The organism is Clostridium sp. AF20-7, from assembly GCF_003479275.1.
In the GTDB taxonomy this organism is placed as follows: Bacteria; Bacillota; Clostridia; order Lachnospirales; family Lachnospiraceae; genus Otoolea; species Otoolea fessa.
In genome coordinates, this window is sequence record NZ_QUGF01000005.1 from 230,687 (window position 1) to 285,306 (window position 54,620).

Here is a 54,620-nt window from a genome sequence, read left to right on the forward strand (position 1 = left end):
AAAAAACGCTTTCCGCCCGTCTTCTTAAAATAGGTTACCTGAATAATAACAGATAATACTTCCACCAGATAAATCAGACCCACGATCGCGATAAAGATCGGCATCTGCATCATAAAGGCACTGGAAGCGACAAAACCGCCGAGTGCCAGTGAACCGGTATCGCCCATGAACACACGCGCCGGATAGACATTGAACAGAAGAAAGCCCAGAAGACTTCCAACTACTGCGCCGGTAATCGGGCTAATGCCGCTGTTCTCCCCGATCGCCACGATCGTAAAGAACGTTGCTACCAGAATCGTCACACTGGTGCACAGACCGTCCAGACCATCTGTGAAGTTCACGCCATTGTCAGTTCCCAGAATGATGAAGAACAGTGCCGGTACAAACAGCCAGACCGGAAGCTGTAAATACTTGCCGGTAAATGGAATCAGCATCCCTGTTCCGATGTCCGGTGAGGTTACAATATAATAGGCAAAAATACCTGTGATCACAAACTGTCCGATCAGCTTCTGAATCGGATTTAAGCCCTCCGAACGTTTCATCACGATCTTGATGTAATCGTCCAGAAATCCAACCACGCCGAATCCGACGGTCATAAACAGCACCGGAATGATCTTCGGATAATCCCGGATATAGAGCAGAGACGTAATGATGATGCTGGAAAGAATTACCAGACCGCCCATCGTTGGGGTTCCCTGCTTTTTCAGATGCGTCTGCGGTCCGTCATCGCGCACCTGCTGTCCGAATTTCAACCTGTGGAGAAACGGTATCACGATCGGGCACAGCACTGCGCTGACCACAAATGCGATGATAACCGCCAGTATTGTTTCATTTACCATGTCACACCTCTAACTTATCTTCCTATGTATACAGAGATAGTTCCTCAAATTATACACTTCAATAGTATACGTCTTTTTAGGGGAATAATCAACCTCTTTTCTCCACCCCCAGATACGGCAAAATGACCTCAAACAGATCGCGGATCACCGGGGCGGCAATCGTCCCGCCATAGTAGATTCCTTCCGGTTCATCGATGGTGATAAGCGCGATCACCTGCGGATCGTCCGCCGGTGCAAACCCTAAAAATGAGGAAATATATTTTTTCCGGCTCCTTGGAAGTTTCTCCGAGGTTGCCGTCTTTCCGCCGATCCGGTAGCCCTCGATCCGGGCGTTTTTTCCACTCCCCTCCGCCACCACCTGTTCCAGAATATAACGCAGCGTCTCACTCGTCTGCTCCGATAAGATTCTCTCCCCTTTTGGATAGGTAAACACGTGGACTGCCTGACCATCTGCCCGCACGGCACGGATCCCGATGTGCGGTGTGATGCGCGTGCCTCCGTTGATCAGGGAGGATGCCGTTGTAATGAGCTGGATCGGCGTGATCTGAAACGACTGCCCAAAAGAGACGGTCGCCAGCTCCACCGGTCCGATCTGATCCGGCTGGTGCATGATCGTCCCCGCCTCACCCGGCAGATCAATCCCAGTCTTTCCCAGCAGACCAAACTGCTTAAAATACTGATAGTACCGCTCCGGTCCCAGCCGCTGTCCGACATCGATCAGAACAGGATTGCAGGAATTCATCATTCCCTGTAAAAACGTCTCCCCGCCGTGTCCGCCCACCTTGTGACACCGAATCTTCCGATCTTCCACGATCCGGAATCCCGGGCAGGAAAACTGATCAGTCAGGTTGACCACGCCCGCCTCCAGTCCCGCAGCGGCAGTCACGATTTTGAATGTAGACCCCGGTTCGTATGTATCATTTAAACAGGGATTGCGCCACATCTGATTGAGGAGAGCTTGTTTATTTTGCGCTGATGCTGCGTGTGACTGCACTTCATTCTTCCAGGATATGTCTTCTTCTGTTTCTGAATCTTCGTTTTTTCCATCTGTCACCAGCTCAAACGGCTCATTCAATGAAAACTCCGGTGCATTTACCATTGCATAGATTTCCCCGTTCTTCGGGTTCATCACGATGATCGAGACGCGGTTCGCATTCTTTTTCTGCATCGTCTGGTACGCCTCCTGTTCCGCGTACATCTGGATATTGACATCCAGACTCGCCTGCAGATCCCGCCCTGCCTCCGGCTCGATGCGATCCTCCGCCTCATTTTCCAGCTCGATCCCCGCCGCGTCCGTGAGCGTCAGGATCTTGCCATCCGTGCCCTTTAAATACTTCTCATACTGTACTTCCAGACCGATGATCCCCTGATTATCTCCCCCGGTGAATCCCAGCACTTTCGATGCCAGACGTCCATATGGATAATATCGTTTATAGTCCTCATCCACCTTGACCCCCTCCAGGCGCATTGCCCGGATCGCATCGCCCCGCGTTTTCTCTACATTGGACTGGATCACCTCCCTGGAAGATCGCTTTTCCGTCTTTTTCCGCACCTCCGCCTCCGGAAGTCCCAGTTCTTCGCTTAAAACCCGGATAACTGTCTCCGGATCTTTTACCTGATTATGAATCACTGAGATAGTACACACAGTCCGGTTATCAGCAATCACCGTTCCGTTCCGGTCAAGGATCCGCCCGCGCGGCGCTTTGATACTGCGCTCCCGCTGATGCAGCTCCTCCGCCATCTGGCTGTAATAATCCGCTTTATACAGCATGAGGAAGAACAGTCTCCCCGCCAATCCTGCCATGCACAGGCAGATGGCGGCGCACAAAAAGACAGTTCTTCCTCTGTGATGCGTCCGGTTCCGATTCATACTGCTTCCTGTCTGATCTCATTGCTACAGTATATCATAAGAACCGTTTCTTTATTCTGTATTTTCGTTACTGTTCACACACGTGTGCACAGCAACGGGATTTTGCCGATGCTACACATTCCAAATCGGCAAAATCTGCTGCCAGAACTGTATCGTACGGATTTTTCAGTTCAGAAAATTCCTACCTGTGAACAGTTACGTATTTTCCACACAAGATAGATAAGTCTTCCCGACAGGCACAATTCTTAATCTCCCGCTGCCTGCGCTTCCTGGGAAGCTGCCGTTTCTCCGGCATTATCCGCTGTTCCGGTGTCTCTGCCCGTTCCAGACGTTTCTCCGTTTCCAACCGCCGCCGATTCATCCTGCACATTTCCCATCGTATCCGGATAGCTGTACTCGTCTCCGGAATCGATAAATTCCTCATCGTAGTTCGCCCAGCCGCCCTCCGGAGCCGGAGTCGTCTCTGCCGGTGTTTCAGCTGCATTCGGATCCTCGGTCGCTGTGCCGCTTATAATGCCTTCTTCCTGGCTGGAAAGATTGGTCTCGAGATCCTGTGCCGCGCCGCCTGCCGGGAATACATTCTTATATGGAAGGACTTCCGCCATGATCTTGCTGAAAATCTCGCTGGCAAAAGTCGAATGTGCCTGCTGCTCGCCCGGCAGATGCGGGGTATCTACTACCACATAGCAGAGTACCTGCGGATTGTATGCCGGTGCATATCCGATAAAGGAAACCAGATAATTCTTCTCCGCACGCGGCTGCTTCTGCGCCGTACCTGTCTTACCAGCCACTTCGTAACCAGCAACTGCCGCCGCGCCCGCGGTACCGCCATCACCTGATACTGTCTGGTAAAGCGCATTATTAATGAAGTTCGAGGTCGATTCCGAAACCGTCTCTCGCACCAGATTTGGGGAAACGGATTTGACAACGGATCCTTCGTCGTTCAGAATCTCTTTTACCACATGCGGCTCATAATAGGAACCGCCGTTGATTAAGGACGCATATCCAGCTGCCATCTGCACCATCGTACAGTTATAGTTCTGTCCAAATGCGTTGGTCGCCAGAGATGCCGGATCCATATTGGATGCCTGATAAATCAGACCGGACGCCTCGCCCGGAAGGTCGATGCCCGTCTTCTCGCCAAATCCGAAAATCTTCTGATACTGGACAAACTTCTCTTTTCCCTCCAGTGATACAATACGCATCATAACGACGTTGCAGGATTTCATCAATCCCTGTGTGATCGTCAGCGGTCCGTGACCGGCTCGGGCAACACACCGGATATCCCAGTCTCCGAAATGCAGTTTTCCGCCGCACTCAAAGACCTCGTTTCCGGAAATCGCGCCTTCCTCGATCGCCCCGGCTACCGTAAATGCTTTCTGTGGAGAACCCGGCTCATAGGAGTCGCTCACGCAGAAGTTTCTCCACATTTTATACCACGCCTCGGACTTCGTCTTTTCATCCATCGCCTGGATTTCCTCATCCGTATAGTAGGTGCTTAAATTGTACGGATCATTCAGATTGTAACGGGTCGTCGTATCCATCGCCAGGATCTCACCGCTGTTCGGATCCATGACGATCGCCGCCGCCAGATTACTTCCAATGCCCGCCTGCCACTCATCCAGATATTTCTGGACAATCTTCTGGATGTTGACGTCGATCGTCAACTCCAGCGTCCTTCCATTCTGCGCCGGTTTTACCGTTCGCTCGACGTTCGAATCGCCGTTTAAATAACCATACTCACGACCGCTCACACCGTTCAGGATATCATTATAATACTGTTCAACACCGCCGGATGCATTGCCATCCTTGAGGGCAAAACCAACCACATTGCATGCCAGCTCATTGTACGGATACGTTCTCTTATATTCTTCCTCGAACCATACGCCCGTGATACGCTGGTTGCCGCCTTCCTCCGTCGGCAGCGCCCGGTATTCCTTGTTCTTGTCCTTCTCATAAGTCTCAAACTTCTCTTTGTCTTCCGCTGGAAGCTGTTTCGCATAGATCACATACTGGCTGTCTTTTTTCTCCTCGATCATCGCCTGCAGCTCGTCCCGCTTGTAACCGAAGCACTCCACCAGCGCGTCCAGCGTGGCATCGAGATACTGGTAGTTCTCCTCCGTATCCAGAATCTGCTTCGGATCGATGACCAGATTGTAAACTTTCTCGCTAATCGCCAGATACGTCCCGTTCCGGTCGATAATATTGCCGCGCTTGTAGGGAATCGTGCGGCTCTCATAGTCCTGATGGCTCAGGACTATCTGATTGTACGACTCGCCCTTACTTTTTACCAGATTATAAAGCACCAGCACCAATGCAAACAAAGCCAGCATAATTACCAGGACGGTAATTGCCAGCTTTTCCTGCATATATTTCCGAAAGGTCTGTCTGCCGTTAGTGTTTTGGGATGTCCTCATACTGTCTTACATACTCGCTTTCCGTCTTGTCATATAAAAGAATCTGATCCTTATTTGCATATACCATGCCGAGCTCTTCGGTCGCCACTTTATATACATGATCCAGATCCACATACGTGTCAATCCGGGTCTGAAGTGCATCATTCTCGGACTTCAGGTTCTCCAGTTTCAACTCCAGATCCTCAATGTGGCTGATACGGGTCGTGATCGACGCCTGCTTATGCAGATAATTCATACATAAAACCAGCGTGATCAGCGCAGCGATGGTCAGCGCCAGCACATACGGTCCGTTCATGTAAAGCGCCTTTTCCTGGTTGCGGCGCACGGCGTGTTTATGCCGGTACTCCTCTCTCTCATCTCTTTCTGGTCTTATCTCCACGGTTCTCTGAACTTTTCGCACGGTATTACCGTCCACATACGTGGAGGCCGATACATGTTGTCTCCTTCTGACAGACATAACGTTCCCTCCCTGCTCTTTCGCTTTTTCTCTCTTTTATCTCCCCCGCACCTGAAACGATCTCTGTTCTGCGGTGCAGTTATGCTTTTGTTTATGATTTTTCAAATACCCGGAGCTTTGCGCTCTTGGAACGCGGGTTTTCTTCCATCTCCTGATCGGTCGGAAGAATCGGTTTTCTTGTAATCACCCTGCCGCGGCTTTTGCGTCCACAGACACAGACCGGAAAATCCGGCGGGCAGATGCATGGATTTTCATTCGTCCGGAAACGGTTCTTTACGATTCTATCTTCCAGAGAATGGAACGTAATGATCGAAAGCCGTCCGCCCGGTGCCAGGCGCTCAATCATCGTATCGATCGAATCTTCCAGCACATCCAGTTCCCGGTTTAACTCGATCCGGATCGCCTGAAACGTACGCTTTGCCGGATGACCGCCGGTCGCCCGGACCTTTGCCGGAATCGATGCCCGGATGATCTCCGTCAGCTCGCCTGTCGTCTCAATCTCTTTTTTCTGTCGTGCCTGTACGATGTGTTTTGCAATATTCTTCGCAAACCGATCCTCACCGTAGTCCCGGATGATCCGGTACAGTTCCATCTCACTGTAGGTATTGACGATGTCCTTCGCGGTCTGCTCATTTCTCTGATCCATCCGCATATCCAGCGGCGCATCGTCCTCGCGATAGGTAAATCCCCGTTCCGCTGTGTCAAGCTGGAAGGAAGAAACACCCAGATCCAGATAAATTCCATCCACCTGCGGAATCTCCAGCTCATCTAACACCTGTGCAATCCGCTCATAATTGCTCCGCACAACGGTTATCTTATCTCCAAAGGGAGCCAGACGTTCTGACGCAGCCGCAATCGCGTCCGCATCCTGATCAATCCCGATCAGGCGTCCGCCGTCTCCCAGCCGTGCCGCTACCTCGCTCGCGTGACCGCCGCCTCCCAGTGTCCCATCCACATAGATACCCTGGGGCTTTACACAGAGACTGTCAACCGTCTCATTTAATAATACTGATTTGTGATTAAATATCATATGCCAAGGCCTTCCATATTTTCTGCAATCTCTTCCATGTCATCATAGACATTCTTCTCCGCCCAGGTCGCCTTGTTCCAGATCTCGATCCGGCTTCCGACGCCGACCAGGACAACCTCCTTCTCGAGTCCTGCAAAATCCCGCAGAACCGAAGGAAGCAGGATTCGTCCCTGACGATCCACCTCACACGCCGAGGCACCTGCCAGAAAGAAACGGGAGAATTTTCTGGCATTCTGATTGGTAAGTGGGAGTGCCTGTAACTTCTCTTCGAACTTTTTCCACTCGGTGTTATCGTACACAAAAAGACAGCCATCCAACCCCTTTGTCACCACAAATTCGTCTCCAAGCTGTTCCCTGAACTTCGACGGAACGATCAAACGTCCCTTCGCATCGATTGTATGATTGTATTCTCCCATGAACATATCAATCACCCGTCATCCGATGTGTACCACTTTTGTGTCCCGAAAATCCATTTCGTTCCACTTTTCACCACTTTCTACCACTTGTTATGTTTATTTTAGTACATGCCCATCAAAATGGCAAGGTCTAAATCGAAAAAAAATCAGAAAACTCAGGCACCGGTTCTTTTTCCGAACACACGTACCTGAGTTTTCTGTACTTATCTATATTTGTTTCTATTTCCACTCTTATTTTATAGCGCCGTCTCCAGCCCTCTTTCAGTCTCCGTCTCCAGCCCGATATACTGATTTAAGAGTTTGTCAAGCTCCACACTGTAGTGATAAATTATGTCATATGCTGCCTTTGTGTCAATATTTTGATTCAGCTGCTGTCTTGCCTGTTCAATCTTTTGAACTAATTCTTCTCTCATATCCGCCATCCTATGCATTCTCCTTTTCTATTCTCTAGTGCCATTCCTCCTTACTTCACTGTCATTTTACGTCTTCCACCAGCAAAAAGCAAACTATTTCGACCGATTAAATTCGACAAAAAACGACGTTTGTTACTGTTCACACACGTGTGCCCAGCAACGGGATTTTGCCGATGCTACGCATTCCAAATCGGCAAAATCTGCTGCCGGAACTGTATCGTACGGAATTTTCAGTTCAGAAAATTCCTACCTGTGAACAGCAACCGACGTTTGCATATAACAATAGGGCAGGATCCCGAAGAATCCCACCCTACTATATAAATACATTATTCAGAATAAATCTGCTCGATCCTATTTCACGCCAAAGATAGCCATGAATGTACCTGCTGCTACGGCAGTACCGATAACACCAGCTACGTTCGGTCCCATTGCGTGCATCAGAAGGAAGTTGCTCGGATCTGCCTCAGAACCAACCTTCTGGGATACACGTGCTGCCATCGGAACTGCAGATACACCTGCGGAACCGATCAGCGGGTTTACCTTACCATGAGTTACCTTGCACATAATCTTACCGAAGATAACACCTGCTGCAGTACCCAGAGCGAATGCAATCAGACCCAGAACTACGATCTTGATGGTATCCAGGTTTAAGAAAGCCTCTGCACTGGTAGTAGCACCTACGGAAGTACCCAGGAAGATAACGACGATGTACATCAGGGCGTTGGAAGCAGTCTCTGTCAGCTGCTTAACAACACCAGACTCACGGAACAGGTTACCAAGCATAAGCATACCAACCAGCGGAGCAGTTGTCGGCAGAATCATGCAGACAACGATTGTAACAACAACCGGGAACAGAATCTTCTCCAGTTTGGATACCGGACGAAGCTGCTCCATACGGATCTCTCTCTCCTCTTTGGTGGTAAGGAGTTTCATGATCGGCGGCTGGATAATCGGAACCAGAGCCATGTAGGAGTAAGCTGCTACGGCAATCGGTCCCATCAGACCTGTCTGACCAAGTTTACCAGCCAGGAAGATAGAGGTCGGGCCGTCTGCACCACCGATGATGGAGATAGCAGCCGCAGCCTTATCGTTGAATCCCATGAAGATAGCCATGAAGTAAGCGCCGTAGATACCGAACTGAGCAGCTGCACCAAGCAGGAAGCTCTTCGGGTTAGCGATCAGCGGACCGAAGTCTGTCATCGCACCGACACCCATGAAGATGAGGGATGGTAAGATACTCCACTCATCCAGTAAATAAAAGTAATGTAAAAGTCCACCAACTCCGTTCGATGAGTCTTCAATCGATCTCATAATATCCGGATAGATATTTACAAGCAGCATACCAAAGGAAATCGGAAGAAGCAGTAACGGCTCGAATCCTTTTCCGATTGCCAGATACAGGAAAATCAGCGCTACGAAAATCATAACGATGTTTCCAAATGTCAGGTTTAAGAATGCTGTCTGCTGAAGAAGATTGGACAATGTAGTTGTTATATATTCCATATTAATTCCTCCAAACGGAATAACATATCCCGTATTTTTTCAGCCAGTTTTATAAAAATTAGATTAGTTTAATGTAGCAAGAACTGCGCCCGGTTCTACCATATCGCCTACTGCAACATTAACACTGGCAACGGTACCGTCCTGAGGAGCTACGATCTCGTTCTCCATCTTCATAGCTTCCAGAAGCAGGATAACCTGACCACGTTTTACAGCTGTGCCAGCTGCTGCCTTAATACCAAGGATCTTACCTGGCATCGGGGATGTGATGGTTACGCCGCCTGCTGCCGGTGCTGCTGCTGGAGCCGGTGCTGCTGCCGGTGCTGGAGCTGCTGCTGGAGCCGGTGCTGCTGCGCCTGCAAATCCCTCTTCTACGGTTACCTGATATGCTGTACCATTTACGGTGATAGTATAATTCTTCATTTTAAATTCCTCCAGATTTTATCGATGATTATTTACGTGTAATGGAGCGGATATTTACGCTGTCTGCCGGTACGCCGGTTGCTGCTGCGATCGCTGCAGTGATAACTGCTACCAGTTCTCCATCGTTTGCCGCATTGCCTGCTGCTGGTGCTGCGGTACGTGCCGGCGCTGCTGCCGGTGCTGCAGTCTGTACAGGTGCCGGTGCTGCTGCCGGTGCCTCTGCTCCTGCTTTTTTAGCCTTTACATTTGCCTCAATCTCGTTAACCTTCTTGAAGCTGCTGATAATTAAGCTGATGAAAATCAGTACCAGGAATACGGTACCCATACCCATCAGGGTATTTAATGCTGCCTTCTCCATCTTCTCACCGAAGCTGTAGTTTACAACAAAGGATAACTCGGTCGGTACCAGAGAAGTACCGCCGTAGCTGCTTACGCTCTCCTCAGCGGTCAGGGAGAAAGTCAAGTCTCTCTTCTCAAAGGAAGCCTGAACAACTGCTGTGTAGCTGTCATCATCGGCGCGCTCTACGGTCACGCTCTGAACCTCACCCATCTTGCCTAAATCGTCCTTAGAACTGGTCCAGGAAGAAATTGCAGACTCAATGACTGTGTTTTTCTGCTTCTCAGCCTGTTTCAGCTGTGCTGCCAGATCTTCGTCACTGTAGCTGGCGAACTGCTCCAGATAGCTCTTAGCGCCATCGCTCATGGTCTGCTCGATCTCCGGAGAAATCGGCTCTACCGCTTCTTCAGAAGCGCTACCACAGGCGGACAGAGCGAAAAAGCAGACTGCCATGCAAAGTACAAGCAGCATTCTTTTCATATTCTGTTTCATAAATGTGTCACCTCGTAATTAGATCGTTCCATGCTTTGACGGACGTCCCTCTTTCTTCGTGAATCATATCCTGACAGCATCCATGTTTCTTTCATGGCGCCATCCGTGATACTTCCCACCTATCTGTGTTTGCAGGTGTTTTTGCAAAATTTCCAGAGCTTGTCATCCACTCCGGGAATTCTCCATCTGACACGCTGCGGCAGCAGAGGATTGTACACTCTCCTCTGCATACATAAATGGCATGCACTTCCGTCTATGCGAATCCGACTTTAATAGCCATGCATACATAAACATCTGTACCACTGACTTGTTATTCGATTCTCACATAAGCGCTGTCCGGTGCCTGACTGATGACAAACACTGCCCTCATCCCTGTTTCCGGAAATGATTCCGGCAGCCAGCCGCACTGACATCCCTTTTTTAGCACTACAACTCCGCCGACGGTTCTGATTATATAATCATTATACAATATGTAAAAACACGCTGCTTCCATGCAGTACTAAATCCGGAATCTGCATTCTCCGACCTTTCCCTGCCTGCGTCTTAGCGCAGCTGTCTGCCTGCGAACCACTGCTTTCACAGTTTCCTGCTGACAAACGCCCCCGCTTTCGCACTACTTCTGTGCCCGCCATCCCGATTCTGCGCTTTTGCCGATATAACGCATACCGAGGCTCTTCCTAATTTGCAGCCAGAAGAGCCTCGCATCTTTCGTCAAATCCGCACCGGAACAGCCGCAGCTTATCTTGCACATACAGTTGATATAGCAGTTTGAAACGTCATGTTATGCCAGATTACTTATGCTGGTTTCCTCCATCCCATAAGCAAGTCCATTTTTTTGCCTGTTTAACATTGTATAATGAGGTCGGCAAAAAAGCAAGTTATTTCCGTTCGAATTTGTTTACTTTTTCATTTTTTTAACTGAATCAGCTCCAATATCTGGGTACTGGTTCAAATCATATTTATATTATACCCCTGCCGGACCGGACGGCTGCACCGGTGACTGGCTTCCGGTTATCGGAGTCTGTCCATCCGTCGAACCGCCATTTCCCGCCGCATTCTCCTCCGGCAGAACTACCGTGCAGCTTCCGTCTGCCGCTGCCTGCCAGGTATTTCCATCCATCTCGAACGTAATACCTGCATACATCGCGCCGCTGGCATCCAGGTAATATTTCTTACCGCCAAGATCCAGCCAGCCGGTCCGCATCACGCCGGACTCATTCATGTAATACCACTTTCCGCCGACTACCTGCCAGCCCGTCGTCATGGCGCCGGAGCCGTCAAAGTAATACCAGCTTCCGCCCAGGTTCTGCCAGCCCGCCTGCATCGCGCCGGATGCGTTCAGATAATATTTCTTGCCGCCTGTCTCCAGCCAGCCGGTCTGCATCAGACCATTGTCCGCCATGAAATACCAGCTTCCATCGACCGCACGCCAGCCCGTCGCCTGTTCGCCAGATGCGTCAAAGTAACGCCAGCCGCCGTCCAGCGTCTTCCAGCCGGTAATCATATGACCGTCCGCCTCCAGATAATACTTTTTGCCCGAAAGCTCCAGCCATCCTTTAGACGGATTGCCCGCCGCATTCATATAGTACCAATTCTGACCATCGTTGATCCACGCCGCTTTCTGCATCACATGGTTCTGATAATAGTAACGGTTCCCCGCGATCGTCCGCCAGGTATTGCCCGGAATGATCTGCGTATAATCTTTATACAGATAATCAATATCCACATTGCCGTTCACGCCCTTGACCGAACCGGTGTTGGACGCCTGCCACATCGAGGTCTTTGAATATGTATACTTCTGCTGGTATTTTGCCACCCATATATCATACGAAATCTTCGACATATCGATCTTATTGGCAATCCAGTATTCATTTGCATAGACCATCGGATAATATCCTGCATCCTGAATCCGCTTACAGAACGCGTTGATCACATCGCTGACCTGAGACTGCGTCAGGGTTCCCAGCGTATTAGCATCCTCGGCATCAAAGACAACCGGGAAGGAGATAGGATAATCCTTGATAAGATTCAGGACAAAATCCGCCTCCTGCTGCGCCATTTCGACCGAAGTCGCATACGAATAAATGTACGCGCCCAGCCGCAGCCCTGCCTGGCTCGCATTTGCCGCGTTCATAGCGAAAAACGGATCCACATTACCGCGGAACCGGGTTGCCAGCATCGCAAACTGTACATTATCCGATGCCACCTGGCTCCAATTTACATTCTGCTGCCAGTAAGACACATCCACGCCGCGCGCAATCGCACCGATCCCCTCATTCTCCGTCACCCGGTACACGCCAAGCCCCGATGTGACCGCGCTCACACCTCCATTGGAAACAGAAGTCGAACCGCCAGAGCTGCCTGTACTTCCCGAATTGGAGCTGCCCGAACCGCCGCCCGGCCCCGCATTCGAGGATGACGATGTAAGAGAAGAATCTCCCGCCGGTCCTGCCAGCGCTGTCATCGGCTGAAAGCACAGCGCTGCTGCCAGCATGCCAGCCGCTGCCCGTGAAAGCACACGCGCGCGCCCCATCCTTTTTTTGTTCATTCTATTCCGATTCATGCCAAAAAACCTCCTTGATTATCCTTTTATACCTGTTGTCTGTTCACCATTTATATACATTTCCCCGCCTGATCCGGCGGGGGCATATGCGAAACAAATATGGTTCATCCACACACTGTGTAACCAACAGCAGAACATTTCCTATTATAACCTAGTTTAACAGATACTCCCCATCCACTTCAATAGAGAAACTTTAAATAAAATCTGTCAAATTTATTACAGAATGCTTCCCTTTCTGCTAAAAGAATGAAGCCGTCCATGCCAAAAACAGGATTTTCAAGCAGAAAAACACAATAATGCCGGAACAAAGCTTTCCCCCGTTCCGGCATTTCATTTTTGCATATTCAGTTTTCCGAAAAATTCCACTTTTCTTTATTCCTGCAAAGGAACCTCTGTTCTCCTGAAAGATTTTTTCCTATTTCCGATTCCGGTTCATCAGGCGGATAATGTACAGAAACAGGTTGATAAAATCGAGATACAGCTGCAGCGCTGAGAATACCGATGCTTTCTGAAGCAGCTCCGGATCCGCAGAGAAAATCTGGTAATTATCCCGGATCTTGGTTGTATCATAAGCGGTAAAGCCTAAGAATACCACGATACCGGCATAGCAGAGCACTGTCTCAAAGCTGCCTAGATTTAAAAACATTGAAAGCAGACCAAAGAGAATCAGAAACAGCAGTCCGCCAACAAGCAGTGGACGGATTCCGCTCAAGTCCAGCTTGAAGATCAGGCTGACACCCGCCATCATTCCGAAGAACAGCGCGGTCGCTGCAAATACAAACACCATCTCCACAACACCGAAGATCAGGAAATACATCGAGAAAACGACGCCGTTTAAAGCTGCATAGAATAGAAACAGCCCTCTCGCCGCTCCCACCGATAACTTGTGAATCCGGGCACTCAGCCAGATCACCGTCAAAAGCTCCAGTCCCGTCAATGCGAGGGTCGCATACGGAACCTGAAATACATACAAAATCGCTCCCGTCACGTATCCGGCTAATGCGATGCCAAATGTCACAAGAAGCCCTGCAAACATCCATAAATATGTCTTCGCCACATACTGTCCCAGTGTCTCATGGCGTTCCCCCGCCATCTGCCAGGACTCATTCATTGGTTCATAGCCCATAATTCTGCCTCTCTTTCTGACCAGCGGCAAGTGCCTCTGCCCTCTGTTTCGAATCTCCGTTTTATCTGCCGCTTGCGCGGCATCCATCCAGGAAGAAACACTGTCACCTATCTTTTGTAACATAAGAATATCACACTTTCTGAAAAAAATCCAGTACCACCCCGTTTTGTCAATCATTTTCGAAACCATGCATAACTATTTACAGGTTATGAAGCTCCCGCCTCTTTTTCTTCCACGGAAGCGGCACATTCCATTTTTTCAGCGCACTGAAAAAATAATAATAAATATTAAAGAGAACCGTTGTGATCGTCCAGGTCAGCGGATAGCTGAATACCACTGTCAGGATATCCGGGCGGATCGGAACAGCGATCAGGATCCAGACAACCCGCAGGACGCACACGCCCAGCGCCGTCATAATCATCGGAATCCAGCAGTCTCCCACACCGCGCAGTGCGCCGGAATAAATCTCAATACAGAGGTATGTCACAAATGCCGGCACCAGGAAGTGAAGAATCTTCATGCCGATCGCGATTACCTCCGCATCCGTTGTGAACAACAGATAAATATAGCCGCCCGTCAGATACAGGATCGTGCTCAGCCCCACCGTGATAATACAGGAAATTCCCAGGCAGACGTACACGCTGCGTTTCACACGGTCCAGCCGCCCCGCGCCGTAATTTTGTCCGACAAAGGTCGTGATGGAGATCCCAAGCGCATTAATGATCATCCAGTAAGTGCTGTCGATCTTTCCATATGCAGCCCACGCCGCCACCGTGTCTGTTCCCAGTGCATTGACGCTGCTCTGGATCACGAGGTTGGAAAAGGAATACATAACCGACTGGAGTCCAGCCGGAAACCCAATCCGGATGATCCGCACCAGAATCACCGGTGTGATCCGCGTTTTCCGGATCTCAAACCGGTACGAGCCATCCGCACGCATCAGCGTTCCCAATACCAGACACGCGCTGACCACCTGAGAAAGGATCGTCGCCACCGCCGCACCACGCACGCCCATCCGAAGTCCTACTACAAACAACAGATCGAGCGCAATGTTTGTAAAACAGCTGATCACAAGGAAATAGAACGGTCTTTTGGAATCACCGATCGCCCGCAGGATTCCGGCCCCCATATTATATAAGAGGTTCGCCGTGATTCCGACAAAATAAATGTGCAGATACCCGCTTGCATTGTCCATGATATCCTCCGGCGTCCCCATCAGGCGAAGCGCCGTGTCAGAAAAAAGGAGTCCGCCAACCGTCATGAGGATACCGCACAGCAGCGAAAAGGCAATCGCCGTGTGGACTGCCTCGCTGACCCGCTGACCGCGTCCCGCCCCGTAAAACTGGGCGATGATAACTGTCGCACCCGAAGAAAGTCCTACAAAAAAGCCAACCAGCAGGTTCGTAAGCATCGATGTGCTTCCGCCGACCGCCGCCAGCGCTTCCTTTCCGACAAAACGGCCTACTACCACCGCATCTGCCGTATTATAGAGCTGCTGAAAAAAAGTTCCAAATAAAATAGGGAAGAAAAATAGCAGAAGCTGTTTCCAGATCACTCCCTCTGTGATCGCATTTGCCCGACCAGTCCCCCCGGTTTGTCTGACTCCCTCTTCCCGTCTGGTATCTTTCATCCAATCCACCCCCTCTTATGTTCTTTGTCTCTGTTTCCTGTATGCATCCTGCTCACAGATATTTCACCTATAGGAATTCATATGTCTTTTCGTTATTCTTCTCCCGCAAATCCCATTTCCAACTCAATTCAGCTCCGCAATCCGCGAGATCCCCACATAGATATGAGAAATCTTGTACCAGGTAGCAAAATCGACCACGCCCGTCTGCGGAAGTCCAAACACCGACTGGAACGCCCGCACGGATGCCTCCGTCCCCGAACCGTAGATCCCGTCCGGTGTGACCCGCGGGATCGCTGTATACACAGTTGCCACCGCATCAAGCTGCTGCTGCAGCTGCCGCACCTTATCGCCGCTGGAACCCACCTTAAGCGGTTCCCCCGGATAGGAGATCGGGATTCCTGATATCTGTTCCGCAGTGTTGATGTAAATACTATTTCCATAGAAGCGCCGCAATATCTCGATCGCGCTGTATCCCTGTTCTCCCAGACTGCAGGAACCCCACTGGGTCATCCAGCCCGGGCAGGACACCCGCCGCCCGTCGCAGTACTGTGTCAGAATCGGCTGCCGCACACCGGGGCGGGACAGATAGTTGTCAAAAATGTCATCCACCACCTCTGAGATCGGCTCAAAAATATCGCGCCCGTAAATCCATTTGTGATCGAATGCCGTTGAGGATGTAATCGTAAAATCGTAGCCCTGGTTCCGATACCACTCCGTATACACCCGGTTCAACGTAAACGACATGATCGCCAGCACATTAGCGACGATTGTGCTGCGCGGCCAGGTCGCATAAATCTCGCTCGATGCCACGTTCTTGATATAATCCCGGTATGCCACATAGTAATCTTTTGCGGACGCATTCGTCGGTGCACCGTCATGCACGACGATCGTCTGGGGCACCACCACGCGGCTCAGCACGATCTCTCCGCTCTCCTGCGCTGGTTTTACCTCATCCTCGGCAATCTTGGGCGGATAGGAACCATATAAGGTATGGTCCGGAATCTGGATATTCTCCTCCGCTCCGGTCTGAGCTGGAAGCGGAATCATCCGGATCGGCTGGACTGCCAGCACGCCCGCCAGCACCTCCGTTCCCTTTACCTTCACCGACTCATAGCCCTCTGCCCTCACTTCCACCGTATAATCCGCATACGGCTTTTCCCGGTTCTGTTCTTCCAGTGAAAGCGACACAGGAGGCGCTGCTACCGCAATCTCCTCTGTCTGCCCGGATAAATTGGTTCTAAGCACTTCCTGCGTCTGTCCTGAATTGCCATAGCTGACCGAAACCTCTGCTCCCTCAATCGGGAAATTGTTTTCACGGTTTACCACATCGATCCGCAGATAGCCGTCCTGCATTCCAGTTGTCTCACAGATTCGAACACGGTCGAACAAATGATAGCGCATACACGCAGCCTCACATTTATTTTACATGGTCATTTACAGTTTATATCCGGCATCTTTTATCTATGCCGGTTTTTAACCGCTTTTTAATGTTTTACTGCCGTATCTTCCTTGTTCTCCTCCTCTAAATCGCTCGCGTCGCCTCTGTCAGCCATGCTTTCTCTTCCTCCGTCATATACGGAGACAGCTTCTTAAACACGCCCTTGTGGTACGCGTTCAAAAGCTCGCGGTCGCGCGCTTCCATCAGCGATACATCGATCGTGTCCAGATCAATCGGAACCCAGGTCAGATTTTCAAATTTCATGAACTGACCAAATTCATTCTTCACATCTTTCACACAGAGCATCAGATTCTCCGTCCGGATGCCAAATTTTCCTTCCAGATAAAGCCCCGGCTCATCAGAGGTAACCATGCCTTCCTCCAGAACCGCATTTTCAGCGGGCGATGTGAGCAGCCTCCATCGGATGGAATTCGGGCGCTCATGCACACAGCCCAGATAGCCGACACCATGCCCTGTTCCATGGTTGAAATCCAGGCCGTTTCTCCACAGGAGTTCGCGCGCAATATAGTCCAGGTTGATACCGCGGCAGCCATACATAAACTTCGCATCCAGCAGACGCAGCATCGAGCACGCCACCAGCGTACAGCAGCGTTTTTCTTCCTGCGTGATCGGTCCGACCGCGATGGTACGCGTCACATCCGTCGTTCCCTCATAATACTGTCCGCCGGAATCGACCAGATACAGCCCCTTCTTCGGTACACTACTCTTCTCTGTCTCAGACGCCGTATAATGGCACATCGCCGCGTTCGGTCCCCACGCAGAGATCGTCGTAAAGCTCATATCCAGGCAGTTTTTTTGTTCCAGGCGCAGCTTATCCAGATATTCCCCTGCGGTCCACTCGTCCAGTCCTTTTTCGCCTGCATGTTCCTTCACCCAGCGCAGGAAACGGGTCAATACCAGACCGTCCTGCACATGCACACGGCGCATATTTTCCTGTTCCACTGGATTTTTGACTGCTTTTGCCGCTGCCGTCGGATTCATCGCCTCGATCACTTTCACGCTCGCATCCAGGCACCGGAACAGACGGTAATTGATCTTCGACTTTTCCAATAAAACTCGCTCATAGCGGAATGCGGATGCAATCTGGTATACCGCCTCATATGGCATGATCCGAACGCCCAGTCCATGCAGATAGGCACGTACTTCCTCGTTCAGCGTCTTCTCATGAATAAAGAGGAATAATTCCTGTTTTGTCACAATCAAGTAGGACAATACAACCGGCGTATGTACAATATCATCGCCCCGGATATTTAAAAGCCACGCGATATCATCAAGACTCGTCAGCAGATGCACCGTCGCCTGACGCTTTTTCATCTCCCCGCGCAGATCTGCAATCTTCTCCTCCGCCGGTTTTCCCGCATACTTCTCTTCCAGAATCCAGACCGGGTTCATCGGAAGCGCCGGGCGGTCGTCCCAGATGCTTCCAACCAGATCCTCACCCTCCGAAATGCGTACCTTTTTCCCGGACAGTGCTTTCGCGATGCGCTCGCCCTCGGCCGTATCGACCACTCTGCCGTCAAAACCCAGAACACCCTGTTCCGGCATATGTTTTTTCAAAAATTCCAGCGTCGTCGGCACGCCCTCCTGACCGGAGCGGTAAAGTTCCACCCCGCTGCCGGAAAGCTCTGCTGCCGCCTGCACAAAATATCTACCATCCGTCCAGAGACCTGCGTCCTCCATCGTAATGACCGCCGTTCCCGCCGAACCGGTAAAGCCTGTCATATATTTCCGGCATTTGAAATACCCGCTCACGTATTCCGAGCCATGGAAATCCGATGTCGGAATCAGATATGCGTCCATTCCACGCTCCGCCATCTTCTCGCGAAGCTGTTCAATTCTCGCCCGAACCTCACGTCCCATTTTTCTGCCTCCTGTTGTTTCTCTATTATCCATTTTTCAACGCATCTTTGATCGCCTCCGTGATCGCCTCACTGTACGTCGGATGCGCGCGCATCGCCGTCGAGAGCTGATATGCCGTAAGACCGTTGGCGATCGCCGTTGCCATCTCTCCGATCATGTCCGTCGCACGCGCACACATGATCTGCGCCCCGATCAGCGTGTTGGTATACGCCTCAAAAATCAGGCGCACAAAACCGCGGCTGTTTCTCGCCAGAAGCGCTTTTCCATTTTCCGTCATATATGCCACACCGCACTTGATCTTCATATTATAAAGGCGGGCGTCATTTTCCGTAAATCCAACCGCCGCAATCTCCGGCTCCGTATAAATACAGGTCGGCACAACCGGAAGCACGACATACATACCGTTCGGCACGACCGAAAGCTGCATCCGGTGTCCGCGTCCCGCCAGGTTTTCGACCAGATAAGCCGCATGGGACGCTGCCACATGGGCAAGACGTTTCCGCGCCACGGTATCGCCGATCGCATAGACATTTTCCTGCGTCGTGCGGTAGGTTCCCTTAATGAGCGGACGCCCATTTTCCAGCTGTACCTGACAATCGTCCGCCAGAACCTTCGACATATTCGGGCGTCTGCCGACTGCCACCAGCACGCGGTCCGCCGGGCTTTCCTTCCAGCCGCGCTCACAACGGTAATTGACCGACACCGTGTCGTTGCCGCGATCCTTGATCTCCATGACCTGTACATTGCAGTGGACTTCAATACCCTTAGAACGCAGATTTGCTTCCATCTGCTCGGAAATCATCGGATCCATCGACTCCAGCAGACGGTTTGCCTGCTCCAAAAGCGTCACGCGGGAACCGAGCGCCGCGAAGATCGTCGCGATCTCCACACCGATGACACCGCCGCCGATGACCGTCAGACAGTCAAAATTCCAGTCATCCATCCGCAGAATATCACGGCTTGTCATAACCTGCGGCAGATCAATTCCCGGGATATCCGGAATCACAGGGCTGGAACCAGTTGCCAGAATCACATTTTTTCCTTTCAGCGTCAATGCGCCTTTGGAGGTCGTCACACGCACCACATTATCCGCATGCAGGCGCGCATCGCCGTGAATCATCTCCACCTCCGCTTTTTCTAACATTCCCTGAATCATTGAGCGGAATGATTCCACGGACTCATTTTTATAAATCTGCATCTGCCGCCAGTCAAAACTGACCTTCTCCGCCACGATGCCAAACCGGAATGCTTTCAGCATATCCCGGTAGACTGCCGTCGCCTGCAGAAGCGCCTTGGCAGGAATACAGCCGGTATTGACGCATGAGCCGCCCAGCGCTTTTTTCTCGATCAGGACTGCATCCATCCCCATCGCTGCCGCACGCAGCGCTGCCGTATATCCCGCCGGTCCCGCACCGATAATAATTAAATCATAGATATGATCCGCCATATAAATATCCTATCCTCTCATTCTATGGGCTTCCCATTACATAAAAAGAATGTGCCTTTTTGTGTAATAGGGAATTCTAATGAATTTCTTATTACACAAAAAACTGCCGCAGAAAATCACTTTCCCGGGCAGCTTTTCATCAATTTTATTTTTACAGCAGATGAATGTTGTGAGCCTCTGCCTCTGCGCGCACACCGTCCGGCCAGATCGACGCCTGCACCTCTCCGATATGTGCTTTCCGCAGGAAGAACATACAGATACGGGACTGACCGATACCGCCGCCGACTGTATACGGAAGCTCTCCCTCCAGAACTGCTTTCTGGAATGGCAGCTCCGCGCGTTCCTCACATCCCGCCTTTACCAGCTGCTCTTTCAGGGAATCCTCATCAACACGGATACCCATGGAAGAAAGCTCCAGTCCGATATCCAGAACTGGATAATATACCAGAATATCGCCGTTTAATTTCCAGTCATCATAGTCCGGAGCACGACCATCGTGCTTCTCACCGGATTTCATCTTGTCACCAATCTGCTCAATAAATACCGCACCATGCAGCTTCGCAATCTTGTACTCGCGCTCCTTCGGTGTGCAATCCGGATACATATCTTCCAGCTCCTGGGTCGTCACAAATGTGATATTTTCCGGAAGATAACGTCCAATGTACTCATACTCATATGCCATATAGTCCTCGGTCACTTTCAGTGCCTTGTAAACCGAACGGACAATGGATTCCAGTGTCTCACGGGTACGATCTTTTTTACTGATGATCTTCTCCCAGTCCCACTGATCCACATAAATGGAATGGATGTTGTCTGTATCCTCATCACGACGGATCGCGCTCATGTCGGTGTAAAGGCCTTCACCTTCCTGAAATCCGTACTCTTTTAATGCCTGACGTTTCCATTTGGCGAGAGAATGTACAATCTCAGCCTTCCGATCTTTCTGCTCCAGAATTCCAAAGGACACCGGGCGCTCTACGCCGTTTAAGTTATCGTTCAGACCAGATTCCGGCAGTACAAAAAGCGGTGCGGACACACGGGTCAGATTGAGCTGTTTTGCCAGTTCTCTCTGAAAAAAGTCCTTGATTTCCTTGATAGCAACCTGTGTTTCTCTCAAATCCAATACCGGTTTATAACCAGCCGGAGTAATTAAATGTTCCATCTGTTACATCCTCTCTTTTTTCCCGGTGCGTGTCCGGTTCCCTGCCGCACTGCCGATTTCTGCAGCCGCAGTTCATCCTTTTAGTCAAAGCTTGCAGGCACGCGCCTTTTAAGTCATTTCTTGTTATTGTACTGCATGGAATTTCTACTCAAAGAAACTCACCTGTGGACAATAACCGTTTGGTAGCTATTATATCATTTATATAGGAAAATGGGAACAGGTAAAATAGGAAAATAACTTCTTTAAAATAAATGAAGGTGTTCGCACGCTTTATAAATTCCATCTTCCCCGATCGGTGCCGTCACGTAATCGGCTACTTTTTTAAGCGCATCCACTGCATTTCCCATCGCCACGCCGATGCCGGCTTCCTGCACAACCTCAATATCATTCATGCTGTCGCCAAATGCCACTGTATCGGAGAGATCTTCTTTTTCTCCAAAATACACCGCCAGCCTGCGGAGTCCGTCCGCCTTGGAATTGCCTTTCTCGACCACATCCGCGCCATGTCCGCTCGCAAACATCGGCAATTTCAGGGTCGGAAATTCCCGTTCCATCTCCTTCACCTGTTCACGGCTGCCGACAAACGCCAGTGTCCGGACCGGCATCGTGAGCATCTTCCACGGATTCTGGAACTGCCGCCCGCAGCTTCCCCAGAAGCGAATATCATTAGCCGCAATGATCTCCGGATGGATATAGTAATCTTCATCCCCCACCGTCATGCCGATTCCGAAGCCCTTTTCATCGCAGAAACTCAGCACCCGGCGCAGGAGTTCCGGATCAAAGATGTGCTCAAACAGCAGCTTATCTCCCACTGTGATCTTCGTCCCGTTCATATGTACAATCGCATCCGGACGGACGATGTCCCGGTACGATGTACTGTAATAATTATCCATATCGCGCCCCGTTGCCAGCACAATCTTGTACTTCGGGCGTAGCTTTTCAATCGCCTCCAGCGCACTCGGTGTGATCTGATCCGTCCGGTGGTCTAAGAGGGTCATGTCGAGGTCAAAACTTATCATGATGTTCTCCTTGGGGTTGGTTACTACAAAAGGTCACAGCCGAAGACTCTGCTATGACCTTTTCTTTTAATTATCCACGTTTTCATCATACCATTTTTCAAATTTGGAGTCAATATTTGGAAAATATTCATTCTATTGATCCATTCCATTGATTCATAAAATTCCACTCAACCATCAAAATTACATCAAAAAACAAACATCCGGCAGCGAAAATTTAGAAGTCATAGTTGATTTTTGATGTAATTTTGATATAATGATATGCATATGATGTTGGGGGCAAAAGCTTTTGACCCCTCTGATACCGAATTGCTCTGCACTGCGTGCTCCCGCAATTCTCAAAAACATTCGCAATTCGCTCATTTTTCTTTGAAAAATGGCTACTTACTCATGTTTTTGGCGGGTCCCAAGGTCAAAAATTCTCCTGCAAGCAAGCTTGCGTCGAACTTCTGACCTTTTGACCCTGGTATCATGCATATAATATTTCAACAAATGGCGGTATATGTCAGCTGAACATTTGGCAAAGTACAGCTATGATTTATTTTCGGGGTATGGCGTAGCTTGGTAGCGCGCTCGGCTGGGGGCCGAGAGGTCGCAGGTTCAAATCCTGTTGCCCCGATTTTTAGCGTATTCTTAGAGTTCTTAATAATGAAGGGAAGAAAGCCGGGCAGCTCTCACCGCCCGGCTTTCTTCCTCTCAGTTCACACCCCATGCAAGCTGAATCTCCATCTCTAATTTCCGCAGCCACAGCCGCCATTATTACTGCAGCCGCAGCCAGACTGGCTGTCTCTTCCTGCATCGTAGCCATCCCGGTAGCCGATGGCATAACCATCGTTGAAACCTCTCCGATAGGAATTTCTTCCATTATTTCCACAGCTATTCCAGCCCCATCCATTGTTTCCGCAGCCGCCGCATCCTCCGCAGTGTCCACAACCATTACCCCAAGACCAACACATATGATAATCTCCTTTTCATTTTTCATTGATACTATATCATATGCCTGTCAACGCAAAGTGTGTCCCACTTCCCCGGAAGCCACACTGTCAGCCGTTTCAAGCATCTGTCCCAAAACAAGCCACCAGCCATTTTCTCTGCATCATGGCAGCAAAAATGGGCGCATGCCAGACACATCACGCCCACTTTTATCTACTTACACCCGGAAGTTCCGGCTCTTAAACACATACACATGTGCGAACAGTGTCACCAGCACAACTGCCGCCAGCACCAGATCGCCCGTACCGCCGCCCAGATGAAACGCCATGCCAAACAGCGACAGCGTATCAATCGCAAACAGCCATTTTTCAACCGCATACACCTTTTTCAGGTTATATTTCTTCGGATCGATCGAATCCGATATAAAAATCAGGAAATCTTTGCCGCAGAACAAATCAATTGTCTCTGCCAGTCCCAGACATCCCGTCAAAAAGAACAGTATATCCATCCGCATTCTCCTTCCCTAGAACCGCTTCCAGGTTTCCCTTGAAAACAGCAGAAGTACCGGGAAAATCTCCAGACGTCCTGCCAGCATATCAAAAATCAGAACCACTTTTGAGAAATTACTGAAAAATCCAAAGTTTCCGGTCGGTCCGACCAGCGCCAGACCCGGTCCGATATTATTAAACGTAGCCGTAACCGCCGTAAAATTCGTCACCAGATCGTATTCATCCAGAGAAATCAGCAGAACAGATACCGTAAAAATGAGCACATACGCAACCATAAACACATTCGTCGAGCGCACAACCTCATGCTCCACGATCTTTCCATCCATTTTGATCTTCTCCACTGCACTCGGGTGCAGGTACTGTTTCAGTTCCTTTTTTACCGATTTAAGCAGAATCAAAACACGCGACACCTTGATACCGCCTCCGGTACTGCCCGCGCAGGCGCCGATAAACATCAAAAGTACCATAATCGTTCTTGAAAGCTGCGGCCATTTATCAAAATCCACCGTGGCATAACCGGTCGTCGTGATAATCGAACCGACCTGGAATGCCGCATCCTGGAATGCCTGCAGTGCATTGCCGCAGAGTGCTACCGTATTGACTGTAATGATGCCAATCGCCGATGCAATGATTAGAAAATATGCCCGGACCTCCTGCATTTTAAAGGCCTGTCCCATCTTCCGCATCAGCAGAAAGAAGTAAAAGTTAAAGTTCACTCCGAACAGAATCATAAACACCGTCACGACATTTTTCTGAAATGCCGTGTAGCTCGCCAGACTATCATTCCGGATTGCAAAACCACCCGTACCTGCTGTTCCGACCGTGATCGTGATCGCGTCGAAAATCGGCATTTTCCCAAGAATCAGAATCACAGCCTCAAGAATCGTCATTCCCAGATAAATCTGGTATAACAGCTTCGCCGTCATCTGAACCTTCGGAACGAGACGGCTCACGATCGGTCCTGGGCTCTCCGCCTTCATCAAATTCATATGGGAACCGCCCACCATCGGCAGGACACTCAGAAGGAATACCAGAACGCCCATACCGCCGATCCAGTGCGTAAAACTCCGCCAGAATAATAAGCATTTCGGCAGCTGCTCCACATTGCTCAGAATACTTGCACCGGTCGTCGTAAAGCCCGATACCGTCTCAAACAAGGCATCGATCGGATTTGGAATATAGCCGCTTAATACAAACGGCACTGCTCCCATCACACTGAGTAAAACCCAGCTTAGAGAAACCGCCACAAAGCTCTCCGCCACATAAAAGATCTGATTTTTCGGTTTCCGGCGTACCAGAAGCATACCAACCATCAGGCATACTGCCATCGTTGCCAGAAAACACCATACCTCCGACTCACGGTAAATCAGCGCCACTGCCGTCGGAAGCACCATAAAAGCCGCCTCAAAATTCAGGATCCAGCCTATGATATAAAATACAATCGAATAATTCATCTATGCCGCCTACTTTCTCAGGATGTCGCGGATATCCCGCAGACCTTTCTGACTCGTCAGGACGATCACTGTATCGCCCTGCTGGATGCAGTCCTGTCCACGCGCGATCTTGATATTACCGCCGCGGTTAATGCATCCGATCAGCAGGTTGTTCTTGAGATTCAGATTCATCAGCGGAATGCCCGTCACTTCCGACTCCTCGCGGATCACAAACTCCAGCGCTTCCGCCCGGCTGTCGAGAATATGGTACAACGTCTCCACATTGCTACCGATGGTATTCTGCATCGCGCGCACATACTGTAAAATGTAGTCCGCCGTAATGTATTTCGGATAAATCAGACTTCCCAGATCCAGCTTGCTGATCAGCTCGTCAAAGGCGATCCGGTTAACCTTCGTCACCAGCTTCGCGCTGGAATTTTCCTTCGCATACAGCGCAAGGAATACATTTTCCTCATCCATATTCGTCAGAGTGACAAATGCCTCCGCCGTCATCAGCCCCTCTTCCAGAAGAAGCTGCCGATCCGTTCCGTCGCCGTTGAGGATCAACGCATCGTCCAGAAGTTCTGTCAGAACCTCGCAGCGCGCTTTATCCTTCTCCACAATTTTAACCCGGATCTTCATCGCCGCCAAAAGTTTTGCCAGATAATAAGCAATCGTACCGCCTCCGACAATCAACGTATTTCTGACCTGGTTTGTCTGAATGCCGATCTTGCGGAAAAATTCTGCCGAATTTGCCGGGGAGGCGATAATCGACACCATATCCCCGTTTTTGATCACAAATTTACCATCCGGGATCGCCACCTCATCGCCGCGCTCAACACCGCCGATCAGGACATCGCAGCGGAATTGGCTATCAATATCCATGACCGAAAGCCCGTCCAGCTTAAACTCCGGTTTTACCTTAAATTTCAGAAGCTCTACCTTTCCCTTGGCAAATGGATCGATCTTGATCGCTGACGGGAAGCGCAGAATTCTCGAAATCTCCGTCGCCGCCGCATATTCCGGGTTGATAATCATGGAAATTCCCAGCTGCTGCTTGATAAAGGTAAGCTCGTTGCTGTAAATCGGATTCCGCACACGCGCAATCGTGTGGCAATGTCCCACTTTTCTCGCAATCAGGCAGCAGAGAAGGTTCATCTCATCCGACCCTGTCACGGCAATCAGCATGTCCGCCGTCTGCACACCTGCCTCGATCTGCATGGAAATGCTGGCACCATTTCCCACCAGCTTGATCGCATCAATATCATCTGACACCCGCTGCATTCGCTCCGCAGACGTATCGATCATCACCACATTGTGATCCTCCCGGACAAGCTGCTCCGCCAGCGTCGTACCAACCTTGCCGCATCCGATAATGATTATATCCATAGTTTCCTCCGTTATTTTCTGCTTATCCGCCATACCGATACAGAAAATCTCTATTTTATATACAAAATAAAAAATGTGCCTTAACACTTTCCTATGACGGAAAAAGGGTGCCTGAAAACCGCGCCCTAATCCATACCGAATTATTATAACACCTTCTGCGAGTTTTTGAAATATAAATTGTGTTAAGAGGGCATTTTGTGGGCGTTTTGAATATATTTGTCTCTTTCGATCCCAAAAGTGCCTACCCGTGTACAGTAACTTTCCTCCCTTTTTGGCAAGATAAATTTCTTGACTTTTTCAGAAAAAACAGTATACTTAATATATATTTGCAGATATGGTTCATCGGTAGAACGCTAGCTTCCCAAGCTGGAAAGGCGGGTTCGATTCCCGTTATCTGCTTTTTTTGATGGATGCGGAAACCCTTGTAAATGCTGGATTTTTCCTTTATTTACAAGGGTTTCTGGTGTTTTTGGAGCATCTACCACGAAAGCATATTTCAGTATAAAGAACCCCTTTTTCTGGGCAAATATCACACGAAATATCACACGAAAAAAGGGCTGTTTTCCCTTTATTTTCAAGGAATGACAGCCCCTTATTATGCGCTTATATTGTGTTTTTCATCATATTTTATCGTATATGTCCGTCCTCTGCTATCCGATCTGCGGTAATCATCCAGCCATCCGAATCAAACGCATACGCCTGCCCGTCAATCTGGCAGACTGCATCGTGCCGGTAGGTGTACCCACTCAGCAGATACCACCAGCGCCCGTCCTGGCACACCCAGCCAGTAAGATACTTGCCAGACACCCAGCCGTCCGCGGTCTGGATCCACGGTGCTCCGCTGACAAAACACTTCCGGATCGGCTGCACCTGCTGATCCTTACTGTATCGCTTGCCAGAGTCAGCACCTGCCGGAGCTGTCCGGATGATGAGCGAGGATGCAGTGACGCTCAAGCCGTGTGCGCCGCTCTTGATGTCCTTGAGATCCGCCGCTCCGGCATCGCTGTCGGCTTTGACTGGCGCTACATCCATTTTAGGCCAGGTCTTTTTAAACGCCTCAAAGGTGCCGTAACGCTGTTTAAGAATGTTGGTGGCGCTGCCCCAGTCCGGCAGATAAAGATGTGGCTTGTCTACGATGCTACGCCAGTCTCCGCCCCAGGCAAGTCCTAAAGCTTTTGCCAGCTCTGCGGCCTTTTTAAACATACCTGTGCTGTCATTGTAGGCATCGTCTGACATGCTGCCATCGCCGTCCACATCCATCTTAAGATAAAAATCAAAGGCAATCCCCCACTGATGCTGACTGCTATAGCTACTGCCTTTGGCATTGGTTACAATGTTGCCAGGCTTGGTACGTCCTTGCGCGTACAGAGCGTCCTGCTCCGCCACCGTCCGCAGTGTCTCTCCGATGGCTACTGTGATACCCTCGGTCGCACAGGCTTTGATCCAGGCGGACGCAATGCGCTGGAGACGTGGATGACATAATGTGATATCTCTCATAGATTTGTCCTCTTTTCTTTATGATATGAAAAATATGACATTTTGTTTTCCGGGGGTATCTTGCAAAGAATTTTCGCATATACTATAATGCCGATAGGCTAAGAGATAGTAGTTGTCCATCACAGGCAACGACAAAACCCCCAAGGATCGCGACTCCTTGGGGGTTTTTATTCCTACTATCGGCTTTCGTCGATTTTCCCCTATTGTTGCGATGCCGCAACGGCAGCCATGCCCCGAACTGCCGCGGGAGATAGTCGGATCACCTTCTTCTACTCTTCTTTTCCTGACTGCTTAAAAATCTGGTTTACATACGTAGACAATCCCGCCACAAGGACGCCCTGTGTAAGTGCCGTGAAAACTGCCAGCGCGATATCCTGACCACTGCCGCAAGCACAGGTGGCGAACACATAGATGGCACAAATCGCAACGCCAATCAGCCCATTAATGAGTGGGATGTATTTGTCTTTCACTGTCTCACTCTGCTTCAGCCACATCCCAATAAAGTACAGCACTACTGCTACCACAAGTAATTCCGGCTTTACATAATCTTTAATCTGCATACCTTATCCCTCCATCTGCTTTTCCAAATCTGCGATCCGATGGTTTGCCACCCGGATCTGTTTCTGCATCACTGCCTCGGTCTCCTCTAATTTATATGTACGCTCAATTACTGTATGAAAGCAATTATGAATGATGAAGTCATGGAACGACTGATTGATACGCTGATGGAGTTGCAGAAGAAAGAAAGCACCGATCTGCCTCTTTTGAAAAAGTAGCTTGCAGAAACGGAAAAAGGTATTAACAATATGCTCAACTCCATTCAAGCAGGGATTTTTACTCCGTCCACCAAGCAAAGACTGGACGAGTTGGAGGAAACCAAAAGGCAGCTTGAAGTCAGCATTTTGCAGGAGGAAATGCACAAGCCCCTGCTTACAAGAGAACAGATAGCATTTTTCATTTACCGCTTCCGTAAATTTGATGTGACAAAGCGGGAACAGCGGCAAAGACTGATTGACAGTTTTGTAAATGCGGTGTATCTTTATGAGGACAAGATAATTCCTTACTTTTAACTGTAAGAACAGTTCTAAGACCATCACACTGGCGGAGGTTGAGGGTTCGGATTTATCCGCACTCGGTGCTGGTTTGAAAACCTCCGTAAAGAATGAATTTGACATTGTTTACGGAGGTTTTTGTTTTATCCCTTCGCTTTCACTTTATCAAACTCTGGGTTAAACGTATAGAAATTACGACTGCTCAGGTGATCCTGTACATTTCTTAAAGCTTCACCAAACCGCTGAAAATGTACAATCTCGCGCTCGCGCAGAAAACGGATCGGATCGCATACTTCCGGATCTTTGACCACGCGGAGAATATTGTCGTAGGTTGTGCGGGCTTTCTGCTCTGCTGCCATATCCTCATATAAATCCGTGATCGCATCGCCCTTCGACTGGAACTCGCACGCATTGAACGGGATTCCGCCTGCTGCCTGCGGCCAGATTGCCGTGGTGTGGTCGATATAGTATGGTCCGAACCCGGATGACTCGATCTGTGCCGGAGTAAGGTTGCGCGTGAGCTGCTGGACAATGGCGGCAATCATCTCCATATGGGCGAGTTCCTCGGTTCCGATGTCGGTCAGAAGTCCTTTCTGCATCTTATAAGGCATCGTATACCGCTGGGACAGGTAGCGCATAGAGGCTCCGATTTCGCCGTCAGGGCCGCCATACTGGCTCATTATATATTGCGCGATCTTCGGATTCGGCGTCTTGATATTGACTGGATATTGTAATCTTTTTTCATATCTCCACATACGCTACACCTCCCCTTCCCACGGCCAGCGCTCTGTAAGCCAAGACCATGTGCATACATCGTCCGCATCCTCGATCGTGAGCGGTCCAAACGATGCCTCATACGCTTTAACAGCTTCTTTCCGAAGTGCCACCACATACCGGTAATAATTCAGCGCATTCCTGTCATCCGGGTGGGTGTCCAGATAGAGAATCACATCATCCATTGCAAAGCTGGCATCATCAATCCGTTTCATCAATTTTCTGGCAGTCTCATTCATCAGCAGGCACCTCCCATCATAAACGGCAGATCCAGATCCGGAAAAATAGTTCCCCGCCTGAATGCGGTTTCCAGCGCATACGGCTGCTGCCAGGACTGAATCGGTACATATCCCATGCCGACCGGATAATTTCCGCCTCCCAGAAATGTCTGCGGCGGCCTGTTTCCTCCTGTCTGCGGATACGGGCGGGCAGGTCGGATTTCTGACCCCTGCGGGCAAAATGCCCCATTTTCCGAAACAGGATGCACCGAACCAGCACAAGGTATTTCCGGCGAACAGGTTGGCGGTGCGGTATTTATGCAGCGATTGCCAGAAATGCCTGCCACCGGGCATGACATAAGAGGCATTCCCGAACGGCAGGCATTTTTCCGGCTGGAGTTATCCTGATAACCATTCATATTTCATTCTCCTACAAAAGCAGTTATACTTTATCTTATGCAGGAAATATATAAATGCGATCGCCGCTGAAAAACAGAGCGATCATTATGTACTATTTTTTACAAAGGTAACTGATAACATCTTTTCTGGTAATAATACCGATAAAATTTTTCTGATCATCCAGCACCGGCACGAAATTCTGGTTCATGATCTTTCCCAGAAGATCTTCCATATCCGCATTGACAAGTACCGGCTGATTATCGGAACGGCGTGGAATCTCAGTGATCCGCACTTTTTCCAGTCCTTTCTGCACCAGATCTGTCTTATTTTTGAGTCCCCACAGCAGATCGCCCTCGGTTAATGTTCCTGCGTAACGCCCTGCCTTCGTGATGATCGGCACCGCAGAATACTTGTACTTTTCCATCGTATCCATTGCCTGCCCAACCGTGTCCTCCTCATTCACATAAATGACTTCACTTTTCGGTGTCAGAAAAAATAATATATTCATGGTTTACCTGTTCTCCTTTCATCTTTCCCCATACGTACCCCATACGTATCTGTAGATTTTGTATATTTTCGTTCAAATCTGCCTTCGTTCTTCTTGATTATACCAAATCCGTCCAAAAAAGATATAAAGAAATCCTTATTTTTCCATCAAATTTTTCTATAATCGGTACTGTTCATACCCGTGACCAGTAACTATATTCCGCTCCTAATAACCCATCTCCTCATCCACAAACACAACCTCTACTTCCATCCCATTGCTCGGACGCTCCAGGATCACGATCGAATGGCAAATCCGTGCCGGGCTGTTGCAGTCTACGCAAACGCCCGTTTTCGCACACGGGGTCTGGACCTGCAGACGGGCTGCGTTCTTCGGTGCTGCGATCTGTTTTGCACGTTCCATCGCAGATGTCAAATCCGGACAGACTTTATTGTTTCCAATGACAAAATATACTTTTTCCGGTCCGAATAAGGTCTGCGACACGCGGTTTCCGGTTCCATCGATATTGACCAGTTCTCCGGTTTTGGAAACACCATTGGCGCTGGTTATGTACACCTCGGCACTTCTCGCTTCCATAAGCGTCTCGCGCCCTGCCTTTTTCCAGTGCCAGATCACCTCATTTTTCTCGGAAAGTGCTTCATAAAGTCCCATCTCCTGTGCCGTCACGCTTCCGCCTATCGCAACTTTTTTCCCGGAAATCTGATCTTTCAGATAGTCCAACGCAGCCTCCTTTGTATCAAAGAAACTCGTTTTAAATCCGTGACGTTCAAAATTATTCTTCAACAATTCCTGTTCCATCTTTGTCCTCCTTATTAAATCGTTCAATTTATAGTAACTTTGTAACTGTTCAGTAGGTCTGCGCATTTACTGCGCTGACCGTACGAAAACATGAACCAGCAGGAAAAAATCCCATTGCCGTAGGCAATTTTTAATGGATTTTTGCGCGTGACTGTGAAGGTACTGAACAGTTACGTAACTTTTATTTATAACCTACATTGACAGCCTTTGGTCTTTGAAAATATTCGTACTTTACCTATAGTATATCAAATATTGGCAGAAAAACAAGGCAGAGCAAATTAGCTGCCCGCCTTGCTTCAAGTCAAGTTACTGTTCACGCATGCGTGAACAGTAACGGAATTTGCCGTGGCTTCGCATTCAAATACGGCAAATTCCTGCTGCCACCACGTTTTCTTACGGCACTTTCGGTTCCAAAAGTGCCTACCCGCAAACAGTATCAAGTCAACAAAATTCCCTGTCTTCATGTTTTCATACAGCAGCTTTCTGTTTCAAAACCACCTGTCACAAAACACAACCTTATCCCTTCATTTCCAATTTCCGCCACAGCCAGAGCCAGCCTGCAAGGCACATTAAAAACAGCATTTCAGCCTATCATTCCAGATAATCCAGTGCATCCACCGGTTCTCCGTCGTGCATCAGCTCGAAATATACGTTATTTCCCTCAATCGAATAGTATTTGGTCGGCTCTGCCACATATCCGAGCGTCGTATCTTTTGCCACATACTGCTTCTGCGCCACCTGAACGTCCTTGAGCTGTCCACAGACCGCCGTGTAGCCGCTTCCCAGATCCAGCACAACATAATTGCCGATCTCCTCATTAGAACCGACTTCGGTTACCTGCGCCTCGGCGGGTGCGGCGACCGGTTCACTCACATCGCCCTGGATAATGAGCGCCGGATTGCATTTGTATTGATCGAGCGTCGGAAAATAGATGGTCGAATCCATGCTGTAATCGAGAATTACATTGCCCTGGACCGGCCAGCTTAAGCGATCGGTTCCATTGTAGGAAAGTGCGCGTGCGGCAGCTGCTCCGGCTCCCAGACTGCTCTCTTTTTCCTCCTCCATCGGCTTCTGATCGGCTTCATCCCGGTTATTGACCGAATACGAGGCATCCGAACTTCCTGCCACCTGTGCGCGTGTTTCCGCCTGTCCGTCGTTTTCTTCTAAACGGTTCTGCGGCATCTCTTCCGCCAGGATTCCCTCCGTCTGCGGCACATCCAGATACGGATTTCTTCCATCCTGCGCATTATCTTTTCGAATTTTTACGGTTCCTGCTGCGGCTACGATTGTCAGCAGACCAAGCACTGTCATTACCAGAACAAGTTTGTCCCTGAATAACTGTCTTACTTTATTTTTCACGTTTATCACCTCGGTATTAGTCTTGCCGAAGTGAATCGTTTTATTCAGAAACGATTTGAATATTTTTAAAATAATGCTTTAAAATTTCTTCCGCGCTACTCCCATTCTCCGCCATGAGTCCCGCCCCGTACTGCGACAACCCGTAACCATGCCCGCGCCCATAAGTAACACAGCAGATTTCGTCCCCGTCTTCCTCGAGGGAAAAAGCTGGCGACGGCACGCCTAACGCATAGCGCACCGCGTCCCCGCTGTACGTCTCCGCCCCAATCTGCACTGTTTCCACATAACCGGCGCTGTCCCGTTTCACGATCTGAATCTCCTCCAGAATCCGATCTTCTTCCAGATTTTCCAGATCCGGGTGTTCTCCCAATGCATTCAGTCCTTCTTCCAGACGTTTTTTCAGTTCTTCCCGTGTCATGCCCTGCCGCGTCAGGTAGCCGCCAGCGCCCTCATCCTCCTTTGCCGCAACCGACGCCAGATACGGATGCGCCTCATCCCCTTCGCGCGTCCGCCCCGCGCTCACTGCATGAAACAGCGGCTCAATATAATCCCCAGCCCAGATCGCCGTCTGTCCTGCGCTCTCCCGCACCGCCCCACAGATCGTCTGGTAATATTCCGGCATTCCAGCCGCCTCAAACCGGCTCTCGATCTGCTCCGGCTCCAGATAATCCATATCTAACGCCGATTCCTCGATCGAATCTGCCCCGTCCATCTCCCGGTACAGCGCCGTCCGCGCCAGAATTGCCTGCGCCTTGACTGCCTCCTTCGGATAGCCGTCCGGAATCTGCACTGCAGTCAGACCGATCAGATATTCTTCCAGTGGGACAGCATACCCGGTTCCGTTGTTGCGGCCGACATCCTCCCGATCCAGAAGGATCTGCCGATCATCCGTCTGACTTCCCCATCCAGATGTTCTATCTGAATTTCCTCCGATTTTTCCTCCATCCGCCCCCTGCACACGCCCGGAAACTGCCAGTGTTGTGATATATGGGATCAAAAAAGCCGCCAGTACGGCGGCAGTTCTCTTCTTCATTTCGGTTCTCCTGTTTTGACTGTTCCAGTACGGTTTCACGCATTTTCTGTTTTGCCATACCAGTAAACTTATGGTTTCAATGCCTTACAAACCTGCTTCTTTTCTCTGCCTTCCTTATCTTATGACAGGCACTCAAAAAATATCACAAGTCTACGCTCCGGCTTCTCCTCCGCCGCCCTTTGCAGTCTCTTCCAGTTTCCCCTCTATCATTCTTTTACTCCCCCAGCGTCACACCATCCAGCAGCCAGCGGAACCATCCCTTTTTCTTCATCACCACAGTTCCATGAAAGTCCATCGTCTTCTCCGGTGCCAGCACCTCATCGCCTTTTTCCAGGCAGAAACGCACCGAAACCGTGTAGTCATACGTCCGCGCCTTCTTCTCCCGCCCCGTCTCGCTCAGCTGACAGTTCGTCACATACACGCGTTCCACCGGTGCGGAAAACTGCGATAATAAAAGAACATACGGAAGCCCCGTCTGCTCCAGCGCCTCGCATCCAGCCTCGGTTGCCGTCTTTCCATACTCTTTCGCGTAGATCGCCGCCAGACCGTCCTGATACACCTCATCCAGATCAAACGCCCGGTTCGCCGTATAAAGCGAATAGATTTCCTTTTTCGCCTGCTGATAGGCGCTGTTTTTATAAGAAGCAAACAATAACAGCGAAATGATAAAAAAGAGGGAAGCACCCACAAGAGGAACCGAAAATCCTTGTGTCCCCGGTCTTTTTCTGTATCCTCTCATAGTGTGTCCTCCCTCTTTTTACTCCTTTTACAGTGCCTTTACATCATCATCGTCCACATGGATCTTCTCCAGATGCCAGATGTCGCGCACATACTCCTCGATGGTACGGTCAGAAGAGAATTTACCAGCGCTTGCTGTGTTGAGCATGGCTGCTCTCGCCCACCAGTTCTCGTCACGGTAAGCTGCCTCGACGCGTTTCTGTGCTTCCGCATAGGAACGGAAATCTTTCAGGATGAAGTAGGTATCTGCCTTGGCACTGTTCTTTGTATTTAACAGAGAATTGTAAATATCGCGGAACAGCTCCGGATCCTGCGGTGAATAGTAGCCGTTGATGAGCTGCATCAGCACGCGGCGGATATCCTGGTCGGTGTTGAAGATCTCCTCCGGATTGTAACCGCCGTTGTTCTCATAATTGATAACCTCGTCAGCGCTCAGACCGAAGATAAATGCGTTCTCCTTGCCTACCTCCTCGACGATCTCCACGTTCGCACCATCCATCGTGCCCAGCGTCAGCGCACCGTTCAGCATGAACTTCATGTTGCCGGTACCGGACGCCTCCTTGCTGGCGGTGGAAATCTGCTCGCTGACATCCGCTGCCGCAAAAATCAATTCTGCGTTGGAAACGCGGTAATCTTCGATAAACACAACTTTCAGCTTACCATTGATGGATTTATCATTGTTGATAACATCTGCTACGGAGTTAATCAGTTTGATCGTCTTCTTGGCAATCTGGTAACCTGCCGCTGCTTTCGCACCAAAGATAAAGGTTCTCGGAACCATATCCATGTTTGGATTGTCTTTGAGCTGGTTATACAGGTACATTACATGAAGGATATTTAAAAGCTGTCTCTTGTACTCATGGAGACGTTTTACCTGTACATCGAAAATGGAACGCGGATCAATGTCGATGCCGTTGTGCTCCTTGATGTATTTTGCCAGGCGCAGTTTATTCTGGTACTTGATGTTCATAAATTCCTGCTGGAATTTCGGATCATCGACGTATACTTTTAATTTTGCCAGGTGCGGAAGATCGGTAATCCACTCGTCGCCAATCTGCTCCGTGATCCAGTCTGCCAGAAGCGGGTTGCCATGCAGCAGGAAACGACGCTGGGTGATACCGTTTGTCTTATTGTTAAATTTCTCCGGCATCATCTCGTAGAAATCTTTCAGCTCCTGATTTTTCAGAATCTCGGTGTGAAGTTTTGCCACACCGTTGACGGAATATCCGGCTACGATGGCCAGATGCGCCATCTTGACCTGACCGTCAAAGATGATCGCCATCTTTTTAACTTTCTCATAGTTATCCGGGTACTTATTCTGTACCTCGATCAGGAAACGACGGTTGATCTCTTCCACAATCTGGTATACACGCGGAAGCAGGCGGGAGAACAGCTCGATCGGCCATTTTTCCAGCGCCTCTGCCATGATAGTGTGGTTGGTGTATGCACAACATTTTGTTGTGATACCCCACGCCTCATCCCAATTTAAGCCTTCCTGATCCAGGAGCAGGCGCATCAGCTCAGCAACTGCCACGGTCGGATGCGTATCGTTCATCTGGAATACGATCTTCTCCGGCAGTTTGTGAATATCATCGTTTGTCTCTTTGAATTTCTTCAGAGCAACCTGTAAGCTGGCAGAAATGAAGAAATACTGCTGTTTAAGACGCAGCTCTTTACCCGCATAGTGGTTGTCGTTCGGATAAAGGACCTCAACCAGGTTCTTCGCCAGATTCTCCTGCTCGACCGCCTTCTGGTAATCACCCTTGTCAAATGCAGAAAGGCTGAACGTGTCGATCGGCTGTGCATCCCAGATACGCAGGGTGTTGACTACGTTGTTGCCGTAGCCGACAATCGGCATATCATACGGAACTGCCAGAACAGACTGATAACCTTCCTGTACAAAATGGTTGCGCCCACCGTCCCACTCGGTCTTGACATAACCGCCAAATTTAACCTCGGTCGCATACTCCGGGCGGCGAAGCTCGAACGGATAACCGTTTTTCAGCCACTCATCCGGCACCTCCACCTGGTAGCCGTCTTTAATTTTCTGCTTGAACATACCATAATGGTAACGGATGCCGCAGCCGTAAGCCGGATAACCAAGCGTTGCCAGGGAATCCAGAAAACATGCTGCCAGACGCCCCAGACCGCCGTTTCCAAGTGCCGGATCCGGCTCCTGATCCTCAATCGCATTGAGGTCAAAACCCAGCTCTTCCAGTGCTTCCTTCACTGCTTTTTTCGCACCCAGGTTGATGATATTGTTACCAAGCGCACGTCCCATCAGAAACTCCATAGAAAGGTAATATACCTTCTTTGCGCCTGTCTCGTCAAACTGCTTCTGAGTTGCAATCCAGTCGTCGATAATCACATCCTTGATCGCATAGGACACAGCCTGGAATATCTGCTGCGGTGTCGCCTCGTCGATCGTTCTGCGGTACTGGTTCTTTACATTTTCGATAATACTCTTTTTAAACTCTTCTTTGCTGATCTCGCGCATCCTGTCCTCCTAATATTCGTAGTATCACGGTTTCCCGCCAGGCACATCAGTCAGTCGTTTTCTCAACACCAAACATACCTTTTTCGCCATTGATATCCCACTCTTTTGTGTGTCCGCCCATGGTGCCAATCAGGATATTATCAGCCAGAACCTCTTTCTTGATTTCCTCTGTATGGTTCTTTAAAATTTCTGCAAGTTTATCATTTCCGTCCTGGAAGACGTTGATATGGTTCATTACCTCAAAACCGGCTTCCTTACGCATCGTCTGAATCTTACTGATGATCTCACGGACAAAGCCCTCTTCGATGAGTTCCGGTGTCAGATTAGTATCCAGAACAACGGTAACGAAATTGTCACCCTCAGATACAAAGCCCGGTACCTGTGCCATGTCAATCAGAAGATCTTCTTTTGCCAGCTCTACCTTTGTACCGTCCTGCGTCTCAAAGCTTAAAAGGTCGGTTTCATTTAAGGTATCCATCGCCTGATTTCCGTCCAGACCTGCAAGAATCTCTTTGATCTCGTTTACATACTTGCCATACTTGCGTCCAACGGTACGAAGCTGCGGCTTGAAGCTGTAGGAGGTAAATGCGCGGACATCATCCGTGAACTCTACCTTCTTCACATTCAGCTCATCCTGGATGATTTCCTGATAGAACGCCGGCAGAGCGGTCTCTGCCTTCACGAACATACGTCCGATCGGCTGACGGTTCTTGATGTTAGCAGTATTTCTTGCTGCACGACCCAGAACGACAACCTTCAGGACTTCTTCCATTTTCGCTTCCAGATCCTTGTCGATGTGCGCCTCATTTGCAACCGGGAAGTCGCACAGATGGATGCTCTCCGGTGCCTCTTTATCCAGACTGCGAACCAGATTCTGGTAAATGTCTTCGGTCATGAACGGAATCATCGGAGCCGCTACCTTCGCTACAGTTACCAGTGCGGTGTAGAGTGTCATGTACGCATTGATCTTATCCTGCTCCATGCCCTTCGCCCAGAAACGCTCACGGCTTCTTCTGACATACCAGTTACTCATATCATCGACGAAATCCTGGAGCGCTCTTGCAGCCTCCGGAATGCGGTAGTTGCCCAGATCGTCGTCCACCTCTTTGATGAGGCTGTTTAACTTAGACAGCAGCCATTTGTCCATAACCGGAAGTTTATCGTATTCCAGCGTATATTTGGTTGCGTCAAAATTATCAATATTCGCATAGAGTACAAAGAATGCATAGGTATTCCAGAGAGTACCCATGAAACGTCTCTGTCCCTCGATAACGGCTTTTCCGTGGAAACGGTTCGGCAGCCACGGTGCACTGTTAATGTAGAAATACCAGCGGATCGCGTCAGCGCCGTAAGTCTGCAGTGCATCGAACGGGTCAACCGCGTTGCCCTTGGACTTACTCATCTTCTGTCCGTTCTCATCCTGGACATGCCCCAGAACGATAACATTCTTGTACGGCGCCTTGTTAAAGATCAGGGTCGAGATAGCTAACAGGGAGTAGAACCATCCACGCGTCTGATCAACCGCCTCGGAGATGAAATCTGCCGGGAACTGCTGCTCAAACAGTTCTTTATTTTCAAATGGATAATGATGCTGTGCAAATGGCATGGAACCGGAATCAAACCAGCAGTCGATAACCTCCGGTACACGGTGCATCTGTTTGCCGCACTTCGGGCAGGTGATCGTCACATCATCGATGAATGGGCGGTGAAGCTCAACCTCTCCATTTGCCTCCTGATCCATCTCTTTTGCATATTTTTTCACAACGTCCGTGTAGTTCGGACTCATGGATTTTAATTCTGCCTGGCTTCCGATCGCGTGCTGGCAGCCGCACTCGCACTCCCAGATATTTAATGGAGTACCCCAGTAACGGTTACGGCTCACGCCCCAGTCCTGGACATTCTCCAGCCAGTCGCCAAAACGCCCTTTACCAATGCTCTCCGGAATCCAGTTGATCGTATTGTTGTTGCGGATCAGGTCATCCTTAACTGCGGTCATCTTGATGAACCAGGATTCACGTGCATAGTAGATAAGCGGTGTATCGCAGCGCCAGCAGTGCGGGTAGCTATGCTCAAATACCGGTGCGGAGAACAAAAGTCCGCTTTCTCTTAATGCTTTCAGAACCTCCGGATCGGCTTTCTTGCAGAACATACCGGCCCACGGAGTCTCCTTCGTCATCTCGCCCTTTCCGTCTACTAACTGTACAAACGGAAGATCATATTTTCTGCCGACCTTGGAGTCGTCCTCACCAAATGCCGGTGCGATGTGTACGACACCTGTACCATCGGTCAGGGTTACATAATTATCGCAGACAACGTAGAATGCTTTCTTATGCTGTTTTTCACAGGTTGCTACGGCATAGTCAAATAACGGCTCATACTCTTTGTATTCCAGATCTTTTCCGACAAAGGTTTCCAGAACATCGTAAGTACCCTCGCCCAGAACAGTATCACACAGCGCCTGCGCCATATAATAAACCGTGCCATCCTCTTTCATTTTTACCTTTACATATGTCTCGTCCGGGTTTACACAGAGCGCAACGTTGGACGGAAGTGTCCACGGGGTGGTCGTCCATGCAAGAATGTATGCATCTTCGCCCTTTACCGGGAACTTAGCGATCGCAGAACGCTCTTTGACATCCTTATATCCCTGTGCCACCTCATGGCTGGACAGCGGGGTGCCGCAGCGCGGGCAGTACGGTACGATCTTGAAGCCCTTATAAAGAAGTCCCTTGTTCCAGATTTCTTTTAATGCCCACCACTCAGACTCAATGAAGCTGTTGTGGTAGGTAACATACGGATGCTCCATGTCTGCCCAGAAACCAACGGTGTTGGAGAATTTTTCCCACATTCCTTTGTATTTCCAGACACTCTCTTTACAGTGCTCGATGAACGGCTCCAGACCATACTGCTCAATCTGCTCCTTGCCGTCCAGTCCCAGCATCTTCTCTACTTCCAGCTCAACCGGAAGACCGTGGGTATCCCATCCAGCCTTTCTCGGAACCATGTAGCCCTTCATCGCGCGGTATCTCGGAATCATATCCTTGATAACACGGGTCAGCACGTGTCCGATGTGCGGCTTGCCGTTTGCGGTAGGCGGTCCGTCATAGAATGTATAGGTCGGTCCCTGCTTACGGCTGTCGATACTCTTCTTAAAAATCTGCTCATCTTCCCAGAACTTCTCAATGTTCTTTTCACGTTCCACGAAATTCATGTTTGCCGGAACTTTGTTGTACATGATAAATTCCTCCTAAAAATATGAAATAAAAATGGACCCATCCTGTAACAGGACAAGGGCCCACTTGCTTTTAACCACCTATTACTGCATACCTTTATATGCGCTCCCTATAACGGAGGAAACCGTCGGTACTTACTGAATTTTCCTTCCGGGCGCTGTCAGAAACGGCGCTCAGACTTCCAAAAATGGTTCAGCCCGAAGCTCCGGAGTGATCTTCGCATCCGCTTTACTCACAGCAGGCTCTCACCGTCCCTGCCTCGCTCCCGCTTTCCGTGCGGCGCTACTGTCTCCATCATTGCTTTTCCTATCATAATTAGTAATCAAATCACTAACATGGACATTGTATCTTTTTTCCAGATGGTTGTCAAGGAATGTTTCGGATATGATTCACATGTTATAAAATTATCATTATTTTGCCATTCCCCTGATTTTATGGTATAGTATATAAAATATGTCTGTATTTACTTTAAAAAACAGACACAGACATTCATTGCAAATATAAACAATGAAGTATACTATATATAAAAAGAAGGGCGTGCCCGCAGCCGTCTTTCGCAACAAAGGAGAATATTATGGAGCCAAGAAACCTTACCCTATTGACCGACCTGTATGAACTGACGATGATGCAGGGCTATTTCCGGGAGAAAGATGCCAACGAAACCGTCATTTTTGATGCGTTCTACCGCACAAACCCGGATGGAAATGCGTTTTCCATCTGCGCCGGCTTAGAGCAGGTCATTGACTATGTGAAAAATCTTCACTTCGATGATGCCGACATCGAATACTTACGCGGACTCGGCATTTTTGATGAAGATTTCCTCGAATATCTTCACAATTTCAAATTTTCGGGTGACATTTACGCAATCCCAGAAGGCACCGTTGTCTTCCCGCGTGAGCCTCTCGTCAAGGTCATCGCGCCGATCATGGAAGCACAGCTGGTTGAGACTGCCATCTTAAATATCATCAACCACCAGAGCCTGATCGCGACCAAAACATCCCGTATCGTCTTCGCCGCACGCGGGGACGGAATCATGGAGTTTGGGCTTCGCCGCGCGCAGGGTGCTGACGCCGGTACCTATGGCGCCCGCGCTGCCATGATCGCCGGCTGTATCGGCACTTCCAATGTACTGGCCGGAAAACTATTTGACGTTCCGGTCAAGGGAACCCACGCACACAGCTGGATCATGAGTTTCCCGGATGAGCTGACTGCGTTCCGCGCTTATGCAAAGCTCTATCCGAGTGCCTGCATCCTGTTAGCCGATACCTATGACACCCTGGGTTCCGGTGTTCCGAACGCGATCCGCGTCTTCCAGGAGATGCGCGACGCCGGTATCCCGCTGACTTTCTACGGCATCCGCCTCGACAGCGGCGACCTTGCATATATTTCCAAGAAAGCCCGCAAGATGCTGGATGACGCCGGATTCCCGGATGCAGTCATCTCCGCCTCCAACGATCTGGATGAATACCTGATCGACAGCCTGAAGATTCAGGGCGCTGCCATCACGTCCTGGGGTGTCGGCACAAACCTCATTACCTCCAAGGACTGCCCTTCCTTCGGCGGCGTTTATAAGCTGGCTGCCATCATGGACCGTCACACAGGCAAATTTATCCCGAAGATCAAGCTTTCGGAAAATACAGAAAAGGTTACCAATCCGGGCAACAAGACCATCCAGCGAATCTATGACAAGGAGACTGGCAAGATTATCGCAGATCTGATCTGTCTCGTGGATGAAGAGTTCGATGAGAAGAATTCCCTTCTGCTCTTCGATCCGATCGAGACATGGAAAAAGACACACCTCGCGCCGGGCACCTACACCATGCGCGAACTTCTCGTTCCAATCTTCAAAAACGGCGAATGCGTTTACGAGTCTCCAAAGGTTATGGACATCCGCGAATACTGCAAGAAAGAACAGGAGACGCTGTGGGATGAGTCCCGCCGTCTGGTAAACCCGCATGAGATTCATGTGGATCTCTCCAACGAGCTGTGGCATATGAAGGCACAGCTGTTAGACAGCTATCATTATACAAGCAACTAGTAGATAAAATACGAGTAAATACCATGTTCAGGCAAGTTTATTGCTACCGGACATGGTATTTTTTTCTTTAACGCTTCCATAAAATTTGCAAAATAAAAACGAATGTGTCTCCAAGGAAATTCCTATTACACAAAAACTGCCGCCAAATACATCCGGCTGCCAGCCCTCTTCTTTGAAAAGTCCAGCCCGCCATTGTATTCCAGCGACAGTTTTTATATGAATCGTATCTTTATTTTTTTAAAATCTATATCAAATATGATATTAATTACTCATCCCAGTTATGGTAAGTAGCCTGTACGTCATCATCCTCATCCAGAAGATCCAGGATTCTCTGCATCTTTTTGATGGATTCCTCATCGGTAAGCTCTACCCAGTTCTGCGGAATCATGGTAACGTCTGCTTCCATCATCGGAACGCCAGCCTTCTCCAGCGCCTCGCGGACTGCAGAGAAATCTTCCGGTGCGGTGATCACTTCGTAGCTGTCCTCCTCCTCGGAGAAATCCTCAGCTCCTGCATCCAGTGCAAGCATCATCAGCTCATCCGGATCCATCTCGCACTCTTCTTTGTCGATGATGATCTGACCTTTTTTATCAAACATGAAGGACACGCTGCCCGGAGTACCTACGTTTCCGCCGCCCTTGGTAAATGCGCTGCGGACATTCGCTGCGGTACGGTTCTTGTTGTCGGTCAGGGTATCTACGATGATAGCGACGCCATTCGGACCATATCCCTCATATGTAAGATTCTCGTAATTGACAGAGTTTGCATCTCCGGCTGCTTTCTTGATACCACGATCGATGGTATCGTTCGGCATATTGTTCGCTTTTGCTTTTGCAATCACATCACGCAGACGGCTGTTGTTTGCCGGATCCGAACCACCTTCCTTAACAGCTACGGCAATCTCACGGCCGATAACGGTAAAGATTTTTCCCTTTGCTGCGTCGTTTCTCTCTTTTTTGTGCTTAATATTGGCGAACTTTGAATGTCCTGACATAAAATAACACTCCTCTTTCTATCTTCTTTGTTGTATCTTTTCGCTCATCAGCTTTTATATCACGCCGATTTCGGCACTAAAAAGCTGCATCTTAACTATTTTAACACCATTCTGTATGCTTGACAAGGGGTTCGCGGCTGATTTTATGTATCCAGTTCCAGACTGACCTTCAGCGCACGGTCCACTTCCTGTAAAAGCGCCCCGTCGATATGACAGATTTTCTCTTTCAGCCGCTGCTTATCGATCGTGCGGAGTTGTTCCAGTAAAATGACCGAATCCCTCACCATCGCACAGCGGCGCGTGTTTAATTCCACATGCGTCGGCAGCTTGGCTTTGTTCATCTTTGATGTGATCGCCGCGCAGATCACGGTCGGGCTGTGCTTGTTGCCGATATCATTCTGGATGACCAGCACCGGGCGGACGCCGCCCTGCTCTGAGCCGATGACCGGTCTTAAATCTGCGTAATAAATATCTCCTCGTCTGATAATCACTCGATTCACACTCCGTCCAAACTATTTTAAGATATAAATAACTGCTTTGTACTTTCACAGCTCCACAGTCCGTTTATACCGTTAGTATGGACAGATTTACACCGCCTATACGCGGGTCGTCCCATAAATGCATCCGGCAGTCCAGGTTCCCGGCTTTGCCGAAGCTATCTACTTTATCTTATGAATCCTTTTTCTAAATGGTTCAAACACCGGCTTTACTCCATAAAATCCTCATACCGATCATCATTATAATCCTTTTTCCCGACGATCTTTCCACCTCTCACGTACACGCGCGGCACACGTTTTCCAAGCACGCATGGGATCTCATAGTGGAAACCGCCACTCCATTCCGCCAGCTCTTCCATCGTGATCTCGTCGTCCCCGTCGCGTCCGACCAGCGTTACCCGCGCGTCCTCAGCAGCCTCCGGGATATCGGTCACATCGATCATGCACTGATCCATGCAGACGCGTCCCAGAATCGGTGCGCGGTGTCCATGAATTAGGACATAACCCTTTCCAGAGAGATTTCTCGGATAGCCATCGCCGTATCCGGCGCCAATCGTCGCGATCCGCATCGGACGGTCCGTCACAAAGGTTCCGCCGTAGCTGATCGGCGTGCCCGGCTCCACTTCCTTAACATAGGTAATAAAGCTGCGGATCTCCATCGCCGGATAAATCTTCCTGTTCCGCTCTACCTCATCCGACGGATACAGACCGTATACCGTGATACCGGCTCTCGCCGCATCCAGTCCCATCCGCGGCAGTTCCATGATCGCCGCGCTGTTCGCACAGTGGCACATCGGAATATGAACGCCTGCAGCTTCCAGACCTTCATGGAATTTCTGGTACCGCTCATACTGTAAATGGGTAAATGCCTTATCCGCCTCGTCAGCACGCGCAAAATGTGTAAACATTCCCTCGATCTCAATGCCCGGAAGCTTTGCAATCCGCTCTATCTCTTTCAGGCTATTTTCATCCGGGTGAAATCCGATTCGTCCCATGCCGGTATCGAGCGCAATATGCATTTTTGCCGTCTTTCCCATCGAAACCGCAAGTTTTGAGAGCAGCTCTGCCTTATCTTCCTCAAAGATCGCTGGACGGATATCGTCCTCAATCAATTCCACAAAATGGCGCGGGTGCGTGCTGCCAAGCACCAGAATCGGTTTGTCAATGCCGTGGCGGCGCAGGTTCTGTCCTTCCTCCAAGGTTGCCACCGCATAGCCCCAGACAAACGGCGCGATCGTCTTCGCCACCGGGACAGCCCCGTGACCGTAACCATCCGTCTTAACCACGCCGATCATCTTCGTTTTTGCCGGAAGATTTTCGCGCATCGCCTCCATATTTTTCACAATCGCATCCAGGTCAATCCGCGCATAAATCCGGGTATATGGTTCTTCTGCCATTGTATATGCTTTTTCCATCTTTTTGTCTTCCTTTTTATTTTCAATCTATCTTTTCAAGCAGACAGTCCGCGATATCTCTTGCCAGCACGGAATGCTCTCCCTTTTTACAGGCAGCTGCCGCCCCGGCTCTTCCGTGCAGGAACACGCCGAGCGCCGCCGCCTCATCCTCTGAAAATCCCAGCGCCAGAAGCCCGGCAATCACACCTGTCAGCACATCGCCGGAACCACCCTTTGCCATCGCGGCGCAGCCGCTGTCGCCGATATACACATTGCCATCGCGCCCCGCCGTCACCGTCACGGCATCCTTGAGCACGCAGGTCACGCCTTTCTCTTCGCCATACCGCACCGCTGACTCGACCAGATCCCGTTTCAAATCCTCAATCGAGTGTCCCGTCAGACGCGCCATCTCTCCCAGATGCGGAGTAACGATCACATTTTCCGTAAAATACCCGGACAAATGCGGATGCTGCGCGACAGCATTTAATCCATCCGCATCCACAATGATCGGCACATAGGCGGAAAGCAGCACGTTCTGCACCAGACTTGCGACATGGGCTTCCTTTCCGAGTCCCGGTCCCAGTACGATCGCGCTCGCCCAGCCGCACTCCTGTTCCACCAGGCTCTTAAAACCTGCCGGATCCGTCTGTGCCTGTTCCGGATCATACGGCGTCAGGATCGCCTCCGGAAGGAGATTTTGCAGAATCGGCACATTTGCCCGGACGGTCAGGATCTTCACAAGTCCCGCGCCCATCCGGTACGCAGCCAGGGCGCTCAAATACGCTGCGCCGCACATCCCCTCCGAACCGGCTGCGATCAGGATTTTTCCATACGTTCCCTTGTTGGCGTCTGCCCGCCGTTTCGGGATCTGGTTCTGATCCTCCGGATCATAGGCAAAATAGGTATGCCCTTCATATTTTGTATACGCCGGAAACCCGATGTCGGCAATCACAATCTCGCCGCACAGCTTCCGTCCCGGATAGAACACCATTCCCAGCTTCTCATAGCCGAAAGTAACGGTCAAATCCGCCTCAACTGCCTCGCCAAGCGCCTCCCCCGTCTCTGAGCTGACGCCGGACGGAATATCAACCGCAACTACCGCCTTTGGCTCCTGCTCCCGCATAAAACGGATCGCCTCGGCAAATTCACCGCCGACCTCTCTGGAAAGACCCACACCAAAGATCGCATCCACCATGATCTCCACATGCCCCGGCACATAATTTTCAAACGCCTCCACCGAGATCCCCAGATTCCGGTCAATCGCCACCTGACAGGTCATCTCCCCCGTCCAGTGTGCCTTGTCACCGACCGTGAGCACCGTCGGAAGCGCGCCACGCAGAAAGAGAATCCTAGCCAGCGCCGCGCCGTCCGCACCGTTATTGCCCGTTCCGCAAAATACCAGAAGCCTCTGCCCTGAAAGCTTCCCATACCGTTTTTCCATCTCGTCTGCAACCGCCAGCGCCGCTCGCTCCATCAGTACCAGAGAGGGTATCCCCACTTTCCGGATTGCATATCCATCTATCTCTTTCATCTGTTTTCCTGTCACCAGACGTCTCATTTCCATTCCCCCTCTCCGACTGCGTAAGCGGATGCAAGACTGCCTGTATTCGTGATCGACACGTGAATCCGGGTGATTTTCAGGCTGTCCGCAAGTTTCTTCGCTCCCCCGTGAAGCTGCACCCACGGTTTTCCAAACTCGTCCCGGAGCACTTCTATATCCAGCAGTCCAAAGCCCCGAAAGCCTGTTCCAAACACCTTCGAGACTGCCTCTTTTACCGCAAAATCGCCGGCGAGCCGGGACGCATTTCCCCCAGCCTGCCGACGCTCTTCTTCTGTATATACACGCACCAAAAAAGCCTCTTTTTCACAGGCTTTTTTGATTCGCTCTATCTCTACCAGATCCGTACCAATTCCGACGATCATTTTATTTCTCCAGCACCAGCTGCCTCTTCCTGCTTTCTCTGCGCTTCTTCTCTCGCTTTCTGATCCTGCATACTGCATACGCGGTAAGAAAGGCGCATCAGGCTCTCCGACAGATGGACATTTTCCACCACAACGTCATCTGGAACCTGTAAATCTGTATGGGCAAAATTCCAGATCGCCTTGATTCCGGCTTTGACAAGCCGATCCGCAATCTCCGGTGCTTTCGACTTCGGAATCGTCAGCGCTGCGATCTGCACTTCATTGTCCTTGATAAACTGCTCCAAATCTTCAATACCACGGATCTCCACTCCTCGGACTACCAGACCGACCAGACGCGGATTCACATCAAACATGCCTTTGATTAAAAAACCACGCCGCTCAAAATTTGTATAATTCGCGATCGCCTGACCCAGATTTCCCGCACCGATAATAATTAGGTTATGCTGACGGTCAATTCCCAGAATCCGGGCAATCTCCGAATATAAATACTTTACATTATAACCATATCCCTGCTGACCAAATCCGCCGAAATTGTTCAGATCCTGACGAATCTGGGACGCTGTCACCTTCATGCGGATACTCAAATCATTCGATGAGATTCTCTCTACTCCCTCCTCGAGCAATTCGCCCAAGTAACGATAGTATCTGGGTAGCCTAGAAATGACCGCTTTAGATATCTCTTTCTGTTCCACGGCTTTCTTCCACCTTTCTTTCCTCTAACGTTGTCCATATGGTTTACGCAAACCTTCGGACAATCTGATAAATTTATTATAGTCATATGATAAATAATTGTCAATTTTTTTATTTTATATGAGGGATTTTACATTGTATTTCGCAAAATTTTCTGACCAGAAACAGCCATTAACCGTTCTCATTCTTGCATTGCTTCTTTATTTATATTATAATTTAAGATTGACGGTATATTTTTTAACCGAAATACATGGATACAACCACAGGAGGAATCTATGATTTTATCTTGCAGCAATATTTCAAAAGCATTCGGTACGGAGGAAATCCTCAAACACGTATCGTTTCATGTAGAAGATCACGAAAAAGCCGCCATCGTCGGCATCAACGGAGCCGGTAAATCGACTCTTTTAAAAATAATTGTCGGAGAACTCGCAGCAGACGAGGGCTCCGTGACCATCGCCAAGGGCAAAACCCTCGGTTACCTGGCACAGCACCAGGATCTGCACAGCCAGACCACCATTTATGACTCTCTTCTGGAGGTCAAACGTCCGATTCTGGAAATGGAACAGCAGATCCGCACGCTGGAACTCCAGATGAAGCACGCCGAGGGCGAAAAGCTCGAGACGATGCTCAACACTTACAGCCGCTTAAACCATGAATTTGAACTTTTAAACGGCTACGCATGGCAGAGCGAGATCACCGGTGTCTTAAAGGGACTCGGCTTTGTCGAGGAAGAATTTTCCAAACCGGTTTCCGAACTTTCAGGCGGTCAGAAAACGCGCGTCTCCCTCGGTAAGCTCCTGCTCTCCAAACCGGATATCATCCTTTTGGACGAGCCGACCAACCACCTCGACATGGAATCCATCGCGTGGCTGGAAACCTATCTGATGAACTACGCCGGGACGGTCATCATCGTCGCCCACGACCGCTATTTTCTGGACCGCGTCGTGACCAAGATTGTCGAGCTGGACAGCGGCATCGCCACCTCTTTCCAGGGCAATTACACCGCCTACAGCGAGAAAAAAGCGATCATCCGCGCCGGTGTGCTCAAGGCTTACCTAAACCAACAGCAGGAGATCCGCCATCAGGAGGAGGTTATCACCAAACTCAAATCCTTTAACCGTGAGAAATCCATCAAGCGCGCCGAGAGCCGTGAAAAAATGCTTTCCAAGATGGATCTTCTGGAAAAACCGACCGAAATCAACGACGCGATGCATATTACGCTGGAACCGTGCGTCACCAGCGGAAATGACGTTCTCTCCGTCCGTGAGCTTGCCAAGAGTTTCGACGGCATGACACTCTTCACGAATCTGAACTTTGAGGTAAAACGCGGCGAGCGCATCGCCATCATCGGCAACAATGGGACCGGCAAGACCACAATCCTCAAGATGATCAACGGTCTTCTGACCCCGGACAACGGCGAGATCCGGTTAGGTTCCAAGGTGCATATCGGTTACTACGATCAGGAACACCAGGTTCTGCACATGGACAAGACGCTCTTTGACGAGCTGCAGGACACCTACCCGGATATGAACAACACGCAGATCCGAAATGTGCTGGCGGCATTTCTCTTCACCGGCGACGATGTCTTTAAGCGCATCCGTGATCTGAGCGGCGGCGAACGCGGGCGTGTTTCCCTGGCGAAGCTGATGCTCTCGGAGGCGAACTTCCTGATCCTCGATGAGCCGACCAACCATCTGGATATCGCCTCGAAGGAGATTCTGGAAAACGCGCTGGTTCATTACACCGGAACCGTTCTCTACGTCTCCCATGACCGATATTTCATCAACAAAACTGCGACCCGGATTCTCGATCTGACGATGGGAACACTGATTAATTATATTGGAAACTACGATTATTATCTGGAAAAGAAGGAGACGCAGGAGAAAGCCTATCTGGCTTCCGCCGCACAGGCAACCAACCGCTCTGCAAAATCTTCCGGAGCCGGAAACACAGGGACTTCCAGCCATCCGACCGCTGCGGCAGGTGCAAATCCGACTGCTCTTTCTGGAAATGGCACTGGTACCTCTGCTGCTTCGTCCGCTTCTGCCGTGACCGCTGCAGTTCAGGCGGCAGCCAGCGCTTCCTCCGGCAAATTGGACTGGAAACAGCAGAAGGAAGAACAGACGCGGCTTCGTAAGAAACAGAATGAATTGAAACGCGTCGAGGAAGAAATCCACACCCTTGAAACCCGCGATCAGGAGATCGATGCGCTTCTCTGCGATGAGACTGTCTTTTCCGATGTTCCGCGTTTGATGGAACTGAATAAAGAGAAGGAAGAACTGAATGCAAAGTTAGAGGGATTGTATGAGAAGTGGGAGGAATTGGCGGAGTAGAGGTTACTGTTCACGTACCCAGTAACGGAATTTGCCGCGGCTTTGCATTTAAATACGGCAAATTCCTGCTGCCACCACGTTTTCTTACGGCACTTTCGGTTCCAAAAGTGCCTACCTGTGTACAGTAACGAATCGTGTTCGCTAATATGTTTAATTTTGTGATGCCGGACCACTCTTAGCCTTTAAAGATTCATCCCCAGCCGGTCCGGCTCCGCTTCCGGCAAATTCCGGATCAGAGTTCATCTCGACCCCTTCGGCTTCGTCTGGTTTTTGTCCTTCCTGCCAGAATCCTAACTTTACGACATATTTGTATAATTCCGGACTGTTTTTTCGGATGTCAGCTCGGACATCTTCGTCACAGCAGGCGGCGAAAAAGCTGCCGAACTGCATCTCCGGCTTATCGTCAAAGTAGGATGGAAGAGGCTGCACCAGTCCACTGCCAGCCAGATATCGCTCGAAATCCGTCAGGGCACGTGAGGTTTCTTCGTCGCTTAGTTCCGACGCAGCGAACTCGCCGAATGCCATCGCAAGTCCCTGCGGTTTAGAAAATTTGATTTTCTTGTAATGCACATCTGTATCATAATTGACAAAATAGATACCCTGCTCTGTTTTCGGCGCTGAGAAGTATGCCTTGTCTGTGTAGTACATCAGCTCCCAGCCTGATTCTGCAAATCGTTTGATCCACTCTCTTGGCACGCCTGCCAGTTCTTTCGTAATCTGTTCTTTTTCACTGTCCGACGGACGCCGTTTTCCCATCAAACGCACATCATGCGTCCGGTCGCGCAGTCCATTTGCATCGTAGTAGTTGAGTTCCACGTACTGATCCGCCGCCATCTGACCATTGTCAAAGAAATAATATTTATGCCCGTTTACCATCCGGTTTCCGCCGCTGAACATAACACATTTGGAATCAAACCAATACCAGGCATTTCCTGCCTGATACCAGCCGGTCGTCAGTGCCCCATCCTCGTTTGCATGATACCACTGATCCGTCTCTTCCTCATAAATCCAGCCAGTCATCATCGCGCCGCTCTCGGCGAAATAATAACGGTTTGTGCCGATTTTCCGGAGTCCCCGCTGCATATAGCTGCTTTTTCCCAGATAATACCAGTGACCATTCGATTTCAGCCAGGACGCTTTCAAAAAGCTGCCATCCGTCAGGCGGTACTGCCAGTCCTCGCCGTCTCCGACCCACTCGCCCTCATACAGATACATTTCTTTATTTTCAAAACCAGCCGCGCCACTTTCTGTCGCCGATGCCTCTGTCTCTGTTATATCATTGGCATTATTTTCGGTGCCGAACCTGTAAACTTGATTTTCTTCCTTGCCCTGCGCCGGGGTGTCCGCAAACGCATCGTTACCTGCCGCCAGCGCTGTCCCACAAACAAACAGGGATACTAAAAAGGATGCTGCCCACATAAATTTTTTCTTCCAATTCATCGTGTGCCTCCCCTTTCTTGTTCATAATTAAGCAAAAAACTGTGAACAGTTGCCACATCTCTTCTTATTTTACCGCACCGCAAATGAAAAGTATAGAAAAAAATTCTTACATCCTTTATAATAATAAAATAAAAGACAGTTCATCAAAGACAGCAATATCCAATCTGCCTTTGAAACAATATAAAAATGATTACAAATTCCAATCACTCTTTTTTATAGAGTTATAAAATTAGAAAGGATACCATATATGAAATCAAAACGCATTTTGGCGCTGACGGGTGCTGTTATCCTAATCACCCTCTACGTCTCTTCCATCATCTTCGCCCTGATGGACAGTCCACTGGCAGAAAATCTGCTGCTGGCATCGCTGTTCTGCACGATCGTTATACCGGCGGTGCTCTATGGGTATGCGGTGGCACTGCGATATTTTAAAAAGAAAAAATAACGTTCAAAAAGCAAACGACTGTCTATTTCTAACACAATACGCAGTCGTTCGCTTCTTTCATTCTTCTATACTGACTGCCTCCGCAGTCTCCTGTCATTTTTTCATCATCCCGCCACTGTAACCGCATTCTCCCGGACATCATTAATCGCTTTCATAAGCGCTGTTCTCGTTCTCACATCAAACAACTTTAAAAAACTAATTGGCTTATCAAACGGAGGCTTCTGCAAAACAGCCACATTCTCCATATACCCATTCTGCTCCATATGATTAATAATCTTATGAACAAAATTGATCTGCCGTTGGGTGAACCTCACATGGCTAAAGTCACATGCTTCTCGGCCGTTTTAAACGGCAAGACTAAATATCGGCGGATACGCCAGTAACTTAGAATTCGTGCGGATACGCACTTTTTCCACGCCGGATACGGCTGGTTTCCACATTACAGGTAGTCCGCTGTATATCTGCCTGTATTTATGCCGCTTTTAAGTTATTTACTTCTACATAAAGCTTTCTCAAATCTGCATAAACGCAGGAGGTTCTACGCTTCACTGCAGGTACTTTTGCCTCCAGTGAAGACCTTTCCGTTTCCGGCAAGGGTTTTAAAAGTTCCCGTATAAAATATCTCGCCCCGATATTATAAGTTGCTGACAAATCACAGTTATACTGCTTTCCTGTCTGGAAGATACATAGGCTATGGTTCTCCGGATTTCTTACTATCGCTCCACTTCCGTCACAGGCCAGCCTGCTGGTGTTCCGGGCACTAACTCTGGACACACGAATCCTGTTCCGATGTGCCTGATGTTCACATAGCTTCTGAATATCCCGCTTTCTCCATAAATGAAGTTTTTGCTTCTTTTTTCCGGATATTTTTCCCTGCATTTCCAGATACTCAAAAACAATTACATCTGCCTGATATTCTACGGCATATTTCGTGATCTCCGTAGCTATTTTGCGGGACAGTTCCATATTCAGCCTTTTTGCATAACCCCATCGGCTTTGAACCTGTCTGGAGGAATGTTCTCTCTGAAAACGGCGGATTCTGCCAAGTACATGATACAAATGGTCTTTATCACTGGAGAAATTTATAAATTTACGTCCCAGGATAGTGCCATCTGCCCGCATGATGCTGCAGACTGCATCCGTATTGATTCCCAAATCAACACTGCATATCACCTGCTCTTTTACAGCTGTTTTCGATAAGGTTACTTCCTCTGTGTATGAAAACCGAAGGAAATATTTATGATGTTTCCTTTCCAAAGTTGGGGCAGATGCCTCTTTCCCGCTCCACTTTTTTCGAAGATATTCCATATCGGTATGAAGTAATTTCACCTGAAACCACTTCCACTCACGCCCATCAAATAGCTTTAAATAAGCCGTATCTTCTCCCGGTTCTGCTTCCCTATACATGACATCCCGATAGAATACCGGCATCGCATGATTCTCACAGACCAGCTTCGGTTTCCCCCTCAGTTCTCCCTTTTCCCACAAACTAAGGCGTGATTGATAGGAGGACACGGCTCCAAGTGCGTGTTGAATCGCCGCTCTTCTCAGATAAGATGGCATCTTAGGAAAATGACGGTCAAACGGAAATCTGGCATGATTCTTTTTTGTCTCATGTACCAGATGTTCCGCCTCATTAAAGCGTTTTTGTAGATTTTTGATTTCTGAAAGTTCTTCCCAGATCTCTGCATACACCGGAATCAGATAGGAAACTGCTTTCCGAAAAATATCCAGCGTAGAGCGGAGCGGTATATTCTTTTTTTTAATTTCTACTCCATAGCTGGATACAATCTGCATAAAGGTCCCTGCTTTCTGTTTTCGATATTTCGCACACTGTGCAAAATGATACTGTAAAAAATACGCATTTCTTCTTCCTGCGAAAGTAATTTTTCTTTCGTAGGTAATACACTATATTTACATTTATATTATACCATGCATCTCTTTGTAAGGCAAACACTTGTTCTGTATCTATTAAAATAATTGGCACACCTAACTCATCACTACTACAATATACTTATGGGTAATCCCCTTACATCCAG

48 protein-coding genes and 2 tRNA genes (1 of these 50 cut by a window edge) are annotated in these 54,620 nt (G+C 49.4%); 5 read left to right on the forward strand and 45 right to left on the reverse strand.

Annotation, left to right across the window (positions count from 1 at the left end; all coding sequences use genetic code 11):
• The 19 genes from mraY to DWX68_RS07005 form a co-directional block, all read right to left on the reverse strand.
• Positions 1–839 carry the 5' portion of a phospho-N-acetylmuramoyl-pentapeptide-transferase gene (gene mraY / locus DWX68_RS06915; RefSeq protein ID WP_022360215.1) on the reverse strand. The gene continues 118 nt to the left of window position 1, outside the view, so 839 of the gene's 957 nt are visible here — the first part of the coding sequence; its start codon is at positions 837–839; the stop codon falls past the left edge of the window.
• Positions 840–927: 88 nt separating this feature from the next.
• On the reverse strand, positions 928–2,709 hold the full coding sequence (locus DWX68_RS06920) for a penicillin-binding transpeptidase domain-containing protein (protein WP_118628889.1): 1,782 nt from the start codon (positions 2,707–2,709) through the stop codon (positions 928–930).
• 245 nt (positions 2,710–2,954) lie between these two features.
• Positions 2,955–5,126: a penicillin-binding protein 2 gene (locus tag DWX68_RS06925; RefSeq protein WP_243023442.1), complete on the reverse strand. Its 2,172-nt coding sequence runs from the start codon at positions 5,124–5,126 to the stop codon at positions 2,955–2,957.
• Positions 5,104–5,505 (reverse strand): cell division protein FtsL, encoded by a 402-nt coding sequence (locus tag DWX68_RS06930; RefSeq protein WP_347475166.1) that lies wholly within the window; start codon positions 5,503–5,505, stop codon positions 5,104–5,106. The genes DWX68_RS06925 and DWX68_RS06930 overlap by 23 nt, the downstream gene beginning before the upstream one ends.
• A gap of 169 nt (positions 5,506–5,674) precedes the next feature.
• On the reverse strand, positions 5,675–6,613 hold the full coding sequence (gene rsmH / locus DWX68_RS06935) for a 16S rRNA (cytosine(1402)-N(4))-methyltransferase RsmH (RefSeq protein ID WP_022360211.1): 939 nt from the start codon (positions 6,611–6,613) through the stop codon (positions 5,675–5,677).
• A complete protein-coding gene (gene mraZ / locus DWX68_RS06940; protein ID WP_022360210.1) occupies positions 6,610–7,035 on the reverse strand; it encodes a division/cell wall cluster transcriptional repressor MraZ in 426 nt (141 codons plus the stop codon). The genes rsmH and mraZ overlap by 4 nt, the downstream gene beginning before the upstream one ends.
• 230 nt (positions 7,036–7,265) lie before the next feature.
• Positions 7,266–7,451: an aspartyl-phosphate phosphatase Spo0E family protein gene (locus DWX68_RS06945; RefSeq protein WP_118628890.1), complete on the reverse strand. Its 186-nt coding sequence runs from the start codon at positions 7,449–7,451 to the stop codon at positions 7,266–7,268.
• Between the two features lie 342 nt (positions 7,452–7,793).
• Positions 7,794–8,945 (reverse strand): sodium ion-translocating decarboxylase subunit beta, encoded by a 1,152-nt coding sequence (locus DWX68_RS06950; RefSeq protein WP_022360208.1) that lies wholly within the window; start codon positions 8,943–8,945, stop codon positions 7,794–7,796.
• Between the two features lie 63 nt (positions 8,946–9,008).
• Positions 9,009–9,365 (reverse strand): biotin/lipoyl-containing protein, encoded by a 357-nt coding sequence (locus tag DWX68_RS06955; protein ID WP_106999722.1) that lies wholly within the window; start codon positions 9,363–9,365, stop codon positions 9,009–9,011.
• Positions 9,366–9,393: 28 nt separating this feature from the next.
• On the reverse strand, positions 9,394–10,194 hold the full coding sequence (locus tag DWX68_RS06960; protein ID WP_118472910.1) for an OadG family transporter subunit: 801 nt from the start codon (positions 10,192–10,194) through the stop codon (positions 9,394–9,396).
• A gap of 310 nt (positions 10,195–10,504) precedes the next feature.
• Positions 10,505–10,687: a hypothetical protein gene (locus DWX68_RS06965; protein WP_106999720.1), complete on the reverse strand. Its 183-nt coding sequence runs from the start codon at positions 10,685–10,687 to the stop codon at positions 10,505–10,507.
• A gap of 471 nt (positions 10,688–11,158) precedes the next feature.
• Complete coding sequence (locus tag DWX68_RS06970) at positions 11,159–12,757, reverse strand: GH25 family lysozyme (protein ID WP_243027598.1); 1,599 nt, start codon at positions 12,755–12,757, stop codon at positions 11,159–11,161.
• 415 nt (positions 12,758–13,172) lie between these two features.
• Positions 13,173–13,883 (reverse strand): Bax inhibitor-1/YccA family protein, encoded by a 711-nt coding sequence (locus tag DWX68_RS06975; RefSeq protein ID WP_107000382.1) that lies wholly within the window; start codon positions 13,881–13,883, stop codon positions 13,173–13,175.
• Positions 13,884–14,082: 199 nt separating this feature from the next.
• Positions 14,083–15,513 carry an MATE family efflux transporter gene (locus DWX68_RS06980; protein ID WP_118628891.1) on the reverse strand — a complete coding sequence of 477 codons (1,431 nt, stop codon included), beginning with the start codon at positions 15,511–15,513 and terminating at the stop codon, positions 14,083–14,085.
• Positions 15,514–15,636: 123 nt separating this feature from the next.
• Positions 15,637–16,914, reverse strand: a complete 1,278-nt coding sequence (locus DWX68_RS06985) for a peptidoglycan-binding protein (RefSeq protein ID WP_118628892.1) — start codon at positions 16,912–16,914, stop codon at positions 15,637–15,639.
• A gap of 121 nt (positions 16,915–17,035) precedes the next feature.
• A complete protein-coding gene (locus tag DWX68_RS06990) occupies positions 17,036–18,832 on the reverse strand; it encodes an aminopeptidase P family N-terminal domain-containing protein (protein WP_118628893.1) in 1,797 nt (598 codons plus the stop codon).
• Between the two features lie 25 nt (positions 18,833–18,857).
• A complete protein-coding gene (gene lpdA / locus DWX68_RS06995; protein ID WP_117795214.1) occupies positions 18,858–20,279 on the reverse strand; it encodes a dihydrolipoyl dehydrogenase in 1,422 nt (473 codons plus the stop codon).
• Positions 20,280–20,430: 151 nt separating this feature from the next.
• Entirely contained in the window at positions 20,431–21,441 is a 1,011-nt protein-coding gene (gene asnA, locus DWX68_RS07000) for an aspartate--ammonia ligase (protein WP_022360200.1), read from the reverse strand.
• A gap of 242 nt (positions 21,442–21,683) precedes the next feature.
• The gene (locus DWX68_RS07005; protein ID WP_118293745.1) at positions 21,684–22,460 is read right to left on the reverse strand and encodes an HAD family hydrolase; all 777 of its coding nucleotides are present in this window, start codon (positions 22,458–22,460) and stop codon (positions 21,684–21,686) included.
• 542 nt (positions 22,461–23,002) lie between these two features.
• Between DWX68_RS07005 and DWX68_RS07010 the strand changes: the two genes are divergently transcribed.
• Positions 23,003–23,076: transfer RNA gene (locus tag DWX68_RS07010), tRNA-Pro, on the forward strand.
• 112 nt (positions 23,077–23,188) lie between these two features.
• Here DWX68_RS07010 and DWX68_RS07015 read toward each other — a convergent pair.
• The 4 genes from DWX68_RS07015 to trkA form a co-directional block, all read right to left on the reverse strand.
• A complete protein-coding gene (locus tag DWX68_RS07015) occupies positions 23,189–23,413 on the reverse strand; it encodes a hypothetical protein (protein ID WP_022359096.1) in 225 nt (74 codons plus the stop codon).
• 194 nt (positions 23,414–23,607) lie between these two features.
• A complete protein-coding gene (locus DWX68_RS07020) occupies positions 23,608–23,898 on the reverse strand; it encodes a hypothetical protein (RefSeq protein WP_022359095.1) in 291 nt (96 codons plus the stop codon).
• Between the two features lie 15 nt (positions 23,899–23,913).
• Positions 23,914–25,353: a TrkH family potassium uptake protein gene (locus DWX68_RS07025; protein WP_118628895.1), complete on the reverse strand. Its 1,440-nt coding sequence runs from the start codon at positions 25,351–25,353 to the stop codon at positions 23,914–23,916.
• A gap of 9 nt (positions 25,354–25,362) precedes the next feature.
• Complete coding sequence (trkA, locus tag DWX68_RS07030; protein WP_118472912.1) at positions 25,363–26,721, reverse strand: Trk system potassium transporter TrkA; 1,359 nt, start codon at positions 26,719–26,721, stop codon at positions 25,363–25,365.
• A 328-nt stretch (positions 26,722–27,049) separates the two neighbouring features.
• On the opposite strand from trkA, the gene DWX68_RS07035 reads away from it, so the two are divergent.
• Positions 27,050–27,120 (forward strand) — tRNA-Gly (locus DWX68_RS07035).
• Positions 27,121–27,348: 228 nt separating this feature from the next.
• Here the strand turns inward: DWX68_RS07035 and DWX68_RS07040 are convergent.
• The 13 genes from DWX68_RS07040 to ileS all read right to left on the reverse strand — a co-directional run bounded on the left by DWX68_RS07040 (position 27,349) and on the right by ileS (position 40,826).
• The gene (locus DWX68_RS07040; RefSeq protein ID WP_118628896.1) at positions 27,349–28,218 is read right to left on the reverse strand and encodes a M15 family metallopeptidase; all 870 of its coding nucleotides are present in this window, start codon (positions 28,216–28,218) and stop codon (positions 27,349–27,351) included.
• 269 nt (positions 28,219–28,487) lie between these two features.
• A complete protein-coding gene (locus DWX68_RS07045; protein ID WP_022359091.1) occupies positions 28,488–28,778 on the reverse strand; it encodes a phage holin family protein in 291 nt (96 codons plus the stop codon).
• A gap of 3 nt (positions 28,779–28,781) precedes the next feature.
• The gene (locus DWX68_RS14645) at positions 28,782–29,393 is read right to left on the reverse strand and encodes a hypothetical protein (RefSeq protein ID WP_181986206.1); all 612 of its coding nucleotides are present in this window, start codon (positions 29,391–29,393) and stop codon (positions 28,782–28,784) included.
• Between the two features lie 20 nt (positions 29,394–29,413).
• A complete protein-coding gene (locus DWX68_RS07055) occupies positions 29,414–30,025 on the reverse strand; it encodes a manganese catalase family protein (RefSeq protein ID WP_117795208.1) in 612 nt (203 codons plus the stop codon).
• A gap of 3 nt (positions 30,026–30,028) precedes the next feature.
• Complete coding sequence (locus DWX68_RS07060; protein WP_118628897.1) at positions 30,029–30,283, reverse strand: spore coat protein CotJB; 255 nt, start codon at positions 30,281–30,283, stop codon at positions 30,029–30,031.
• A complete protein-coding gene (locus DWX68_RS07065; RefSeq protein ID WP_243027600.1) occupies positions 30,283–30,681 on the reverse strand; it encodes a spore coat associated protein CotJA in 399 nt (132 codons plus the stop codon). The genes DWX68_RS07060 and DWX68_RS07065 overlap by 1 nt, the downstream gene beginning before the upstream one ends.
• A 92-nt stretch (positions 30,682–30,773) precedes the next feature.
• Positions 30,774–31,169, reverse strand: coding sequence for a CBS domain-containing protein (locus DWX68_RS07070; RefSeq protein ID WP_022360124.1), 396 nt, complete (start codon positions 31,167–31,169; stop codon positions 30,774–30,776).
• 204 nt (positions 31,170–31,373) lie between these two features.
• Positions 31,374–31,964, reverse strand: coding sequence for a lactate utilization protein (locus tag DWX68_RS07075; RefSeq protein WP_118467519.1), 591 nt, complete (start codon positions 31,962–31,964; stop codon positions 31,374–31,376).
• 591 nt (positions 31,965–32,555) lie between these two features.
• Entirely contained in the window at positions 32,556–33,323 is a 768-nt protein-coding gene (locus DWX68_RS07080) for a M23 family metallopeptidase (protein WP_118491203.1), read from the reverse strand.
• A 40-nt stretch (positions 33,324–33,363) separates the two neighbouring features.
• A complete protein-coding gene (locus DWX68_RS07085; protein WP_118628898.1) occupies positions 33,364–34,356 on the reverse strand; it encodes a SpoIID/LytB domain-containing protein in 993 nt (330 codons plus the stop codon).
• A gap of 214 nt (positions 34,357–34,570) precedes the next feature.
• Positions 34,571–35,095: a hypothetical protein gene (locus DWX68_RS07090; protein ID WP_118628899.1), complete on the reverse strand. Its 525-nt coding sequence runs from the start codon at positions 35,093–35,095 to the stop codon at positions 34,571–34,573.
• 27 nt (positions 35,096–35,122) lie between these two features.
• Positions 35,123–37,591, reverse strand: coding sequence for a glycogen/starch/alpha-glucan phosphorylase (locus tag DWX68_RS07095; RefSeq protein WP_117795199.1), 2,469 nt, complete (start codon positions 37,589–37,591; stop codon positions 35,123–35,125).
• Positions 37,592–37,637: 46 nt separating this feature from the next.
• Complete coding sequence (ileS, locus tag DWX68_RS07100; RefSeq protein ID WP_118628900.1) at positions 37,638–40,826, reverse strand: isoleucine--tRNA ligase; 3,189 nt, start codon at positions 40,824–40,826, stop codon at positions 37,638–37,640.
• 572 nt (positions 40,827–41,398) lie between these two features.
• Between ileS and DWX68_RS07105 the strand changes: the two genes are divergently transcribed.
• Complete coding sequence (locus DWX68_RS07105; RefSeq protein WP_106999701.1) at positions 41,399–42,862, forward strand: nicotinate phosphoribosyltransferase; 1,464 nt, start codon at positions 41,399–41,401, stop codon at positions 42,860–42,862.
• A 265-nt stretch (positions 42,863–43,127) separates the two neighbouring features.
• Here the strand turns inward: DWX68_RS07105 and DWX68_RS07110 are convergent, their stop codons facing one another.
• The 6 genes from DWX68_RS07110 to DWX68_RS07135 all read right to left on the reverse strand — a co-directional run bounded on the left by DWX68_RS07110 (position 43,128) and on the right by DWX68_RS07135 (position 48,362).
• Positions 43,128–43,856, reverse strand: a complete 729-nt coding sequence (locus tag DWX68_RS07110) for a YebC/PmpR family DNA-binding transcriptional regulator (RefSeq protein WP_022360132.1) — start codon at positions 43,854–43,856, stop codon at positions 43,128–43,130.
• 143 nt (positions 43,857–43,999) lie between these two features.
• Entirely contained in the window at positions 44,000–44,347 is a 348-nt protein-coding gene (locus DWX68_RS07115; RefSeq protein WP_106999700.1) for a type II toxin-antitoxin system PemK/MazF family toxin, read from the reverse strand.
• 215 nt (positions 44,348–44,562) lie between these two features.
• Positions 44,563–45,768, reverse strand: coding sequence for an alanine racemase (gene alr / locus DWX68_RS07120; RefSeq protein WP_243027602.1), 1,206 nt, complete (start codon positions 45,766–45,768; stop codon positions 44,563–44,565).
• A gap of 22 nt (positions 45,769–45,790) precedes the next feature.
• Entirely contained in the window at positions 45,791–47,311 is a 1,521-nt protein-coding gene (locus tag DWX68_RS07125) for an NAD(P)H-hydrate dehydratase (protein ID WP_347475167.1), read from the reverse strand.
• Positions 47,302–47,670 (reverse strand): holo-ACP synthase, encoded by a 369-nt coding sequence (gene acpS, locus DWX68_RS07130; protein WP_106999698.1) that lies wholly within the window; start codon positions 47,668–47,670, stop codon positions 47,302–47,304. The genes DWX68_RS07125 and acpS overlap by 10 nt, the downstream gene beginning before the upstream one ends.
• Entirely contained in the window at positions 47,667–48,362 is a 696-nt protein-coding gene (locus DWX68_RS07135; RefSeq protein ID WP_106999697.1) for a redox-sensing transcriptional repressor Rex, read from the reverse strand. Before DWX68_RS07135 ends, acpS begins: the two co-directional genes overlap by 4 nt.
• A 273-nt stretch (positions 48,363–48,635) precedes the next feature.
• Here DWX68_RS07135 and DWX68_RS07140 point away from each other — a divergent pair, with 273 nt between their 5' ends.
• Positions 48,636–50,696 carry an ABC-F family ATP-binding cassette domain-containing protein gene (locus DWX68_RS07140; protein ID WP_118293754.1) on the forward strand — a complete coding sequence of 687 codons (2,061 nt, stop codon included), beginning with the start codon at positions 48,636–48,638 and terminating at the stop codon, positions 50,694–50,696.
• A gap of 150 nt (positions 50,697–50,846) precedes the next feature.
• Here the strand turns inward: DWX68_RS07140 and DWX68_RS07145 are convergent, their stop codons facing one another.
• Positions 50,847–52,136 (reverse strand): N-acetylmuramoyl-L-alanine amidase family protein, encoded by a 1,290-nt coding sequence (locus tag DWX68_RS07145; RefSeq protein ID WP_118628902.1) that lies wholly within the window; start codon positions 52,134–52,136, stop codon positions 50,847–50,849.
• 247 nt (positions 52,137–52,383) lie between these two features.
• Between DWX68_RS07145 and DWX68_RS07150 the strand changes: the two genes are divergently transcribed.
• Complete coding sequence (locus tag DWX68_RS07150; RefSeq protein ID WP_106999694.1) at positions 52,384–52,581, forward strand: hypothetical protein; 198 nt, start codon at positions 52,384–52,386, stop codon at positions 52,579–52,581.
• Between the two features lie 104 nt (positions 52,582–52,685).
• Here DWX68_RS07150 and DWX68_RS07155 read toward each other — a convergent pair whose 3' ends face one another.
• Both DWX68_RS07155 and DWX68_RS07160 read right to left on the reverse strand, forming a co-directional pair.
• Entirely contained in the window at positions 52,686–52,895 is a 210-nt protein-coding gene (locus DWX68_RS07155) for a type I restriction-modification enzyme R subunit C-terminal domain-containing protein (RefSeq protein WP_267895288.1), read from the reverse strand.
• A gap of 157 nt (positions 52,896–53,052) precedes the next feature.
• Positions 53,053–54,378 (reverse strand): IS200/IS605 family accessory protein TnpB-related protein, encoded by a 1,326-nt coding sequence (locus DWX68_RS07160; RefSeq protein WP_118628903.1) that lies wholly within the window; start codon positions 54,376–54,378, stop codon positions 53,053–53,055.
• Positions 54,379–54,620 lie beyond the last annotated feature (242 nt).

What these genes read in the sequence shown, in the direction of transcription:
- DWX68_RS07125 (WP_347475167.1), bottom strand. Translation starts at nt 47,311, where the DNA reads ATGGAAATGAGACGTCTGGTGACAGGAAAACAGATGAAAGAGATAGAT.
- DWX68_RS07160 (WP_118628903.1), bottom strand. Translation starts at nt 54,378, where the DNA reads ATGCAGATTGTATCCAGCTATGGAGTAGAAATTAAAAAAAAGAATATA.
- DWX68_RS06985 (WP_118628892.1), bottom strand. Translation starts at nt 16,914, where the DNA reads ATGCGCTATCATTTGTTCGACCGTGTTCGAATCTGTGAGACAACTGGA.
- DWX68_RS07060 (WP_118628897.1), bottom strand. Translation starts at nt 30,283, where the DNA reads ATGAATGAGACTGCCAGAAAATTGATGAAACGGATTGATGATGCCAGC.
- mraZ (WP_022360210.1), bottom strand. Translation starts at nt 7,035, where the DNA reads ATGTTCATGGGAGAATACAATCATACAATCGATGCGAAGGGACGTTTG.
- DWX68_RS06990 (WP_118628893.1), bottom strand. Translation starts at nt 18,832, where the DNA reads ATGGGACGTGAGGTTCGGGCGAGAATTGAACAGCTTCGCGAGAAGATG.
- DWX68_RS06945 (WP_118628890.1), bottom strand. Translation starts at nt 7,451, where the DNA reads ATGGCGGATATGAGAGAAGAATTAGTTCAAAAGATTGAACAGGCAAGA.
- DWX68_RS06970 (WP_243027598.1), bottom strand. Translation starts at nt 12,757, where the DNA reads ATGAATCGGAATAGAATGAACAAAAAAAGGATGGGGCGCGCGCGTGTG.
- DWX68_RS07110 (WP_022360132.1), bottom strand. Translation starts at nt 43,856, where the DNA reads ATGTCAGGACATTCAAAGTTCGCCAATATTAAGCACAAAAAAGAGAGA.
- DWX68_RS07140 (WP_118293754.1), top strand. Translation starts at nt 48,636, where the DNA reads ATGATTTTATCTTGCAGCAATATTTCAAAAGCATTCGGTACGGAGGAA.
- DWX68_RS06960 (WP_118472910.1), bottom strand. Translation starts at nt 10,194, where the DNA reads ATGAAACAGAATATGAAAAGAATGCTGCTTGTACTTTGCATGGCAGTC.
- DWX68_RS06950 (WP_022360208.1), bottom strand. Translation starts at nt 8,945, where the DNA reads ATGGAATATATAACAACTACATTGTCCAATCTTCTTCAGCAGACAGCA.
- DWX68_RS07075 (WP_118467519.1), bottom strand. Translation starts at nt 31,964, where the DNA reads ATGGAACAGGAATTGTTGAAGAATAATTTTGAACGTCACGGATTTAAA.
- DWX68_RS07015 (WP_022359096.1), bottom strand. Translation starts at nt 23,413, where the DNA reads ATGTGTTGGTCTTGGGGTAATGGTTGTGGACACTGCGGAGGATGCGGC.
- alr (WP_243027602.1), bottom strand. Translation starts at nt 45,768, where the DNA reads ATGGAAAAAGCATATACAATGGCAGAAGAACCATATACCCGGATTTAT.
- DWX68_RS07025 (WP_118628895.1), bottom strand. Translation starts at nt 25,353, where the DNA reads ATGAATTATTCGATTGTATTTTATATCATAGGCTGGATCCTGAATTTT.
- DWX68_RS07150 (WP_106999694.1), top strand. Translation starts at nt 52,384, where the DNA reads ATGAAATCAAAACGCATTTTGGCGCTGACGGGTGCTGTTATCCTAATC.
- DWX68_RS06980 (WP_118628891.1), bottom strand. Translation starts at nt 15,513, where the DNA reads ATGAAAGATACCAGACGGGAAGAGGGAGTCAGACAAACCGGGGGGACT.
- DWX68_RS07045 (WP_022359091.1), bottom strand. Translation starts at nt 28,778, where the DNA reads ATGCAGATTAAAGATTATGTAAAGCCGGAATTACTTGTGGTAGCAGTA.
- asnA (WP_022360200.1), bottom strand. Translation starts at nt 21,441, where the DNA reads ATGGAACATTTAATTACTCCGGCTGGTTATAAACCGGTATTGGATTTG.
- DWX68_RS07020 (WP_022359095.1), bottom strand. Translation starts at nt 23,898, where the DNA reads ATGGATATACTGTTCTTTTTGACGGGATGTCTGGGACTGGCAGAGACA.
- DWX68_RS14645 (WP_181986206.1), bottom strand. Translation starts at nt 29,393, where the DNA reads ATGTCAAATTCATTCTTTACGGAGGTTTTCAAACCAGCACCGAGTGCG.
- DWX68_RS06920 (WP_118628889.1), bottom strand. Translation starts at nt 2,709, where the DNA reads ATGAATCGGAACCGGACGCATCACAGAGGAAGAACTGTCTTTTTGTGC.
- DWX68_RS06965 (WP_106999720.1), bottom strand. Translation starts at nt 10,687, where the DNA reads ATGGAAGCAGCGTGTTTTTACATATTGTATAATGATTATATAATCAGA.
- DWX68_RS07085 (WP_118628898.1), bottom strand. Translation starts at nt 34,356, where the DNA reads ATGAAGAAGAGAACTGCCGCCGTACTGGCGGCTTTTTTGATCCCATAT.
- DWX68_RS07065 (WP_243027600.1), bottom strand. Translation starts at nt 30,681, where the DNA reads ATGAATGGTTATCAGGATAACTCCAGCCGGAAAAATGCCTGCCGTTCG.
- DWX68_RS06955 (WP_106999722.1), bottom strand. Translation starts at nt 9,365, where the DNA reads ATGAAGAATTATACTATCACCGTAAATGGTACAGCATATCAGGTAACC.
- DWX68_RS07040 (WP_118628896.1), bottom strand. Translation starts at nt 28,218, where the DNA reads ATGAGAGATATCACATTATGTCATCCACGTCTCCAGCGCATTGCGTCC.
- DWX68_RS07090 (WP_118628899.1), bottom strand. Translation starts at nt 35,095, where the DNA reads ATGAGAGGATACAGAAAAAGACCGGGGACACAAGGATTTTCGGTTCCT.
- DWX68_RS06925 (WP_243023442.1), bottom strand. Translation starts at nt 5,126, where the DNA reads ATGAGGACATCCCAAAACACTAACGGCAGACAGACCTTTCGGAAATAT.
- trkA (WP_118472912.1), bottom strand. Translation starts at nt 26,721, where the DNA reads ATGGATATAATCATTATCGGATGCGGCAAGGTTGGTACGACGCTGGCG.
- DWX68_RS07005 (WP_118293745.1), bottom strand. Translation starts at nt 22,460, where the DNA reads ATGATAAGTTTTGACCTCGACATGACCCTCTTAGACCACCGGACGGAT.
- lpdA (WP_117795214.1), bottom strand. Translation starts at nt 20,279, where the DNA reads ATGGCGGATCATATCTATGATTTAATTATTATCGGTGCGGGACCGGCG.
- DWX68_RS07055 (WP_117795208.1), bottom strand. Translation starts at nt 30,025, where the DNA reads ATGTGGAGATATGAAAAAAGATTACAATATCCAGTCAATATCAAGACG.
- DWX68_RS07070 (WP_022360124.1), bottom strand. Translation starts at nt 31,169, where the DNA reads ATGAATATATTATTTTTTCTGACACCGAAAAGTGAAGTCATTTATGTG.
- rsmH (WP_022360211.1), bottom strand. Translation starts at nt 6,613, where the DNA reads ATGATATTTAATCACAAATCAGTATTATTAAATGAGACGGTTGACAGT.
- DWX68_RS06975 (WP_107000382.1), bottom strand. Translation starts at nt 13,883, where the DNA reads ATGGGCTATGAACCAATGAATGAGTCCTGGCAGATGGCGGGGGAACGC.
- ileS (WP_118628900.1), bottom strand. Translation starts at nt 40,826, where the DNA reads ATGTACAACAAAGTTCCGGCAAACATGAATTTCGTGGAACGTGAAAAG.
- DWX68_RS07095 (WP_117795199.1), bottom strand. Translation starts at nt 37,591, where the DNA reads ATGCGCGAGATCAGCAAAGAAGAGTTTAAAAAGAGTATTATCGAAAAT.
- DWX68_RS07105 (WP_106999701.1), top strand. Translation starts at nt 41,399, where the DNA reads ATGGAGCCAAGAAACCTTACCCTATTGACCGACCTGTATGAACTGACG.
- acpS (WP_106999698.1), bottom strand. Translation starts at nt 47,670, where the DNA reads ATGATCGTCGGAATTGGTACGGATCTGGTAGAGATAGAGCGAATCAAA.
- DWX68_RS07145 (WP_118628902.1), bottom strand. Translation starts at nt 52,136, where the DNA reads ATGAATTGGAAGAAAAAATTTATGTGGGCAGCATCCTTTTTAGTATCC.